Source organism: Ruegeria sp. AA6 (genome assembly GCF_056542865.1).
The window spans coordinates 455,920-512,089 of the sequence record NZ_JBQGAN010000002.1 but is presented as its reverse complement, the minus strand read 5'-3'; the positions used below and the strand labels follow the sequence as shown (position 1 = coordinate 512,089).

Here is a 56,170-nt window from a genome sequence, read left to right as displayed (position 1 = left end):
GTCCGCGCCGGTTCCGTGCGGCTGGATGGCGAGGACATCACCAAGCTTTCACCGCAGGATCGTGTCATCAAGGGCATGGGCTTCGTGCCGCAAACCCAGAATATCTTCACGTCGATGACAGTGGAAGAGAACCTCGAAATGGGCGCCTTCATCCGTCGGGACGATATCAGCCAAACGATGGAGCAGGTCTATGACCTCTTCCCCATCCTGCGCGACAAGCGCAATCAACCGGCCGGAGAGCTTTCGGGCGGTCAACGCCAACAAGTCGCCGTCGGCCGGGCGCTGATGACCCAGCCCAAGGTACTGATGCTGGACGAACCGACCGCCGGTGTCTCGCCCATCGTGATGGATGAGCTGTTCGACCGGATCATCGAGGTTTCGCGCACCGGGTTGCCGATTCTGATGGTCGAACAGAACGCCCGCCAGGCGCTGGAGATCGCAGACAAGGGATATGTGTTGGTTCAGGGGCGCAACGCGTACAGCGGCACGGGTAAGGAACTGCTGGCTGACCCGGAAGTGCGGAAGAGTTTCTTGGGGGGGTGATCTCTGTGTTTAAACCATTCTCAGGAGTTCTGAACAATGCATGGTTCTTAGTCGCATGTGTTACAACGTGCTCCCCGCTACAGGCCTCCGAAACAGAAATCTCTAATGTTGCCAAAGAAATACTGACCAATGGCGGATTTGTTTTAAACTGTAAGCTCTCAGAGGCTTGCAGCCGCAGTGATTGCTCACCCATTGATAGCACAGTTGAAATCGCGCTGAGTGCAGTGACGGATTCCCAACTCCCCTTAGATACAGACGAGGCCGTCGTGGTGCGAGGTACTTGGATTGAGCCCGCGCGCCATAGCGACGTTACAGGCGTTCAAGTAGGCAAAGTTGCGACAGTAATCGCTAGTGGTTTCGGGGATGCCGTATTGATGGCATCCGTTGGTCTGAAAACGCTGGAAATCAATTCGTCCGAACACTTGTCGACAGTTTTCGGAACTTCAAATCAATACGGTTCCTGCGAGGTGGTAAACTGATTGACTTCCTCAAGGCCCTTGTGGCGCTATCCTAATACGTTCTCGTTTCAGCAATCACCTACGCCACTCATCGCGTTTATTACGTCACAATCACGGAGGCGCGAACTTTCGCCGCGGAAACCCAACACGTTTTGATTCAAAAGACAGGCTCACCGCACATCCCGAAATCCTGCGCTGCATGCGGACCTTTGATCGACATATCGTAGTTACGATCCTCGAAATCCACAACAAATGTCACGACGTCTCGATCCATGATGTGTAGGAAGGTAAGTGAGTTCAGACCGCTGATGATCGTCGCTTCTCCCTTGATGTCCTCAGTTACGATAAACCCTTTGTCGGTTGAACCAGACCGAGCCAGCGTCACAGAGCCTCGGTTATTGTCCGATATGCAGTTCACGACAAAATCAGCGCCGTTTAAAGGGTCGTTCGGCGTGGCATGGGCCAAAACTGGCATTGTCGCACTCAGTACCAGAGCTGCATAGATTTTCATGGTTTACCTCATTTTTCAGAACCAATCCGCAGCGCTTTTGATCATCTGTAAATTCAATATTTTCAACATACTGCGACACGAATCTCACCCTTAATTGATCCTTGGTGAGAGGCCGTGTTCCCTGAAAGAACCATACCCCGTGTCCGGCTGAAATGCCCTTTTCGAAACCAATCGTGACCGAAAAGTGTCGCTTGAAACTCAACACACTCAACGCGACAAAAAATTGCACCAATTCTCAATACGTTGATGCATTAAATCATCCAAACGAAAGCATTGGCACTTTCAGATTTCTGCCTTTTCTAGGCTTCATTTCAGCCATGATCCACACCTAGTCACGGCGCGCGAACAGAGAGAATCCTTTTCGGATTCTCGGCACTTTTGGGCTCTTGCCCATCTTCAGGAGACATACAATGAAATATCTGGCAGCGCTTGCCGCCATCGTTCTGCCCGCGTCCGCGCAGGCAGTGTCGCAGCCCCCTGCAGAAGGTGAAGTCGTTTACGAGTGCCAGATTACCGAGATCTGCAAGACAAGCGGGTGTGCCCCGATTGATCCAGCCCGGACGGTCACGCTGAAACGCGTGGACGGGAATTCCAAGGGTCGCGTGTTGGCCGACGGTGAAGAGTTCGAAGTGCATGTATTTCGCGGCGTAGGATCACAGGAATTCTTGCGAATCCTCTCTGGCGGTAGCGTTGGCTATACCGTCAGCAAGCCCTCTGGCGCATTGGCAATCCGAGCGTCGGGCGCCCAACAACGCCACGAGCGCGGTCAGTGCGCGATTGCGAATTGAGGCTGCCGCTTCACGAATTCAAAGCAACTAAATCGCCCTTTGGCACGCCGGGTGCTTCTGAGCTGCTCCGGCGCTTTCGACCAAAGGGCGAAATCTCCCTGTAAACGCTACTTTTTATGAGGAATTCGACCCTGACGGTTCGCCGGAATATTGTGTCTTGGCGCGCTGGTATGCCATAAGGCCGCACCCGTCGGATTGGGAAGGTGAGATGGACATACTGAACGCGCTCGTCGCGCTTGCGAATTTTGTGTTGGTGCCTGCGATTGCCTATGGCAGCCAACTGGCACTGGGGGCGCTGGGGGTCACTCTGATCTATGGCATCCTTCGGTTTTCGAACTTTGCCCATGGCGACACGATGGCTTTCGGCGCGATGATCGCCGTTCTGGTGACTTGGGGCCTGCAGGCTGCAGGGGTCAGCTTTGGGCCGCTGCCAACCGCTTTGCTCGCCCTGCCCTTTGCCATTCTGGGCTGTATCGTTCTTGTGTTGATCACTGACAGGCTCGTCTATCGTTTTTACCGGGAACAAAAGGCCAAACCGGTTATACTTGTAATCGTGTCGATGGGCGTGATGTTCATCATGAACGGCTTGGTGCGTTTCATCATTGGCCCGGACGACCAGAGGTTTTCAGACGGCGCGCGGTTCATCGTTTCTGCACGAGATTTCAAAGAGATGACGGGTCTGCGTGAGGGGTTGGCGATCAAGACCTCTCAGGGCATTACGGTCATCGTGGCGGTTGTCGCGGTGGCGCTGCTGTTCTGGTTCCTCAACAAGACCCGCACCGGCAAGTCGATGCGCGCCTATTCCGACAACGAAGATCTGGCCTTGCTATCAGGCATCAACCCCGAACGCGTGGTCATGATCACCTGGATCATCGTCGCTGCGCTGGCGACCACTGCGGGGGTTCTGTACGGGCTGGACAAAAGCTTTAAGCCTTTTGTCTATTTCCAACTGCTGCTGCCGATTTTTGCATCGGCCATTGTTGGCGGACTTGGCAGCCCGTTGGGAGCTATCGCCGGCGGGTTCATCATTGCATTTTCCGAAGTGACGATCACCTACGCTTGGAAGAAAGTCCTAACCTATCTGGCACCGGAAAGCCTCGCCCCGTCGGGTTTGGTTCAATTCCTGTCCACCGACTACAAATTCGCCGTCAGCTTTGTCATCCTGCTGATCGTGCTGCTGTTCAAACCTACGGGTCTGTTTAAGGGGAAAGCGGTATGACCGAGAACGTCAAAAATACGCTTCTCTTCGCCGTTGTCGGTGGTTTGATCCTGTTGACCGGATTCACGCAAAGCTGGAACGCCGCGATCCTGATCCTGAACATGGGGCTGATCTCGGCCATCATGGCGCTGGGCGTGAACCTGCAATGGGGGTTTGCCGGGCTGTTCAATGTCGGTGTGATGGGCTTTGTCGCTCTGGGTGGTCTGGCCGTTGTGTTGATCTCGACCCCGATGACACCAGGAGCGTGGTCTGCCGGTGGGTTTGGTATCGTGCTGGCCTTGTTGCTGGGCGCTGCGACCGTCGCGGCAACCGTGATGGTTGCGCAAAAAATGCCCAAAGGCAGAGCGCGCACACTTTCGATCATTGCTATTCTGGTCGTCGGTTTCTTTGTCTACCGCGCTGTATTCGATCCTAACGCCGCCGCAGTCGAAGCGATCGAACCGGCGGTCGCGGGCAACCTTGGCGGCTTGAACCTGCCCGTTCTGCTTGCATGGCCGGCTGGCGGCCTGCTGGCGGCCGGTGCAGCGTGGCTAATTGGCAAAACCGCTCTGGGCCTGCGTTCCGACTATCTGGCAATTGCAACGCTGGGGATCGCCGAAATCATCATCGCCATCCTGAAGAACGAAGACTGGCTGGCTCGGGGGGTCAAGAACGTCTACGGCATCCCCCGCCCTGCTCCGGTCGTGGGGTATGAGGTCGACCTGCAAAACGATCCGGGCTTTGTTGCTCGGGCCGAATGGTTTGGACTGGACCCGGTCACGGCGTCGACACTTTCGGTCAAACTGGGCTATTCGCTTCTGTTCCTGATTGTTTTGCTGGTCTTGTTGTGGATGGCCCAGAAGGCGCTACACAGCCCTTGGGGACGCATGATGCGCGCCATTCGCGATAACGAAGTTGCCGCCGAGGCGATGGGCAAGGACGTCACGCGCCGTCACCTGCAAATATTTGTTCTGGGCTCGGCGATCTGCGGGATTGCGGGTGCGATGATGACCACTCTGGACGGTCAGCTGACACCCAGCGCGTATCAACCGCTGCGGTTCACATTCCTGGTCTGGGTGATGGTGATCGTAGGCGGCTCGGGCAACAATCTGGGCGCGGTATTGGGTGCGTTTGTCATCTGGTTCCTTTGGGTTCAGGTCGAACCGATTGGGCTGTGGCTCATGAGCCTGATCACCGCGGGACTGCCTGATGGCAGTGCCCTAAAGGCGCATCTGATTGAAAGTGCCGCGCATATGCGGCTGCTGACGATGGGCCTTATTCTACTGATTGTGCTCAGATTCAGCCCCAGAGGGCTGATCCCAGAAAAATAGCCCGGAATAAGGTGAATACTGGAAACCGCGCTACGCAAACGGCGAGGTTTCTTGATTCACGAACCGAACCTGAATAGACCAAGTTATCGGTGGGCACATTCCGGACCAGACCAGATCGCCTTCACGGTAAATTAGTCAATCGACGCTGATACTACAGGTCACCATTCAAAAGTAAGAAGACAAATGACAACTTCGTTCATCCCTAAACTCCTTATGTTGCCAGTGGTTGCCAGTCTGGCTGCCTGTATTCCGTCACCCGAAGATCTTGAGACTGAACCCGTGAAGATACAGACCCCGAAAGGCGAGGTAACATGCCAGCTGTACCGCCACGACCGCGTGTCTTGGGATCGGGCCATCAACTTCCCGGCCACTAAAATGTCGGTTCCCGAAGCGGACGCCTACTGTAAGCAAGAAGGCCAACGCCGCCTGAAGTAAACGGACCGGCGCCGCGTGACGTTTAGGCCTCGCGGCGCCTCGGCTCTAGCGGGCGCGAAACAGTCCGCCCAGAATACCTCGGACAATCCTGCGTCCGGTGGTGCCTTTCAGTTCTTTGATAACAGCTTCGCTCATGGCGCTGGCAAATGTGTCCTTTTGCCGTGTCATCCGCGATGAAGACCGCCCAACACGGTTACCGGAATAACGCCGCGCGGTGGCAAACTCACGCTCGGCCACCGATCTGGTTTCCTCCTGTTCTTCCGCTTCGGCAGCGGCCTGCGCAGCCTGATCCGCGCGGGTTTGTAATATCTCGAACGCCGATTTGCGGTCTATCAGCGTGCCGTATTTGGCCTGCATCGGAGATGCAGACAACAACTCCTGACGCTCGGCTTGGGTAATGGGCCCCAGCTGAGAACCGGGCGGCCGGATCAATGTCCGTTCAACGATTCCAGGCACGCCCTTTTTCTGCAGCATCGAGGTCACCGCCTCGCCCACACCGACCTCTCGTATCGCGGTTTCGGTGTCGAAGGCGGGGTTCTCGCGGTAGGTTTCCGCCGCCAAACGCAGGTTTTTGCGGTCTCGGGCCGTAAACGCGCGCAATGCGTGCTGCACCCGGTTGCCAAGCTGGCCTAGAATATCCTCGGGGATGTCTGCCGGGTTTTGCGAAATGAAATATACGCCAACCCCCTTCGACCGAATGAGCCGGGCAACCTGTTCGACTTTATCGACCAGAACCTTGGGTGCGTCTTCGAACAATAGATGCGCCTCATCAAAGAAAAACACCAGCTTGGGTTTGTCCGGGTCTCCGACTTCTGGCAGCTCTTCAAAAAGCTCGCTCAACAACCACAGCAGGAAAGTTGCATAAAGTCTGGGCGACCCCATCAACTTGTCCGAGGCGAGGATGTTCACCATGCCCTGCCCGTTTGCGTCTGTACGCATCAGATCAGCCAGTTCCAGCGCGGGTTCGCCAAACAAGTTCGTCCCGCCCTGATTTTCCAGCACCAGCAAACGTCGCTGTATCGCGCCGATCGACGCGGTCGAGACGTTGCCATAGCGCAACGACAATTGCGCCCGGTTTTCACCGATCCACACCAACAATGCCTGCAAGTCCTTGAGATCCAGCAGTGGCATCCCTTCCTCGTCCGCCACGCGGAAAGCAATGTTTAAAATTCCCTCCTGGGCCTCGCTCAGATCCATCAAACGCGACAAAAGCAAAGGCCCCATCTCGGTCACTGTGGTTCGAACGGGATGTCCCTGTTCTCCAAAAAGGTCCCAGAAAGTTACCGGGCACGCGGCGTAGGTGTAGTCCTGAAGCCCTATACGCGTGGCACGTTCCTGAAACGCCTGATTCAGCCTGTGGCTTTCAGATCCAGCTTTTGCCAAACCGGACAAATCGCCCTTAACGTCAGACAAGAACACTGGCACGCCTGCTTCCGAGAACCCCTCGGCAAGAATCTGCAAAGTCACTGTTTTCCCAGTGCCCGTCGCCCCGGCAATCAGCCCATGGCGGTTGGCGTATTTCAGAGTCAAGGATTGAGGCTGACTGTAATCCTCACCTGCACCGCCTAAAAAAATGCTGTTGTCCATGTATGTTGGCCCTAATTTCACCGATCTGCCCTCAGCATACAAAGTTAACCTTTGGCTGCGATAGTCAATTCGCGGTCTTTCTACAGTTGGTGTTAGGCCGCAAACTTCCTCCCTGTTGACTGGCCGCGCTTTCGGGCGCGGTTTTTTTAAAGGATTACTTGTTCCCAAATTAAAAATTCAGGTTTTCAGTTGACCGTCGCGTTCCCCTTTCGTAACGTCTGCGCATAACTAAGTCGGCCAGTCCGACGGGGAGAAAATTTATTGAAAGGGAGCCGCACTTCTGGCTCCCTTTCTTTGTGATAAGCCCCAATTACCAGATCATAAAAAAGCGGCGAAAATCCGAGTATATTCTTCTGTTTGGTCCGCTTAACGCCTGACACTGCGGTTCAAGGGTGGTAAGACCAACAAAAAAGATCATCCACTCAGCCGAGGCATTCATGATTAAGAAACTTCTTCCTATGACCGCAGTTACCGCAATGCTGCTGACTGGCGCTGTCAACGCTCAAGAAACCCAAAGCGAAGAGGCGCAACCAACGCCCGCGGAAAACGGCCTGGATCTTGGAACTTCTGGCCCGCGTGTTGGTGAGCAATTCGTCAAAGAAAATCACGGGGACTGGGATGTCTCTTGTGTCAAGGCCGCAGCTGGAGAAGATCCCTGTGGGATGGTGCAGATATTAAACGGGCAACAGGGCGAGCCTCTGGCCGAAGTTACTATTGGAAAGTTGCCACAAGGTGGTGCAGCAGTTGCTTGGGCCAACGTGGTTGTGCCCTTGGAAACCTTGCTTCAGGCACAACTTGCCCTGTCGATCGACGGCGCACCGCGCAAGCTATACAACTACCACCACTGCCTTCCTGTTGGATGCGTAGCTCAATTGGGTCTTAGCCAGGGAGATATCGACGCGATGAAAGCTGGCACCAAGGCCGTTTTGTCGCTGGTTCCGGCACGGTTCCCGGATCAGGTCGTGAACATGGACTTGTCTCTGTCCGGTTTCACATCCGCGTTTGATGACCTGAGCGTCAATCAAAACTAATTTGGCAAAATAAAAAGTGCCGCCGAAATAATCCGGCGGCATTTTTGCTTGCTGCGGCGGTGCTTTAAACCCGTTTCAGGGCGAGAACGGCGTTAAGTCCTCCAAATGCGAAAGCATTGCTTAGCGCGACATCAACCTTTGCCTCGCGGGCGTCATTGGGAACCACGTCCAATGCGCATTCCGGGTCGGGTTCTTCATAACCAATTGTCGGAGCGACAACCCCATCGCGCAATGCCATGATGCAGGCCAATAGCTCAACCGCGCCGGTTCCACCTATCAAGTGACCGTGCATGGACTTGGTAGATGAAATCATCAGATCATCCGCATGCGGCCCGAACACATCAGCCACAGCTGCGCATTCGGTTTTGTCATTTGCCGCCGTACCAGTGCCATGCGCGTTGATATAGCCGACCTGATCCGCATTCAGACGCGCATCCGCAAGAGCACCCGCCATGGCCCGTGCCGCGCCCTGTTTGCTGGGCATTACGATGTCAGACGCATCTGAAGACATGGCAAACCCAACGACTTCACAAAGAATCTCGGCACCTCGGGCACGAGCATGTTCGTATTCTTCAAACACGAACACTCCGGCCCCTTCGCCCTGTACCATGCCGTTTCGATTGGCGCTGAACGGGCGGCAGGCGTCCTTTGACATGACGCGAAGCCCTTCCCAGGCTTTGACACCACCAAAGCACAGCATGGATTCTGATCCACCTGTGACCATTGCAGGCGCTGCCCCGCTGCGCACCATCTGGAAGGCTTGTGCCATTGCGTGGTTAGACGAAGCGCAGGCCGTCGATACAGTGAAACTCGGGCCTTTCAGATTGTGTTCCATCGACACATGACTGGCCGCCGCGTTGTTCATCAGCTTAGGCACAACGAAGGGATGAACGCGGTTCTTCCCGTCCTCGTAGACTGAACGGTAATTGTCATCCCACGTCGACACACCACCGCCAGCCGTGCCCAACACAACACCCGAGCGCGCAGCAAGATCGCCGTGGAATTCGATCCCCGATTGATCAATTGCCTCTTTCGCGGCTGTCAGAGTGAACTGTGTGAACCGGTCATAGAGGCTCATCTGCTGGCGGTTAAAACGCCCCTCGGCCTCGAACCCGCGCACCTGACCGCCGATTTTGATGGAAAGACGCTCAACATCGCGGAATTCGAGTTCAGAGATACCGCAGCGCCCTTCGCGCATGGCCTCCAGCGTATCGGGGACGGAATGACCCAACGAATTGATCGTCCCGGCCCCGGTAATGACAACGCGTTTCATGAGGCTATGTCAGACCTTTTCCGACACAAGCTTTTCGATCCCGGCGATGATCGCTGCTACATTCGTGATGTCGAAATCGCTGGCTTCGGGTTCGTTGGCGTTGAACGGCACCGAGATATCGAACTCTTCCTCGATGGCGAAGATGCTTTCAACCAGTCCGAGGCTGTCAATCCCCAAATCCTCAAGCGTACTTTCGGGCGTGACGTCCGAAGGCTCCAGCACGGCCTGCTCAGCAATGATTGCGATGACGCGGTCGGTGATGCTCATGTCGGTCCTCTGATTATCCCGTTGAGGATGATTTAATCGCTCGGGGGCTGTTTGAAAACAGCCTTTTTCAGCGCCTCAACGTCGCGCGCCATTCGGGGCAAACGACGCTGAGCTTTGTAAATGTCGGTATGGGTTTCCATTTTGATACCCGGATAGCCCATGATCACGCGGCCCGCAGGCACATTGGACAGGATTTTAGTGCCGCCCCCTGCAATAACGCCGTCACCAATAAATATATTATCAACTACACCAGTCTGGCCGCCAAGCACCACATTATTGCCGATCTCGACCGAGCCAGACACGCCAGTTTGACCGCACAGAAGGCAATCCTGCCCCACGCGGGTGTTGTGGCCAACGTGCACCAAGTTATCCAGTTTGGAGCCGTTGCCGATGCAAGTATTTCGGATCGTGCCGTTGTCGATTGTGCAATTGGCGCCGACTTCGACGTCATCTCCGATTTCTACAGCACCAAGTGAGTGGATGCGCAGCCAACTTTGCGCGCGGGCATCGCCCTGATCACCCATGGTCTTTCGAACGTTTTCGACCCCCGAAACCTCGGGCGTCACAAAGCTAAACCCATCACCACCAATACGCGCGCCCGGTTGCGCGATGAACCGATCCCCTATTTGAGCCCGCGCGCCGATGCTCACCATCTCTCGCAACACGGCATTTTCACCCAAAACGGCGTCCATCCCGATCACACAATGCGATCCAATCACTGCACCCTTACCGATACGTACACGAGCACCGATCACAGCCAGAGGTCCAATCGCCGCGCCATCGCCGATTTCTGCCGTAGGGTCGATCACGGCCGACGGGTGAACGCCTGGTTCGACCCCCTGCCCCCGATCCATCATCGCGGTGATCCCGGCCATTGCCATTCGCGGTCGGGGCACAAAAATTGCTGCGGCAAGCCCCAGCGCCCGCCAATCAGCCCCTTCCCACAACACAGCAGCCTTTGCCGACCCGCCACTCAGCGCTTCGGCATATTTAGGAGACATAGCCATCGCCAAGTCCGACGCGGTTGCGTCCGAAGGTTCAGCCGCGCGCTCAATGACAAGGCCCGTGTCACCCTGGGTTTCAGCCCCCAGAGCATCGGCAATTTGCTGAATGGTATAGTGCATGTCGGGCTTCCCGGTTTAAGGACTTGCCCCGCTGATTACCCCTGAACGTCCGGCAGGGCCACCCCTGCTTTCTGCAAGGCCTCCCAGATTTTTTCATCCCGTTCATAGACATCACGGCGGTATTGGACCTGCCCTTTCGGGCCAATATACGCCGTTCGATAGATCAGGTGGACTGGCACGTGCTGTTCCAGATGCACGGTAGTTTCCTTGCCCGTAGCCAGAACGCGATGGAAGAACGCCTTTGGATCTTCTTCTTGCTTGGCCAGCAGCGCATAGGCGAATTCGAACGGGTCGGCTAAGCGGATACACCCGTGTGAGAACGCCCGCACCTCTCGCGCGAACAGGCTTTTCTGAGGTGTATCATGCAGATAGATGTTGTACTGGTTGGGAAACATGAACTTCACCAACCCCAGAGCGTTGCTTTGACTAGGCGGTTGGCGCATCGCAAACGGAAAATTTCTGGCGTTGAACTGCGTGAAATCCACCGCGCCGCGATTGATCTGCCGTCCGCTGCGGTCAGTAATCTGTATATGCCCTACCGCATTGGGGTTGGATTGGAGTTTCGGTAAATATTCCTTGGTAATGATCGAGCGCGGAACATACCAACTAGGGTTGATGACCATGTGCTCCATTTCGTCCGAAAACTCCGGGCTGCGGCGGTCATGTGTGTTCATGCCGATCACGGCGCGCGTTTCAAACGTGACAAGCCCATCGTCGACGATCTTGGCCGAGAAGTCAGCTTGGTTCACTAGAATATGGCGCTCTCCACGTTCACGCGGCAACCAACGTTCGCGCTCCAACGCGACATAGACAGACTTTAGGCGATCCGAGGCGCTTCTATTCAATTCGGTGATCGTACCCTGACCAGCTACACCATCCGCAGCAAGCCCGTGATCGGTCTGGAAAGCTTGTACGGCGGTCAAAAGTTTGTCGTTAAATTCCGGGTTGGCCGTTGGCCGCAAATACCCCATGGACACCAAACGGTTGCGCAGTTTGATCACATTGGGACCTGTGTCGCCATATTCAAGCTTGTCCTCGGGAACCGTAGGCCCCCAACCGCCTTGATGGACCAATTGCTCAAGAACCATCTTCTGCTTCATAAGCGCACGGTACTGGGTGGATTGCGGAGCAAGTTGATCAAAGTAATCGCCATCTGTGGTGGAGATCAGACTCGTCAGATGGGCTTTGGCCGAGCGACGCTCGACCTTCCGAACCAGACCATCGTCAATCGTGGATGGGCGCAAGGCTCCGGACTGAAGGTTGCGCGCATATTCTACAAACGCGCGGCTCAACTGGATTTCGACAGCCCCCAGATCACGCGTGGTGTCAGCTTCCTGCATCTGATTGAGCAAGGATTGAACGCTGTGAGTGCCCTTAGGCAATCCGTGCATATCCACTTGGGACAATGCGCGGACCAACTGCGCACGCCGAGCCGCGTGCTGAGCTGAATCCCCTACCCAGACAGGTTTGAACCCATTCTGACGGTAAAATTCTGCGATCCCAGACCCAGTTGGTTCAAATTCTGCAACAGCCATCTGAAACGCCGTTGTTGTGCGCGTTTCTGTATCGGCAATCGCTGCCGAAACCAGACAACACGTAGCAAAGAAAATACCAATACGCGTTCGAATGCGTGAGAACATGGGATGGCCTTGATTATTCATTAATTTACACCGCAAACCTAAGTGCCGAACAAATATGATTGCGCCTACAGTGACTTGTCTATTCACAAATGTATCAACACGGCGCTTATTCCAGTGCCTGATGCGTCTTTGCATCGCCCGGCGGGAATACGCCGTCAAATGCCTCAACATTATACATATTTGCGTCACCTGCGCAAAAAACTGCCGAAAATTCCCCCTTGAAAAGGTGATTTTGAAAGACTTCTTGGCGGACTTTCGCGTCTGTGTCATAAATCCCGCATCTGGGATGGGAAAAAATTAAGAACGCGCGCGTAACATCGTGCGCAGGCAGGAACAGTACGGGACGAAACAAAAATGACGATGAGCAGTACTTCGGGTTTGACCCGGCGTGCCCTATTGGGCGCATTCGCAGCTACAGCGGTCGTGGCAGCACCGACTTATTCCAATGCAGCAGGGTTTCTTCGCGGCGGTGGCGATATCCGGCGCATTCGCATGTATTCCGGTCGGACGGGTGAGCGGATCGACATGATCTATTGGGTCGATGGAAAATATATCAAAGACGCTGTGAAAGAAGTGAACCACTTCATGCGCGACTGGCGCACCGATCAGGTCAAGGATATGGATCTGCGCACTATCGACATCATGGCCGCGTCTCACAACCTGCTGGATGTCAACGAGCCCTATATGCTGCTTTCCGGCTATCGTTCACCGCAAACCAATGCGATGCTGCGGTCCCGTTCACGCCGCGTTGCCAAGAACTCATTGCACATGAAAGGCCAGGCTGCTGACCTGCGCCTGTCATCGCGTTCTGTGTCCCAGATGGCCAAAGCGGCCATGTCCTGCCGCGCCGGCGGTGTTGGCAAATACTCCCGTTCAAACTTCGTCCATATGGATTGCGGCGAGGTCCGCAGCTGGGGCGGCTAAACCCGCCCCGCAGGTTCCAAACGATGAGCGCCATTGGGCGCTCTTTGTTTTTTGGGCAAACGCAAATGAGCTTATTTCAGCCAACAAGCAGTCGCACTGCGATCAGCCCGCCGAAATCAAAATCAGAAGTGAGAGTGGCGCACCTGAGAGGATTCGAACCTCTGGCCTCTGCCTTCGGAGGGCAGCGCTCTATCCAGCTGAGCTACAGGTGCCTTGGCCGTTAGCTAACCTTGTTCCGATCCGGGTGCAACTGCAAATCTTCCCGGATCGGTTAGGATTCACGCAAAGAGATCATGCGCAAGCTCAAGCGCATCCACCAGCGTATCGACCTCATCGGTGGTGTTATAGAGGCCAAAGCTGGCGCGGCATGTTGCGGTCACGCCGTAGAAATCCATCAACGGTCCGGCGCAGTGGTGACCAGCACGTACAGCGACGCCTTTTTTGTCGAGAATCGTAGAGACATCATGCGCATGCCCTGCCCCATCCAGCGTAAAGCTGAAGATGGCGGCCTTGTCTGGGCGTGTGCCCTGAACCTGCAGCCAGTTGAGACCGGTCAGCTTTTGCATCGCGTAATCGCGCAGCGCACCTTCATGAGCGGCGATATTCTCCATCCCCAGCTCCATCATGTAATCCAGCGCAACGCCCAGTCCGATGGTTTGCACAATGCCCGGAGTACCGGCCTCGAACTTCATCGGCGGGTCATTGTAGATTACCTGATCCTTGCTGACCTCTTTGATCATGTCGCCGCCGCCGATAAACGGGCGCATTTCGGCCATGCGTTCGGATTTGATGAAAATCGCGCCAGACCCAGACGGACCATACAGCTTGTGCCCCGTGATCGCATAGAAATCACAGCCGATGTCCTGAACGTTGACAGGCATGTGCACGGCGCCTTGGCTGCCATCAACCAGAACTGGAACACCCTTGGCATGCGCGCCTTCGGTGATCGCCTTGACGTCAACCACAGTGCCCAGAACGTTGGAACACTGTGTTACGGCCACCAACTTGGTCTTAGGGCCAATCGCATCAATCACGGCCTGCGGATTCAAACCACCGTCGGCGTCCACATCGACCCATTTCAGGACAACACCCTGACGTTCACGCAGAAAGTGCCACGGCACGATGTTGGCGTGGTGCTCCATAACGCTGAGTACGATCTCATCCCCTGCCTGCAGGCGGGGCATCGCCCAGCCGTAGGCGACCAGGTTGATCCCCTCGGTCGTACCAGAGTTCAGGACGATTTCATTCTCATTCGCTGCACCAAGGAATTTGCCAATCGTACCCCGGACGGCTTCATACTTCTCGGTCGCTAAATTGGACAGATAGTGCAGACCACGATGCACATTCGAATATTCCTCGGCATAGGCCCGCGTTACCGCATCGATCACCACCTGAGGTTTCTGTGCCGATGCACCATTGTCCAAATAGGTCAACGGCTTACCATTCACCTCACGCGACAAGATTGGAAAGTCTGCGCGGATTTTTTCTACGTCGTACATGGTCTTCCTATCCCTATACCGGGGCGCTGGGGGCCAATGCGAGGACAAACGGCACAGCCACCAAGGCCGACAGCGCAATGACCCCGAAAGACTTCCAAAGCGTCCCGAACTTATGCGCTTCATTCAGGAAATGGAGCGTGACGTAAAGGCTCACTATCGCTGTAGCGAACAAAAACAGCACCATCAGAAACGGAACAGCGATGGCCAGCAGCAACGTGATGAACATCGCTGTGATTTGCAGAAACTGAAGCCAGATTGTCAGCGTAATGATATCGCTGAATGTTGCACTGCCGCCCAGAAGACGACCAGCCAACAGAAACGCCACGATGCTGAACATCATCAAGACCCCTGAGCGGATCAGGCTGATGAAAATCGGCTCGGGCGGAGCAACCTCTAACCCCTCGGGGACGGGCAGCAAATTTTCGAACCCGAATTGAACCAGACCATTCAAAACCACTGCCAAACTGAAGCCCAGCCACAAAACCTCGCGCCCGGGACGCAAGGCCAGCAATTGCCGCGCGGCATCTGCAGGGTTGGTCAGAGTCAAAACCGCAAGGTTGCCCAAATTCGTGGTCGTCATTCCGCTTGCCTTTGCGCTTGTCTGAGGCCAGCCAGCCAAAACCAGATAAATACCCCAAGCCAGGCAACCCCAACCAAGGTCAATGCCGGGCCGGGCCCAATAAATCCCGCGACCAAACCGTTCAGCAACACCAAAGGTGTCGACGATATCAAGGCCCAAAACAGCGCCAGACGGGCGCCGTAAGCCGAGCCGCGCCCGCCGACTAGGCGAGCCGCGCCGTATGACATAAAGGCCAGCGCGTAAAAGAACAGCGGTAGGATAATAACGGTCCCCAACAAGGCTCCGCCCATGAGCATGTTCAACTCAAGCCCTTCAAGATGAGCCCGACGTGCGAGGCTGGGAAGTTGCGCAATAAAGGCCACCACGCAGAACCCCATGACAAAGATCAGCGCCCGATCTTCTCGTTCACCCAAATCCAGAAGCCTACGCACAACGCGCCCCGGCCCCCGGTAAGTGGCCACGATATCCGATGTGACAGGCATCAGCTACGCCGCGCCAACCAGCCTTCCAGACGCGTCACGATCTCTTCGGCAAGTGACTTGTCTTCGATCTCGTCCACCGCCTCGGCCAGGAAAGCCAGCGTCAGCATGTTGGTGGCGTCCTTGTACGGAACCCCACGCGACCGTAGATAGAACAGGGCCGTCTCATCAATCGCGCCCGAGGTCGAGCCATGTGAACAGGCCACGTCATCGGCATAGATCTCAAGCTCAGGCTTGGCGAGGAACTGGCTGTCATCATCCAGCAGCAGCGACTGGCTGATCTGATAGCCGTCGGTTTTCTGCGCGCCTTCCTTCACAAGAATCTTGCCCTGGAACACACCGGTCGCACCGTTGCGCAGAACTTTTTTGAACACTTGGCGGCTTTCGCAGTTCACTGCGTCGTGTGTTACGAACACGGTGTCATCGTGGTGGAAATCTCCATCACCTACGCAAGCACCGGCCACATGCGCGACCGCGTCGTCACCCGTCAGCTCGACGACTTGCTCATTGCGGGTAAGGATGCCGTTGGCGGTCAGGGTAAACGACTTATAGGTCGATTCCTTGCCCAAGCGGGTAAACATATGGGTGGCAGCACGACGTTCGTGATCCCGGCCCTGCGCCCGGACATGATGCAAAGTGCCATTATCTGCGATGTCGATTTCCATACATTTATTAAAGCGAGACGCCGCCGGACCGTTTTCGAGAATAGTAACCTCGGCATCGCTTTCCACACGAATGACATGGTGCAGGATCGCGTCCGAAGTCTCTGATTCATGACGATAAACCAGGTTGATCGGCTTGGACGGCTTGCCGCTTACATGGATCGCGACACCATCGGTTGCGTAGGCAGTGTTTAACGCTGCCAAGGGCCGTTGAACCGGTGTCTGACCTCGTTCTTCCAGCTTTCCGTACAACTCTTTGGCCCAATGGATATCCCTGCAGCAGATATCTTCCAGCCGGTCGATCTTGACCCCTTCCAGAGTCAGATCGTCCGATTCTTCCGGGCTAAAAACGCCGTCGATAAACACAATTCTAAGGCGGTCGACATCGCTGAACATCATCCGCTCGCCGGCGTCGAACACAGCAGCCTTCGGTGCATCGGGCGAAATCAGTGTGTCAGGCTGGGTGTATTTCCAGTATTCATCACGGCGACCGGGCAGCCCCATCTCGCGCAAACGGGCCAGCGCACCTTCGCGTGCTGCTTTGGTGCAGCCGGGATCGGGCATGGTCAGAGACGCCAGACGCGCCTCGGTTGCGGTCTGTTTTGCTTGCGGCAATGCCATCAGTTCACCTCGGCCAGAATGTCGGTGTAACCGTTATGTTCAACTTCCAACGCCAGCTCAGGGCCACCGGATTTAACGATACGGCCATCCGCCATGATGTGCACAACATCGGGTTTGATGTGGTCCAAAAGACGCTGATAGTGGGTGATCACCAGAAAGCCCCGGCCCTCGTCACGCAGTGCGTTCACGCCTTCCGACACCAGCTTCATCGCATCCACGTCCAGACCCGAGTCAGTCTCGTCCATGATGCACATCTTGGGTTCCAGCATCGCCATCTGCAGGATCTCATTGCGCTTTTTCTCACCACCCGAAAAGCCCACGTTGACCGGACGTTTCAGCATGTCCGCATCAATTTTCAGGGTCTTGGCTTTCTCGCGCACGACTTTCAGGAAGTCGGCCGCCGACAGTTCCTCTTCTCCGCGTGCTTTGCGCTGCGCGTTCACAGCCGTCCGAAGGAAGGTCATGTTGCCGACACCCGGGATTTCCACCGGATACTGGAACGCCAGAAAAACGCCCGCAGCAGCGCGTTCTTCCGGCTCCATTTCAAGAAGGTCTTCACCGCCCAGAGTCGCCGAACCTTCGGTGACGTCGTAACCATCACGGCCGGACAGCACATAGCTGAGCGTCGACTTGCCCGAGCCGTTCGGCCCCATGATCGCGTGTACCTTGCCGGCCTCAACCGTCAGGTCCACGCCCTTTAGGATCTGCTTATCTTCTTCTTCAAGCTGTACGTGCAGGTTCTTGATTTCCAGCATGTTTTGTCCTTTTGCATCTCGCGAAGGGCGCCATGGCCCCGATAAATTCCTATCCCAGCACTTTGCGGATCAGACGGGCGACAATCCAACCTGTGATTGCCCCTCCGCCAACCGCCCAAACCGGGTTGATGAAAGCCGTATGGTTGATGTTGACATAGGCCACCCCGATCAAGCCGCCCAAGACCGGAAGTGCGTACCCAAGCCAGGTCAGCACATCATCCTTTTGGATGCCGTTCCGGGGTGTCCGCGTCATCAGCCGACAGAGCCTTCCAGTGAAATTGCCACCAGTTGCTGCGCTTCCATGGCGAACTCCATAGGCAGCGCCTGCAATACGTCCTTGCAGAACCCGTTGACAACCAGTGCCACGGCCTCTTCCTCGTCCATGCCGCGCTGACGGCAATAGAACAGCTGATCGTCGTCCACCTTGGACGTCGTCGCCTCATGTTCAACGCGGGACGAGTTGTTCTTGACCTCGATATACGGAACCGTATGCGCACCGCATTTGTCGCCGATCAGCAAGCTGTCACACTGTGTGTAATTCCGGCTGTCCTTGGCCTTCGGGTGCATCGAAACCAGACCGCGATACGTGTTCTGTGCCTTGCCCGCGCTGATCCCCTTGGACACGATGCGCGATTTGGTGTTCTTGCCCAGATGAACCATCTTGGTGCCGGTGTCGGCCTGCTGGTAGTTGTTGGCAATCGCGATCGAGTAGAACTCACCCTGGCTTTCGTTGCCGCGCAGGATGCAGGACGGGTATTTCCAAGTCACGGCCGAGCCGGTTTCAACCTGCGTCCACATCACCTTGGACCGGTCGCCCCGGCAATCGGCGCGCTTGGTCACAAAGTTGTAGATGCCGCCCTTGCCGTTCTCATCGCCGGGGAACCAGTTCTGAACGGTCGAGTATTTCACCTCGGCATCTTCCTCCACAATGATCTCAACCACAGCTGCGTGCAATTGCGCGGTGTCACGCTGCGGCGCGGTGCAGCCTTCCAGATAAGACACGTACGAGCCTTTGTCAGCGATGATCAGGGTGCGTTCGAACTGACCGGTGTTTTCTGCGTTGATGCGGAAATAGGTGCTCAGCTCCATCGGACACCGCACGCCCGGCGGGATGTAAACAAACGACCCGTCCGAGAATACAGCTGAGTTCAGTGTGGCATAGAAATTGTCCGAAACCGGCACGACGGTCCCTAGATACTTCTTGACCAGCTCAGGATGCTCTTTGATCGCTTCGGAAATCGAACAAAAGATGACACCGACCTTCGCCAGTTCGTCCTGGAATGTCGTTCCCACAGATACCGAGTCGAACACGGCATCCACAGCAACTTTACGACCCTCGGCAGGCGCATCCTCGGCACCTTCAACGCCCGCAAGAATCATCTGCTCTTTCAGCGGGATACCCAGCTTTTCGTATGTGGCCAAAAGCTTGGGATCGACGTCATCCAGTGACTTCGGTTTCTCTTCCATCGATTTCGGACGGGCATAGTAGTACTGGTCCTGAAAATCGATCGGAGGATAGTGGACCATCGCCCATTTCGGCTCATCCATCTTGGTCCAGCGCTCAAAGGCCGACAGACGCCATTCGGTCATCCATTCCGGCTCTTCGTTTTTTTCAGAGATCAAACGGACGATATCAGGATTCACGCCCTTGGGCGCGTATTCCATTTCAATGTCTGTGTCCCAGCCATACTTATAGGTTCCGACCTCGCGAACCGCGTCCACGGTTTCCTGATCGACACCCTCTTTTACCTGGGTCTGGTCCAAAGCGGCCATTGCTTACCCTCCGTCAGATCACGCGGCGCGCGCGCGATGCTTTTTCTCTTTCTCAAGCCACGTCTCGGCGAAACGCAGCACATCTTCTTCTGTTGTCAAAGGTCCCAGCGAAACGCGGATCGCGCTGGCTGCCGTCACCTCGTCAAATCCCATTGCGGTCAACACCGCGCTGGCGCGAACCTTGCCGCTAGAGCAGGCCGAACCCGCACTGATCGCAAAACCCGCCAGATCCATCTGCATCACCTGTGTCTCACCCTTCCAGCCTAGCGTGGCGAAACACAGAGTGTTTGGCAGGCGTTCCTGATCTTTCCCGACAAAAATAGTAGATTTAGAACCAGCCTCAAGAGCCTTTTCTAGAATATTTCTAAATTCTTTCACCTGGTCCCAAACACCATTGGCCAAATCTCTTGCTGCAGCTTCAGCTGCAGCCCCGAACCCCGCGATTCCAATGATATTTTCCGTACCAGACCGGCGACCCATTTCCTGACCGCCCCCTTTGATCTGCGCAGGCAAATCCGTGCCACGTTTCATCACAACCGCACCAACACCTTTCGGCCCGCCCAATTTATGGGCCGAGATCAAAGCCATTTGCACGTCCAACCAGTTGAAAGCCACTGGCAGTTTACCAAACGCCTGCGTTGCATCGGTCACCGCCAAACCCGAGGGAAGCGACTGAACGATCCCGGTTTCTGAATTGGCCAGTTGCAAGGTCGACTGAGAGGGGTCCAGAACCCGAACTTTACCAGAAGACTCCACTGTCAAATCTTCGACAACCCAAGACCTTACGGCGTCATGTTCAACAGCAGCGCCATGCAGACTACGACCACCAAGTGTCAAAGCTGCGCCTTCGGTCGAGCCCGAGGTGAAGACGATATCCGCTCCGTCGGCCCCAAATGCTGCGGCGACCTGCGCCCGAGCCTTTTCTACCAATGCCTTTGCAGCACGACCCTCGGCATGCACTGAAGAGGGGTTTCCACATACCTCCATCGCAGCGATCATCGCTTCACAGGCCTCTGGTCGCAAAGGCGTGGTCGCATTGTGGTCCAGATAAACACGACTCATGGATTCACCTTTTCAAGAATGCGACGGCGGACCGCGATTTCACGCACCAATCTCATCTCGTCAGTCGTCCACAACTGAAAACAAACTCGGCACAGCTGGACACGGAGCCAGATCATTCTTGATCACATCGGACAACCGCGTCTGATGCAGGAAGACATAAACATGGGCGCTCAGCCCTTCCCACAACCGATTGGTCAGCGATTGCGCACGACTGCCTGAAGAGGCCCCCGACGCTCCCGCGCCCTTTTTCAGCGCATCTACCGTTTCGTCCACAGCTGCCAGAACCTCCACCACACGGATTTCCGATGGCGGACGCGACAACCGGTATCCCCCGCCCGGACCGCGCACCGATGACACCAAATCGGCGCGGCGCAACTTAACGAAAAGCTGCTCCAAATATGGCAACGAGATGTCCTGACGCTCAGAAATCTCGCCTAACGTGACAAGGGTATCACCGGGCTGAAGGGCGATGTCGGCCAATGCAACCATTGCATAACGACCCTTGGTCGAAAGCTTCATTCTCTGTCCCTCTTGGCTGGTGACACGCGAAAACATTGACGCCGCCGCTGCCAGTGCGTATCTCCGACGGGCAGCGCTTTGCGCAACGCATCACAATTAGAACCGTTCTAAGGTGCCTGACGATAACCGTCAAGTATATCCCGGCGCCAAGAAGTAAAAGACAGGACCAAAGCACACATGCCCGAGGTGATTTTTCCCGGACCCGAAGGCCGCCTGGAAGGCCGCTACCACCCGCAAAAGGAAAAAGACGCACCGATCGCCATCGTGCTTCACCCGCATCCACAGTTTGGCGGGACCATGAACAACAAGGTGGTCTATAATCTGCACTATGCGTTCTACAACATGGGCTTCACCGTGTTGCGCTTTAACTTCCGCGGTGTGGGCCGCAGCCAGGGTGAATATGACCAGGGCGTCGGTGAGTTGAGCGATGCGGCCTCGGCGCTGGATTACCTGCAGTCGATGAACAACAACTCGAAACACTGCTGGGTCGCGGGCTTCTCGTTTGGCGCCTGGATTGGTATGCAGCTGTTGATGCGTCGCCCGGAGATCACGGGCTTTATCAGCGTATCGCCTCCTGCCAATATGTACGACTTCTCGTTCCTGGCACCTTGCCCGTCCTCTGGCCTGATCATCAACGGATCTGCCGACCGCGTCGCGCCTCCGGCAGACACCACATCGCTGGTGAACAAGCTGCACGAGCAAAAGGGCATCACCATCACCCATAACGAGGTCGAAGGTGCCGATCACTTCTTCCAGGATCGCCACATGGACACGCTGATCACCGATGTCAGCGACTACGTCAAACGTCGCCTGACCGAGAACACGCGCTGATGTCTGACACCATCACCACCCTCGCCGCCAAACTGGCCGAGGACACGATGAAAGTGATGGACGAAACCGGCGACGACCGTTTCTTTGTTGAAGTGGGTGAGTTGCTGGGCGCGTCCTCTCAAACCTTGGAAGAGGCGTTTTTGACCGAGATACGCGTGCGTTTGGCAGAACGAAAAGCGCGCAAGTTTGTCATTCAAAAACTCGCGGAACACCGTTCCAAAGTTAAGGCGATCGAAAAACAATGACCGACAGACTGTCCGCGCAAATTGAATTCCTGAAACGCGCGGACAGGCTGAAATCAGTCAATCGCGCGAATTACCTTCTGAACCAGTCACGGGCCGAAAACGCAGCTGAACATAGCTGGCAGTTGGCCTTGTGGGCGTTGGTGATGCAGCCCTTGGCCGATGAACACGTAGATATCGACCGGGTCATACGGATGTTGCTGCTGCATGATCTGGTCGAGATCATCGTCGGCGACCACCCGATACATCTGCAAACAGACTGGCAGGCCGTGGAACGGTTAGAACAAGCCGCCGCGGCAGAACTGTTTGGGCTTTTGCCGGATGATCAAGCATCGGAATGCCTTTACCTCTGGCAAGAATTCGAGGCGGATGAAACGCCGGACGCGAAATTCGCCAAGTACCTGGACCGCTGCCAGCCTATGTTTCAGGTTCTATGCGCGCAAAATTCGATGACAGAGCATCGAGTGATCGTTCAGGAAAATCTAAGCACCGGCCGGGCGGCTTATTTGAAAAGCGAGTTTCCACTCGCGTTTGAAGCGGCACAGTGTCTTCTCGAAGACCTCCCTGTAAAATCAAACCCGTTTACGGCCCGCCTGCCCTTTCTTGTCGAAAGCGACGCTTTGAAATCAGTCTACCGCGCCTCTCGCCTGTTGAGCGGAGAGCGGTTCGAGAATTCCGCCGAGCATTCTTGGCACATTATGCTGTACGCGTGGATATTGTCCGAGCACGCCGCATCCGATTTCTCTATCGACCGGGTTTTGCAAATGCTCTTACTGCACGACGTTGTCGAGATTGACGCTGGCGATCACCCTATTCACGGCCAAGTCGATCATGCGGCACAAGAAGCCGAAGAAAACGCCGCAGCAGAAAGGTTGTTCGGTCTTCTCCCCGATGAACAGAACATTGCTTTCTTGTCTCTCTGGCGAGAGTTTGAAGCAGCCGAAAGTTCGGATGCTCAATTTGCCAAAGCAATCGACCGGTTCCAAGCGCCGGTAGGGAATCTGGAAACGGGTGGTGGTTCATGGAAGGACTACAACGTCACTTATGCCCAAATTGAAGAGCGCGTTGGAGCACCAGTTCAACGGGGTGCCCCAGGGTTATGGGCTTGGCTTCAGCCCCAATTGGGCAACTACTTCGCCTCGACCATCGGCACCTAAAAAAGAAAAAGAGGCAGGATGCCTCTTTTTCTCATGTTTCGACAGGCGCTTAAACCTAAAAACTCTCTAACCGTTCAACAAATTCGGCTGCATTTGTCGACGGACCCCCCGTCAGCAAGCCACCCAAGCGCGTTAAAATATGCCGAAACAATTCCAGCAAAAGTTGCGTTGTTTCTACTTACAGCTGATCGATGAAAAACACATAAAAACAAGCAGCTTGTACCAATTTGCTAGCTCGAACCATAGTCAGGTTATCCATACTTCTCCTATGCCTCTAAATTGCACACCAAGTCGCCCCGTATATCGTGCGACTAAATTCTTCTTGCCCGCCCAGATGGTTTCGTGCTCAACCTCTCGAAACTTTCACTGAGAAGCTCCCGTGCCCAAAGCCTATTTGATCCTTTTGCTGGCGGTCATCGCTGAGACCATCGGCACGACATCCCTGCAAGCCAGCCAACAATTCAGCCGTTTCTGGCCGTCCGTTTTGGTCGTGGTCAGCTATGGGATCGCATTTTATTTGTTGGGACTGACGTTGAAATACATGCCCGTTGGCATCGTCTACGCCATATGGTCAGGATTGGGCATCTTTCTGATCGCAATCATAGGCTTTATTGTTTTTGGACAAAGATTGGACTGGCCGGCAGTAATCGGATTGGTCATGATTTTGGCTGGAATTCTGATCATTCACCTATTTTCCAAGACTGCAGGCCACTGATCGCCGGTTAGGGCTGGCATATTGCGCCGCATCGCGGTATGCGCGCGGCAACTTCCCGTTCAAAGGCTGACCTCTCATGGACCTGCGCAATATCGCAATCATCGCTCACGTGGACCACGGCAAGACGACCCTGGTGGATGAGCTGCTTAAACAATCCGGCGCGTTCCGGGAAAACCAGGCCGTGGCTGAACGTGCCATGGACAGCAATGATCTTGAGCGCGAGCGCGGGATCACCATCCTTGCCAAGGCGACTTCGGTCGAGTGGAAAGGAACGCGCATCAACATCGTCGACACCCCCGGCCACGCCGACTTCGGTGGCGAGGTTGAGCGAATTCTGAGCATGGTCGATGGCGTTGTCCTGCTGGTCGATGCCGCCGAAGGCCCGATGCCGCAGACGAAATTCGTGACCTCCAAGGCGCTTGCACTGGGCCTGCGACCCATCGTGGTGCTGAACAAGGTCGACAAACCCGACGCCGAACCTGACCGCGCGTTGGACGAATGCTTTGACCTGTTCGCCAACCTCGGTGCCGATGACGACCAGTTGGACTTCCCGGCCATGTACGCTTCGGGCCGCTCTGGCTGGGCTGATATGGAGCTGGACGGTCCTCGCAAAGATCTGACCGCTCTGTTCGACCTGATCGTGGATCACGTCCCTGCCCCGAAACAGGCTGAAAAAAAGGACGAACCGTTCCGTATGCTGGCCACCACGCTGGGAAGCGACCCGTTCATTGGGCGCATCCTGACTGGCCGCGTTGAAAGCGGAACTTTGAAAGCAGGCGACAGCCTGAAGGCACTCAGCCGTGACGGCACGCTGATCGAAAACTTTCGCGCTTCGAAAATCCTGGCTTTCCGTGGCCTAGCGCAGCAACCGATCGACGTGGCCGAAGCCGGGGACATCGTCACGATCGCGGGCATGAGCAAAGCGACCGTTGCAGATTCTCTGGTGTCTCCGCAGGTGGACGAAGCGCTACCCGCGCAACCCATCGACCCGCCGACCATCACTGTGACATTTGGCATCAACGACTCACCCTTGGCGGGCCGTGATGGCAAAAAGGTGCAGTCGCGCGTCATTCGCGACCGCCTGATGAAAGAAGCAGAATCCAACGTCGCCATCCGCATCACCGATACGCCCGGTGGCGAAGCGTTCGAAGTTGCAGGCCGCGGTGAATTGCAGATGGGTGTTCTGATCGAGAACATGCGCCGTGAGGGTTTCGAGCTTAGCATCTCGCGCCCTCAGGTTCTGTTCCGCGAGGAAGACGGCCAGCGTCTGGAGCCCATCGAAGAAGTTACCATCGACGTGGACGACGAATACTCAGGCGCTGTGATCGAAAAGATAACCGGCGCGCGTAAGGGTGAGTTGGTCGAGATGCGGCCCGCTGGCGCAGGAAAGACCCGGATCATCGCGCATGTACCCTCTCGCGGGCTCATCGGATACCACGGAGAGTTCCTGACCGATACACGTGGTACGGGCGTTCTGAACCGTGTCTTCCACGGATGGGCCGCGCACAAAGGTCCGATTCCAGGTCGCCGCGCGGGTGTCTTGATCTCGATGGAACATGGTCAGGCCGTGGCTTATGCGTTGTGGAATCTCGAAGAACGAGGCCGCATGTTCGTGGGCCCGCAGACGGACGTCTACCAGGGCATGGTTATCGGCGAGCATTCGCGCGACAACGACCTTGAAGTGAACCCGTTAAAAGGGAAAAAGTTGACCAATGTCCGAGCAAGCGGTTCGGACGATGCTGTACGCCTGACGCCGCATGTCCAGTTCTCTTTGGAAGAAGCGATTGCTTACATTGACGACGATGAACTGGTCGAAGTAACGCCAAACGCAGTCCGGCTGCGCAAGCGGTTTCTGGACCCTCACGAACGCAAGCGGATGGCAAAATCCGCTTAACCTTTGGGGTTGATTGTGTCCCTGATTGCAACAATGTCACAATATCAACATATTTGAACTCACCCCCCAAGCCGCTCTCAATGAACAGCTCGCCACGTTGGCGGGCTTTCTCTTTGTTTTTAAGCGTTTTTCTCGAAGATATCTAGTTTCTGGAATTTAACCCAATTTAAACACCCCTTGAAAATATGCCCTAAAACAGATGTAATTATGGTTGAAATGTGGCGCTAATTTTGGTCGAAAGCGCCTAGTCCAGTTTGTTGTATACGACAGACTTAGTAACGAGTTCCGAAGGAGTGACGCAATGCGCGTGAAATCCCGTTTGTTGACTATTGTATTTCTTTCAGCATCGTTTCCCTTGGTCACAGCAGGTACGGCTCAAGCGGATAGATGTAACATCAAAACAGCTCGGCAGTCTGTCTCAACCGACACCCTATGCGGGTGTACGGTCGTAGACACCCGGATGCTGCGCTATATTCAGCGTCGGGCGGATTTTGAGGATATTTTGTCCCGTACTCTTGAAAGCTGCCCAGCCTTCGCAGCCGTTTTGACCGATGTTCCAACAGCGACAACCGCTTCGTCTCGCCGGAGTGGCGAAAACGAGAATAATAGCAACGGCGGCAACAACGGCAGTGGTACCGGCGGTGGCGGCAACAACGACGACGGCGGCGACAACGACGGCGGCGGCAACAACGACGGCGGCGGCAATAACGACGGCGGCGGCAACAACGACGGCAGCGGCGACAACGACGGCGGCGGCAACAACGACGGCGGCGGCAACAACGACGGCGGCGGCGACAACGACGGCGGCGGCAACAACGACGGCGGCGGCGACAACGACGGCGGCGGCGACAACGACGGCGGCGGCAACAACGACGGCGGCGGCGACAACGACGGCGGCGGCGACAACGACGGCGGCGGCGACAACGACGGCGGCGGCGACAACGACGGCGGCGGCGACAACGACGGCGGTAAAGGAAAAGGCAACAGATCAGGCCATAGCGACGGAACTAATCCTGGCGGTCAAAGCAATAACGACGGATCGGACAATCCTGGTAAAGGCGGCGGGAAAAAAGGTGGTTCTGGCAAAGGCGGGAAAGGTGGCAAATCCAAATAAGCCTGTCGCACTGATGTGTGGCTGATGCCAAAAATATCTCGACTGCAAAAAACGGAAAGGGCGACCTCTGTGTCGCCCTCCTTGATGGTAATTACAACAATGCCGTTTTCTAGCTTTCCAGAGCGTCAGCTGCGGCCATAAACTCCGACCCAACTGCTGGGTTGACGAGGATTTTGCATTCGTAAGAACAAGTAACGTGTCGCCGACCAAGGTTTGATCTGGTTGGTAAGATTGTCCAGAACCAAATCACCGGCCGCTGAGCGGTACACCAGAACAGCATGGGAATTGCGCTTGGTATCAAGCACGGTCGCAATCAACAATTTACTCGGATCGACGCCAGCCCGGATCAAATCTCTTTTCTTCAACAACGCGAAGTCTTCGCAGTCGCCACCGCGAGAAGTCGGCAAAGCCCATCTTTCCGCAGTCCGATATTGTGAAAAATCCGTAACAGAACGGGTTGTTGCATTCACCTGACGATTCACGCGCTGAATTATCCGCATTTCCTGCTGATAAGACATGGACGCCGACACTTTTGTAGAACAGGCCCATGTATACTGCCGACATAACTGTTTCGCACCCGACGGCGGAGGAGACACAGCAACACTTTTGATAAACCGCCCTTCGCTTGCATCCGCAGTCGAAACGGCCCCCATCGACCCCAGAGTCAAAACGGAAACAACAGCCAATCGCCCCAAAGTTGAAGGCAACCGTTTTAAACCGACTTTGAAATCAGTGCTCAGGGGTTTCATATCAGTTCCTCGATCCAATTCTCCATGCGCGCTTCTGGGCAAATCAGACCGTAATATGTCTTTGTAAACTAACAGCAGATTAATCCATCAGCGCCACTTGAGGTGAAACTGAAAACCAAACGAGGCAGAATTCCGTAAGTGAATAAGGCTATTTCACGCAAAAAATGGGAAGGCCACGTCACAATCAAAGGGAAATGCTTTTGAACGACCTACCTAAAATTTCGCGTAAAGCACTGAAAAGGAAGACGACAAAGAAACAAATGAAAGACCGGACAGTTCGTTCAACTGCCCGGTTTTTCAATCGGCTAAATTTCGCTTATGACGAGATAGTCGCGTCTGCGATTGTCCCGAAGGGGTTATTCGGTGATCTCAACGACCACCAGCTCGCGCTCACTGGCGCCACGCGCGTGGTCTAGCGCCTCTTGATATTCAGGAGAATTGTAGCAGCCCACTGCGGCTTCTAACGAAGGAAACCGGGCTACGACATTCCGAGGGCGCTCTCTTCCTTCAAGTTGTACGTATCGCGCAGCACGGGCGATGAACTCGCCCCCGTGCTTGGCAATCGCAGGCCCCGCCAACTCAGCGTATTTTCCATAGGCTTCGCTGTCTGTCACTGTGACATGAGCAATCCAGAGTGCGGGCATCTTACCCTCCTAATACTTGTTCGGCGGCCTTGATTGCCGCATCCGAATTCGAAGCATCCCGGCCACCGCCCTGCGCCATGTCCGGGCGTCCTCCGCCGCCTTTCCCGCCCAGCTCGGACACTGCAGCGCGAACCAGATCAACGGCGGAAACCTTGTCCGTCAGATCAGTCGTTACGCCTGCTGCGACGGCAGCCTTACCGCCCGCATCCGCGATGAGTAGTACCGCGCCCGAACCGAGCCGAGCCTTGTGTTCGTCAATCAACGCGGGCAGGTCCTTACCGGACACGCCGGAAAGAGCTTGCGCCAGGAACGGAACGCCGTTCACATCACGCGCCTCAGTGCCACCCTGCCCCGAGCCACCGGCCATCGCCAAGTCGCGGCGAAGTTGGGCAACTTCGTTCTGCAAAGCCTTACGTTCGTCCAGCAAAGTTTTGACCCGGCTGACCACGTCATCGGGCTGCGCTTTCAGTTCAGCAGCAATTTGACCCAAGCGCTGGTCTTGAGCAGACAGGTAGCGGAACGCTTCATCCCCTGTCAGCGCCTCAATTCGACGCACACCAGCGCTGCTGGCGCTGTCGCCCAGAACGACAAAGGTGCCGATGTCGCCGGTTTGGCGCACGTGCGTGCCACCACAAAGTTCGATGGACCAGGTCTCGCCATCGTGGCCTTTGCCCGTCGGTGCCTTGCCCATCGAGACCACACGAACTTCGTCGCCATATTTCTCACCAAACAATGCTTGCGCGCCCAATTCGCGGGCGTCATCCGGCGTCATAATACGGGTTTCGACGCTCGAGTTCTGGCGGATGAACTCATTCACCTCGCGCTCGACTTTTTGGATTTCCGCAGGGCTCAGCGCCTTGGAATGGCTGAAGTCGAACCGCAGCCGGTCCGAGGCATTCAAAGATCCACGCTGCGCAACATGATCACCAAGTGTTTCGCGCAGCGCTTCGTGCAGCAGGTGCGTGGCTGAGTGATTGGCCCGGATGGCTGTTCGACGCGCGTGATCGACCTCAAGCTCAACCGCGTCGCCTTTTGACAAGGTACCTTGGTTGACCGTTACTCGGTGCGCATAAACTTTGCCTTCAGCAAACTTACGCGTGTCCTCGACTTGCGAAACATCCTGCATATTCTCAAGGCGACGAATTTCACCAGTATCGCCAACCTGACCACCGGCTTCACCATAGAACGGGGTCTGATTCACGACGACCCACCCAGATCCGCCCTTTTCGATCTGGTCGACCAATGCACCATCGACGACCAAAGCAGCAACCTGCCCTTCGGCCTTCTCGGTTTCGTAGCCAAGGAAATCGGTCGCCCCGGCATTGTCCAGCACATCGAACCAAACCGCTTGATCGGCCGCTTCACCCGACCCGGCCCAAGCGGCACGGGCCTTGGCTTTTTGCTCGGCCATCGCCGTATCAAAGCCATCCGTATCCACAGTCCGACCCTTTTCACGCAACGCATCCTGCGTCAGGTCCAGCGGAAACCCGTACGTGTCATAAAGTTTGAAGGCAGCTTCGCCCGGCAGCGCGGCACCATCGGGCAAACCTGCGACTTCGTCGTCCAGCAGCTTCAGACCGCGATCCAGTGTCTGCTTGAACCGCGTTTCTTCTAGCAGCAGTGTCTCTTCGATCAGCGCTTGCGCTTGCCCCAGTTCAGAATACTGCGCCCCCATCAGCTGCACCAGAGAGGGGACCAAACGGTGCATGACAGGATCTTTCGCGCCCAACAAATGCGCATGACGCATCGCACGACGCATGATCCTGCGCAGAACATAGCCACGCCCGTCATTCGACGGCATCACACCATCGGCAATCAGGAACGAAGTCGAACGTAGGTGATCTGCGATGACCCGGTGGTGCACGTTTTGATCACCATAGGGATCAACTCCTGTCGCTTCTGCAGAAGCTTCGATCAGAGTCTTGAACAAATCCGTGTCGTAATTGTCATGGCTGCCCTGCAACAACGCTCCGATGCGCTCCAGCCCCATGCCGGTGTCGATCGACTGCATGTCGAGTTCCACCATCGAGCCATCCTCGAACTGCTCGTTTTGCATGAAAACGATGTTCCAGATTTCGATAAAGCGGTCGCCATCTTCCTCGGCAGAACCCGGAGGGCCACCCCAGATGTGATCCCCATGATCATAGAAAATCTCGGTGCAAGGACCGCAGGGGCCAGTCGGACCCATCTGCCAGAAGTTATCGTTTGTCGCGATACGGATGATCCGGTCTTCGGGGACGCCCACCTTTTTCCAGATCTCGAATGCTTCATCATCGGTGTGATAAACCGTTGTCAGCAGACGGTTCTTGTCGATCCCAAATTCCTTGGTGATCAGCTCCCAAGCAAAAGGGATCGCTTCGGGCTTGAAGTAGTTGCCGAACGAGAAATTCCCCAGCATCTCAAAGAAAGTATGGTGCCGCGCGGTGTAGCCGACATTGTCCAGGTCGTTGTGCTTGCCACCTGCACGCACACATTTCTGAGCGGTAGTCGCGCGCTGATAATCTCGTGTTTCCACGCCGGTAAACAGATTCTTAAACTGAACCATACCCGAGTTAACGAACATCAGCGTCGGGTCATTCCGCGGGACCAGAGGGCTTGACGGCACCACTTCGTGCCCCTGTTTGGCAAAGTAGTTCAGAAAGGTCGATCGGATATCGTTCAGCGTGGGCATAAGGCTCTCTCAGCGCGCAATCATATTGTGTCGAATTGGGTTTATCCCCCTCCCTGCGGATAGTCCACAGCAGAGGGGGGCTGGAACGAAACAAGGCGGCCCTGATGGACCGCCCAGCTTTTGATTTCCAACGCTTCTTCAGGCTTCGAGGATATCGTCATCCTCGGTCGCGCCAGGCGGCATGTCAAAATCCAGCCCGTGTGCAGCGCGAATCTTGTCCTCTATTTCCAGCGCGGCGCGGCTGTTTTCACGCAAATATTGCTTTGCATTTTCACGCCCCTGCCCGATCCGCTCATCACCATAGCTGAACCACGAACCCGACTTTTCCACCACGCCGGCCTTTACACCCAAATCCAGCAGTTCGCCCATTTTGGAGATACCTTCGCCATACATGATGTCGAATTCCACCTGCTTGAACGGCGGTGCCACCTTGTTTTTAACGACCTTGACGCGGGTTTGGTTGCCAACGACCTCATCGCGGTCCTTGATCGCCCCGATGCGACGGATGTCCAAACGAACAGAGCTGTAGAATTTCAGCGCGTTACCGCCTGTTGTGGTTTCCGGGCTGCCGAACATCACGCCAATCTTCATCCGAATCTGGTTAATGAAGATCACCATACAGTTCGAACGGCTGATCGAACCGGTCAGTTTACGCATTGCTTGGCTCATCAGACGGGCTTGAACACCCACATTGCTGTCGCCCATGTCGCCTTCCAGCTCGGATTTCGGCGTCAGCGCTGCGACCGAGTCGACCACAACCATGTTCACCGCGCCCGACCGCACCAGTGTGTCGGTGATCTCCAGGGCCTGCTCTCCAGTGTCAGGTTGCGAGATCAGCAATTCATCCAGATCGACGCCCAGCTTGCGGGCATATTGCGGGTCCAGTGCGTGCTCGGCGTCGACGAACGCGCAAACACCGCCACGTTTCTGCTGCTCGGCAATACAATGCAGCGTCAGCGTGGTTTTACCCGAGCTTTCCGGCCCATAAATCTCAACAATCCGACCCATCGGCAAACCGCCGATTCCAAGCGCAATATCCAGACCCAGCGAGCCAGTCGAACTTGCGTCGATGTCCTGCTTGGCATCTTCGCCCAGCTTCATGATCGAGCCCTTGCCGAACTGCCGCTCAATCTGTGCCAGCGCACTATCGAGAGCCTTTTGCTTGTCTGCGTTTTTCTTGTCGCTCATTGTCAGAAGATCCGCCATTGTCCTGTCGCCTTCCCTTTTGTCACACCCTTGAACGGGCGGCAATCGCTGCTTTGTTCGCCTCTTGTTCTTTATGGGACCAAAAAGAGAACATTTCAACTAAAACTTACAGAACTTACTGTTGAGCAATTGTGTTAAAGAGTCGTTTACGCCAATCTGCGAAAACAATGCAGATCGACCAAGGGTTAATAAATGCTTGTTTTCTATAAGGAACGCCTTGCGTTTCTGGCCGTTCCCAAAACAGGCAGCACGGCGTACCACACCGCCCTGCGCGACCGCGCTGATTTTGTTGTGACGGGGCCACCAGAGCTGAAACACGCTCCAGTCCGGCGCTACGACCGCTTTTTCCAAAACATTTTTCGAAAGATGTACGGAACCGAGATGGAGATCATGGCCGTGGTGCGTGAACCCATTGACTGGCTGGGCAGTTGGTATCGGTTTCGCAGCCGTGATGATCGTGTCGGACACCCACATTCAACCCGAAACCTGAGCTTTGACGACTTTGTTCAAGCCTACATGCAATCCCCACGCCCTGAGTTCGCTGATGTCGGCAGTCAGAGCCAATTCTTTCGAACGCGAAGTAATGGATTCGGGGCAAGTCATGTTTTCAAATACGAAAATCAGGATAATATTCTGAGTTTCCTGGAGGATCGGCTGAATATGCAAATCAAGTTGCCGAAGGAAAACGTCTCTCCCAAGCGAGAGTTGCTTCTGACGCCTGAAACTGAACAACGTTTCCGCAAACGACATGCGGTCGAGTTCAACTGTCACGCTTCTGCACTTTAGTTAAGCTGTTGAAATACCGCCTCGGTCAATTGGTTTAACGAAAACGGCTTTGGGAGAAAGGTTGAGTGCGCAATCTCCAGCCCTGAATCACCAAACGCACCTTCTGTGTAACCAGACATAAAGATCACCCGGACATCGGGACGAGTCTTCATCGCTTTTCGCACCCAGGTAGGGCCATCCATGCCGGGCATTACAACGTCAGTAACAAAGGCGTCGACATTCAACGCTCCGTCCTCAAGTAGTTGCAATGCCTCTTCGGCTGACCCGGCCTCAAGCACGGTATATCCCTTTAGCCGAAGCGCGCGCGTTGCAAATGCACGTACCGGCGCTTCATCCTCGACAAGAAGGACAACACCCTCACCCTGACGGGTACTTTGGACGGCAGCGGCAGGCTCTACCTCGGGCGAAACCGGTTGAGGAGAAGAAGATACTGGTAGGTAAACGGTAAACTCAGTCCCGTGCCCCTGCAAACTATCAACGAAGATGAAACCGCCAGTTTGCTTAACGATTCCGTAGACGGTGGAAAGGCCAAGCCCTGTGCCTTCTCCGGTGCGCTTGGTGGTATAGAAAGGTTCGAACACTTTTTGCAGCTTGTCCGCGGGAATTCCGACACCACCGTCAATCACTTTGACAGTTACGTATTCACCGGGCTGAACAGTCGCACGATCACGTCTGAGTGGTTCGCTCAGCACTATCACCTCGGTCTCGATCCTAACCTCACCGCCATCCGGCATAGCGTCGCGGGCGTTCACAACTAGGTTCATGAGAACCTGTTCTAGTTGTCGCTTGTCCGCTTGTACTGGTTTCAACGCAGGATCATGGCTGAGGGTAAGGCGCACTTTCTCACCGACCAAACGATTCAGCAGATGGATGAGGTCTGAAATTGTGTCTCGCAAATCCAGGACTTCGGGCTGCAAGGTCTGTTTTCGCGAAAACGCCAGCAGTTGCCCGACGAGCGCGGCCGCCCGGTTGGCATTCTGATTGATCTGCACAAGATCCCCATAGTCCGGGTCATTCTGATCATGCCTCAACAACAACAGATCACAATGCCCTGAAATGGCCGTCAGCAAATTGTTGAAATCGTGGGCAACGCCTCCGGCCAGTTGCCCAACTGCTTGCATTTTCTGCCCCTGCACAAACTGCGCCTCCAGCGTTTTGAGCTCGGTGGCATCGTTCAACACCGCGATCAGACAGATTTGCCCGTTATTTAACACTCGGCTTAATGTGACCTGAACGAAAATCTCTTTGTCCTGCCGCGTTAAACGCAGGAACTCGGAACGCATAGTGGGCTCCTGCGTGGCGGTACTCTCAAGCCAATCTAGAAGCGGATGGCCCAGCCCTCGCATAATCTGGTCGACGTTTGTTTTGCCCGCTTCAATCTCACCTATCAGCGCCACAGCAAGACGGTTCGCCTCTAGAATGTAGCCATCCGGAGAAAGGCATAAGATAGGCACTGGCAACTCGGAAAAAGATGCCTCGCCGCTAGCATGCTTTTGCCCTTCAATCGGAAAAACAACCAAATCACGAACAGTGCCAGCGCGACCAAGCTCACAAACAGCGGCCGAAATTACTCCGTTTGCAGCTTGAACCTGAAAAATCCCCCCCTGCGCAGGTACCTTTTCGGTAAAGACCTGATGAGAAATTCTGCCCCCTTGCCCCAGCAATTGAATCGCCGCTGCATTTGACCGCAAAATAGTGCCATTTCGCCCTTCAGTCAGAACCGGAACATTCACTTCGTCCCATTGACCCGGCGCATCCAGATGAAACCTCCAACAAAACCGGCCATTGCCTACATCGAATACAGATACCGGGATGATTGAAGCAACAGTTACGATGTCCTCACGCGCCTTTCCGAAAATTTCTGCCTTGGATTGCAAGCGCAAAAGAATGGCCGATGGGTTGGCGAACATCGACCTCAAACAATCTTGCAACCGCCCCCCCGGAAAAGCCTGAAACTGTGCCCGAGCCTCGGAATTGGTGGATAGGATATCACCCTGAGCATTTGCGATCACGCATGGGAAATATTCCTGTTCCGCAAACACAGTCATAGTTTTGATTGCATGACGTGCCAGGTGGTCTAAGAACCAGGCCCGCAGCAGAACCAGAAAGGCCGTGACCAGCAACGATACGCCCGCGACCACGAACCCCGTATGCCATACCTCGGGCAACAGCCCTACCGCAGGCGAAAGGCTTAAAAGTGCTCCAATAGCAACCAGTGAAAGAAACCGCAGTCCTGACGGTGTTTTGGGGAAAGACGGATCAGAAAATACTTCCGAGGACTTAGTCATTTACAACTCAAGTCGATAGGCTTTTGTTTACTCAGCCCAAATAAGGTTAACCCCCGATTAACAGAATCCGGATGTTCTCCTTAAAGTTGCTATGTTCTGACGCGTTATCGCGTCAAGTGTGCTGTAAAGAAACCGTCCGTCCCGTGTGAAACAAGCCACGTTTTGTGGAAATCTTCGGACCATTCGGAGTTTTGTTTCAAGAATTTACCGACTACAGAGCCATTTTCGTCGGCGAGAATCGAACATGTTGCATATGCCAGCACTCCACCCGAAGCGGTCATTGCTTTCACTTTTTCCAATATCGCAATCTGGATCTGAGTGAGTTCCTGCAAACGGGCTTCGGTCAATGCCCACTTGCCCGCCGGAGCCCTCCTCCAGGACCCGCTGCCAGAACATGGTGCATCCGTGAGGATCACGTCGAACGGAGCCTGTCGCGCGAGGTCGTTAGTTGATAGAATCGCAACGCGCGCGCCTGCCCTTTCGGCGCGTGTCGGCAGGTCCCGCATCCGACCGTAGTTCACGTCATGCGCGAATACCTGAACCCCTTGATGCGCAGCCAGCGCCAGTGATTTACCGCCGCCTCCTGCGCAGTAATCCAGCACACGCATGCCGGGCTGAAGGTCCAGAGCAGTCACTACGGCTTGGCTGGCGGCATCCTGAAGCTCCACCAGCCCATCCGAATAGGCTTTGCTTTGCGCTATTTTCCGAGCGCCCCCAGTTACCTCCAGCGCAGTTTCACAGGCCGGGTGTGCACTCGTTTCAATTCCTTCGGCCTCCATGGCCGCAACAGCTCCGGCCAGATCGGTCTTGATCAGGTTGACCCGCAAATGAACTGGAGCGCGGTGTTGCAGCGCTTCTGCAACCGCAATCGAATGATCCCCCAATGACGATTGAAATCGCGGCCAGAGCCATTCCGGGATGTCATATCGCTCAGCTTCGGTTGCGAAATCCCGTGCCACCTCATCTGTGGTTAGAACGGCCGGAGCGTGACGAGCCCCTGTAAATAAATCGTCCACCGCATCTTCGGTCGCGCGTACTGCGCCAATCATCAGACCGCGCCCGGTCTCGGCCCCACCAAGCGCCGAATACGAGCGCTTGCACCGCAATGCAGCAAACACATGATCGCGGACCGCCGCACGATCCTTGGACCCGGCAAAACGGCTGCGACGCGCCCAGTTGGTCAAGGATTTCTCGACAGGTGCCCCCGAGAGGATCTCATCAAGAATTTCTATCGAAGCCTGGATTCGTGCGGCCGGTGTCATGGTCTCTTCCGATACTGCTTCGGGCTTAGTGCCTCAAATGCAAAACGGCGCCCGGGTCAGGGCGCCGTGCTAGTCAAAATCGCGATTACATCACCCGGTAGTTCGGGCTTTCGCGGGTAATCTGAACGTCATGCACGTGGCTTTCTTTCAGGCCCGCACCGGTGATTTTCACGAAGTTGCAGTTCTTGCGCATCTCTTCGACGGTCGCACAGCCAGTGTAGCCCATCGCCGCGCGCAAACCGCCGACAAGTTGGTGCACCACCGCGCTTGCCGACCCTTTGTAGGGCACCTGCCCTTCGATCCCTTCGGGCACCAACTTGTCGTTGGCGGCATCCTTCTGGAAATACCGGTCCGCCGAGCCGCGCGCCATCGCGCCCAAGCTGCCCATACCGCGATAGGATTTAAACGACCGGCCCTGATACAAGATCACTTCACCCGGGCTTTCATCGGTTCCGGCGATCATCGACCCGACCATGGCGCAAGACGCACCCGCAGCGATCGCCTTGGCGAAATCACCCGAGAACTTGATACCGCCATCAGCAATCACCGGAACATCCCCGGCAGCCGCGGCGCAATCCATGATCGCGGTCAGCTGAGGCACACCGACCCCCGCCACCATGCGTGTGGTACAGATCGAACCCGGCCCGATGCCAACCTTGATCGCATCCGCGCCAGCGTCGATCAGAGCCTTGGTTGCATCCCAAGTGGCGACGTTACCCGCGATGATTTGCACTTCGTTGGACAGCGATTTGGCCCGCTTCACCGCGTCAAGAACTCCTTGCGAGTGTCCGTGCGCAGTATCCACGACAATGATGTCGACGCCCGAATCCACCAGTTGTTCGGACCGCTCAAATCCCGCGTCGCCGACCGACGTCGCAGCTGCAACCCGCAATCGGCCAAGCTGATCCTTGCAGGCAGTCGGGTTCAGTACGGCCTGCTCGGTATCCTTCAGGGTCAACAGACCGGTCAGCTTACCTGCGGCATCCACGACCAGAAGCTTCTCGATGCGCCGCGCCCGCATCAGGCTTTTGGCCTCTTCCAGATCGGCGGGCTCTTGCAACATCGCCAGATTATCCGAGGTCATCATCGCCTTAATCGGCGTATCATCCGAGGTCGCGAAACGCATGTCGCGGTTAGTGACGATACCTACGACGCGGCCTTCCTCGTCCACGACCGGAAAGCCAGTGAAATTATAGCGCTGCACCAGTGCCTGCGCATCCGCCAGCGTCTGGTCCGCACGCAGTGTGACAGGGTTGTAGACGATGCCCGATTCGAAGCGCTTGACCCGGCGTACTTCTCGGGCCTGTTCGTCAACCGACAGGTTTTTGTGGATCACCCCGATCCCGCCAGCCTGCGCCATCGCAATGGCCATCCGCGCCTCAGTCACCGTGTCCATCGCCGAGCTGAGAAGCGGGATGTTCATGGTGATCTGTCGGGTCACGCGCGTGGTCGTGTCCGCAGTCGCAGGCAGCACCGTCGATGCCCCCGGAACCAAGAGTACGTCGTCAAAGGTGAGTGCCTCACGAATCTGCATCTGCTAACCTCATGCAAAAGCCCGTTTGGCGGTGACCCTATTACATGGATTTAGGCTAAGGAAAAGCCCCTGACCTAAACAAGTTTTCAGCTACGGGCCGAGACTGCGGCAAAAAACGACGCTCCCTGTATCAAAGGTGCCGCTGAATGGCCTTTCCCTTTGCGCGCAAACTCATATCTTGCCCGGCATACGCGCGAATACAAAAAGGCAGGCCAGTTATGACCACCGACCCTCTTGTTGTCTTTACTCCCTCGGGCAAACGCGGACATTTTCCCGTTGGCACCCCGGTCCTGACCGCTGCCCGGCAGTTGGGCGTGGATCTGGATTCGGTCTGTGGTGGCCGTGGGATCTGCTCGAAATGTCAGATCACGCCCAGCTATGGCGAGTTTCCCAAGCACGGCGTGACCGTCTCGGAAAACGCGCTGAGCGAATGGAACGCCGTCGAACAACGATATGACGACAAGCGTGGGCTGAAACCGGGCCGCCGTTTGGGGTGTCAGGCGACGGTTCAGGGTGACATCGTAATTGATGTGCCACCTGAAAGCCAAGTGCACCGTCAGGTCGTTCGCAAAGCGGCCGCGGCGCGTGCCATTACGATGGACCCGGCAACCCGGCTGTATTTTGTGGTGGTCGAAGAACCAGACATGCATTCCCCCACCGGCGATCTTGAACGCCTTGAACGTGCCCTGCGCGAGCAGTGGAAGATCGAGGCCGTCACTGCCGACCTGTCCCTCATGTCCAAGCTGCAGCCTGTGCTACGCAAAGGCAAATGGGAAGTCACCGTCGCCGTTCACAAGGGCCACAAGGATGAGGTCGCCCGTATCGTCGAAATCTGGCCCGGCCTGCACGAAAGCGGCCTGTACGGTCTGGCAATTGACCTCGGCTCGACCACAATCGCGGCGCACCTGACCGATTTGGAGACGGGTGAGGTCAAGGCATCCTCCGGTCTGATGAACCCTCAGATCCGGTTTGGCGAAGACCTGATGAGCCGCGTATCCTATTCGATGATGAACCCCGGCGGCGACAAGGAAATGACCAAAGCCGTGCGTGAGGCGATCAATGACCTGACCACATCAATCGCGGATGAGGCCGAAATTGATGCGAGCCTGATCGTTGAGACGGTGTTCGTCTGCAACCCGGTCATGCACCACCTGCTACTGGGTCTGGACCCGGTCGAACTGGGCCAAGCACCGTTTGCATTGGCCACGTCCGAAAGCATCTCTCTGCCCGCGCGTGAGATGGACCTGACCAAGATGAACCCCCGCGCGCAGGTCTATATTCTGCCTTGTATCGCGGGCCATGTGGGTGCGGATTGTGCTGCTGTGGCCCTGTCCGAAGAGCCCGGCAAGTCCGAGGACCTCGTGTTGATCGTCGACGTTGGAACAAACGCCGAAATTCTGCTGGGCAATACCACTCGCGTTTTGGCGTGCTCGTCGCCAACCGGCCCCGCTTTCGAAGGTGCTCAGATCAGTTCCGGCCAGCGCGCCGCGCCGGGAGCCATTGAACGTATCGAGATCAATCCCGACACCAAAGAACCGCGCTTCCGCGTTATCGGGTCCGAGAAATGGTCCGATGAAGAAGGGTTCGACCAAGATGTCGCCACAACCGGTATCACCGGCATCTGCGGCTCGGGCATCATCGAAGCTGTGGCGGAAATGCGCATCGCCGGCCTGCTGGATGAAAGCGGCTTAATCGGATCGGCCGAGCAAACCGGCACGCCGCGTTGCGTCCCCGAAGGCCGTACGCATGCCTACATGATCCATGACGCGAGCGCCGAGGGTGGCCCCCGCATCACCGTAACCCAAGGTGATATCCGCGCCATTCAGTTGGCCAAATCCGCGCTATATGCCGGTGCGCGGCTGCTGATGGATGAGATGGATGTGGAACGCGTAGATCGCGTGGTTCTGGCCGGGGCGTTTGGTGCACATATCTCGACCAAACATGCGATGGTTCTGGGCATGATCCCGGATGCACCCCTGGACAAAGTCTCAAGCGCGGGCAACGCCGCGGGAACCGGCGCGCGGATCGCCTTGTGTAACATCGCTGCCCGGACCGAAATCGAACGTGTCGTACGCGAGATCACCAAGGTTGAAACCGCGATCGAACCCAAATTCCAGGATCACTTCGTCGCCGCCAACGCGATCCCGCACAAAACTGATCCTTTCCCTGAACTGGCACAGGTTGTCACCCTACCCGCGCCATCCTTTAACACCGGTGGCGGAGATGAGGAAAAGTCTGGCCGCCGTCGCCGCAGGAGGTCATAGTCTCCCCAGCGGTGGGAGGCTTCTATGGAATGGGCAAACGAAGAACAGGCGGAGTACTGGGGCAACTCGGACTCCGGCACCAAGTGGCTGACCTACGAGGATCAGCTGGACCAGAATTTCTCCTCGGTTCTTGACTTGGTTCTAAACCGTGCCCGGCTGTCAGAAGGTATGAAAGTGCTCGATATTGGCTGCGGCACGGGCGTCAGCGCCTTAACTGCAGCCGAACGCGTTGGTTCAGGCGGGCATGTGTTGGCAGCCGATATTTCAAAGCCTTTTTTGGACCGCGCACAGGCCCGCGCCTCGGTCAAGGGTTTGACAAATATCCAGTTTCAACACGCCGACGCGCAGACATACTCATTTTCTCAAGGCGAAATGGATGCTGCAATTTCGCGCTTTGGTGTGATGTTCTTTGAGGATTCGGTGACTGCATTCTCCAATATCGCGCGATCGCTTAAACCCGGAGGGCAAATGACCTTTGCCGCCTGGGGTCCTTTGGGAGACAACCCTTGGTTCAAGGTGCCGCACTTGGCCGCAGTCGAGCGATTGGGCCGACCACCACGTGTCGACCGCTATGCGCCGGGACCGCTGGCCTTCCACGATCTTGATCATGTGACCGCTATGATGATGCGGGCCGGACTGAACGACGTAAAAGGCGAAGCGGTGCCAATGGTCCTGCCCGGCTATGGCGGCGTTGAAGGGTCTGCCGCCCTGTGTACGCGCGTTGGCCCAGCGGCTCGTGTGATTGCACATTTTGGCGGCAATGAGCAGGATGTGGTGGCAATTCAAAACAGCGTCACCGAAGATTTTATGCGCTTCCAATCAGGAACAGACCTACGCATTCCGGCGGTCATCAACCTGTTTCAGGCGCGTCGATCTGAGTGATTGGAGCGGGTAGCGGGAATCGAACCCGCGCGTTCAGCTTGGGAAGCTGACAGGCTACCATTACATCATACCCGCCGCGTAGCGCTGAATAGCACCGTGCGTTGATTGACTGCAAGCGCCTTTCAGTCGGCGGCAAGAATTACTCGGTCCGTGCGCGAAGGCTGTCGATCAGCGACTGATCCACATCCAAGGCTTCGCAGGCGGCATGCAGCGTTTTCTTGTCCAGGTGCTGCGGATTCAGGTCTATGTCCTTTGAAAACGCGTCAACGATCGCCTGCATAGCCTTGATTCTAGAGAACTTCTTGTTGTTCGCCGGAATCACATGCCACGGAGCGATTTCTGTTGAAGTTCGGGCCAGCATCTCATCCACGGCAACCTCGGCTTCGGCCCATCGCTCACGGTTGCGAAAATCCTCATACGTCAGCTTCCAGCGTTTCATCGGGTTGCGCAGACGTTCGGTAAACCGCTCCATCTGTTCTTCCTGAGAGATATGGAAGAACAGCTTTACGATGCGCGTGCCGTCATCTACCAGCATGCGTTCGAAATCGTTGATTTCTTGATAGGCCGCCTGCCAACGCGCTTCCGGCGTAAACTTTTCGATCCGTTCAACCAGCACGCGCCCATACCAACTGCGGTCAAAGGCCGAGATCGCGCCCGACGGCGGCAACCTTTCCCAAAAACGCAACAGGTAGTGGCGGTTCAAGTAATAGTTCCGAGGGGCCCCAATAGGCCACACCTTGAAGCTGCGTGGATCCAACGCCTGACTGATCCTTCGGATCGTACCGCCCTTTCCCGCCGCATCCCAGCCCTCAAAGACAAGCACACCTTTGGTGCCATGAAACAGGAACGCCTGCTGGATCAGCACCAGCTGCGCCTGCAACTCGGCCAGTTTTTTGAAATACGCCTGCTTGCCCAGTTTTTGGCTCAGGTCCGCATCCGCAAGCTTCGGAGGGTGGTGTCTGGTCATGTGCGCCGATCCTTGATCATCCGATCTAGCCAGTCTGGCTTGCCTGCCAAGATACAGCCTTGATCAGTGTCAAAAACAAAAAAGGCCGGGCAAATCGCCCGACCTTATCATTTTCGGCGCTTTGAGGATCAGGCGCGGCGACGGCGTCCACCACCACGACGACCACCGGCGGCACCAGCAGCGCCCGCCTCTTCCGGCGACTTGTTGAACTTGATCCACTCACCACCATGCGCGTCGTTGTTGGTCAGCAGGTTGGCGGCGCGGATGGCCTCCATCTCCTTACCAGCGCGCGGCTTGGTCGAGCCCAGACCGAACATCTGAACAAATGCCTCGTCGTCCATACCTTCGGGCAGGATGATACCAGCGGCAGTAACCTGTTCTTTCTTTTCGGCAATCTTCTTCTGCGTCACCGGCAGAGCCACCGGGTTCATGATCGCCGAGGTCATGCCAGCGCCCATTGCCATAGGCAGGAAGGCGTTGTTGATACCGTGACGGTTCGGCAGACCGAACGAGATGTTAGACGCACCACAAGTGGTGTTCACGCCCAGTTCTTCGCGCAGACGACGGACCAGAGCAAACACCTGCTGGCCAGCGGTTGCCATCGCACCGATCGGCATGACCAACGGGTCAACTACGATGTCATGCGCGGGGATTCCGAAATCGGCTGCGCGTTCTACGATCTTTTTGGCGACATCAAAACGGACATCGGGGTCCTCGGAAATCCCGGTGTCGTCGTTCGAGATCGCTACAACCGGCACGTTGTACTTCTTGACCAGCGGCAGAACCAGTTCCAGGCGCTCTTCTTCGCCGGTGACCGAGTTCAGCAGCGGACGGCCCTCAGCCGCCTCAAGGCCCGCTTCCAGCGCACCCGGTACTGACGAGTCGATGCACAGCGGCACTTCGACCAGACCTTGTACCAACTCAACGATCTTGCGCATCAGCGGCGGTTCGGTCTCGTTCGGGTTGGGGTTCGAGTTGTAAACAACGCCCGCGTTGATATCCAGAACGGTCGCGCCCGCCATCACCTGCGCCAGCGCGTCTTTTTCAACGGTTGAAAAATCGCCCGCTTCCAGCTCGGCCGCCAGTTTCTTGCGGCCGGTCGGATTGATCCGCTCACCGATGACACAGAACGGTTCGTCAAAGCCCAGAACGGCGGTTTTTGTTTTTGATTCTACGACTGTACGGGTCATGTCCGTTCCTTAAGCATTTGCTGGCTTTGCCGAAGCGCCGCCGTTGTTGATCGCCCAGTTGGCGTTGGTCTTGATGCCGCCAAGCGGGAAGAAGTGTACGTTGGTGATGTTGAAATCCGGGTTGGCCGCCTTGTGGTTGGCCAGTTCTGTCACAACATCGGTCGGTTCATAGGGCAGCAGCAGCTTGGAGACATCCATCGCGCGCTTTTGCAGAACCTTCAGCGACGGGCCGACGCCACAAGCGATGGCGAATTTGATCAGCGTCTGCAGCTTGGCCGGACCCGCGATACCGATATGGATCGGCAGGTCGATGCCCGCTTCTTTCAGGCTGTCTGCCCATGCGATGATCGGCTTGGCGTCGAAGGCAAACTGGGTTGCCAGCGCCATTTCCGCATCAGTGGTTTCGCTGAACTTCTGCTTCCAGCGCAGCGCGTCGTCAACGTTCTTGGTCGATCCGTCGGGGTCGATGTCCTTGTTGCCCTCGGGGTGACCTGCAACGTGCAGACGCTTGAAACCTGCCTTGTCGAACAGACCGGTTTCCAGCAACTGCATCGAGCTGTCGAAATCGCCATGCGGCTTGGCGACACCACCGGCCAGCAGAAGCGCCTGCTCAACACCTGCTTCACCCTGATACATGGAAATCCAGTTTTCCAGCGTTGCTGCGTCCTTGATGATCCGCGACGGGAAGTGCGGCATGACCGGATAACCTTCAGCCGCGATCCGCTTGGCGGTCTTGACCATGTCCTCAATCGGAGTGCCCTCGATATGGGCGATGTAGACGCGGGTGCCCTCGGGCAGCAGCGCGCGGAAATCTTCGACCTTTTCGGCGGTGCGCGGCATCACCTCGATCGAATAGCCCTGCAAAAAGGCTTCGACGGTCGGATTGACTGGGCCGCTTTCGACCGCATCACGTTTTTTAAAGTTCAGCAAAGCCATTGCGGCCTCCCACATTAGATTTGGGGCTTACGCCCAACCGTCATTGGCGATCAGCGCTTTGATGCGGTCCTGATCGTATTCCGTTTCCAAACGCAGGGCCTCGGCCTCGGCAATTTCCGACGGGTCGCCGTCAACTGCAAAAGGTTCGGCTTTGCGCCATTCGGCCAGGTAGGCATCACTGTCCTTGGCGTTCACCTTCATTGCAGCGCGGTCGATGGCTTGTTCAAACCGTTCTTCCAATTGCCGCTTGGCCCCGCGACGGCCTTTGCCGACGATGACTTGAGCGGGAATGTCGCGCCAGTAAACGATGGTGACGTCAGGCATAGCCTTTGATTCCTCCTAACCAGATGGGTCGGTTCTAAACGTCTATATGGGCCTAGGTCGGTCGGTTTTCGACACACAACGTATTTCAAACGACCTTTTGCCTACGACGGAATACAGGGCTTGTAACGAAAACGCACGTAATCGCGCACATCAAAATACTCATCACTATAATGAGCGTCTTGCACGATGGAATTGGCCGACCTATGGTCGGGGTAACTCGAAAATCGGAGGGCGTTGAAGATGGCGCCCAAGCGTCCCAAAGGTGCGGGCGCGTTCCCGAAGGCGGTCGAAAGCCCCGCGCCGGCAAGACCCGATCCAGATGCGCTGTATGCTGCGCTGGATCTGGGAACAAATAGCTGTCGCATGTTGATAGCCCAGCCCAAGGGCAGCGGGTTCCATGTGGTAGACAGCTTTTCCAAATCCGTGCAACTCGGCGCGGGTCTGGAACGGACCGGGCGACTGTCCCGGTCTTCAATGGCGCGCACCGTTCAGGCGCTGCGCATCTGTCAACAAAAGCTGAAACGCAATAAGGTCAAACGGATGCGTCTGGTCGCAACCGAGGCCTGTCGCCGTGCAAAGAACTCACGTGATTTCATCCGACAGGTCAAACGCGAAACCGGGCTGACGCTGGAAATCATCCAACCTGAAGAAGAGGCGCGTCTGGCGGTGATCTCCTGCGCGCCGCTAGTCTCGACCAAAACGGAACAGTTGCTGGTGGTGGATATCGGGGGTGGGTCGACCGAGCTGGTGTGGATCGACATCTCATCTGTGCCGCGCCGCGACCGCCCCGCTGCGATCATGCGATTGCACCACGGGTTTCATACTGCTGACAGCCCCTTTCCGGCAGCTAAGGTGGTGGATTGGATCAGCGTGCCGTTGGGCGTTGCGACGCTTAGGGATCAGTTCCACGATGTTGAGGATGACTCGGCCCGCTTTGCATTGATGAGTTGGTTTTTCGAAGAAAACCTCGCCGATTTCGCACCATACAAAGATGAACAGGCCCGTGAAGGATTTCAGATCGTCGGCACAAGTGGCACCGTGACAACCGTCGCTGCGTCGCACCTGGGCCTGAAACGATATGACCGCACCAAGGTTGACGGCCTGCGTATGACCAGCGATCAGATTGACAAAGTCATACGGGGATACTTAGAACTCGGCCCACTAGGGCGGCGGCGCGATCCGCGTATCGGCGATGACCGGCAGGCCCTGATCATGTCCGGCTCGGCCATTTTGCAGGCATTGCTTCGCTGCTGGCCCACCGACCGCCTTTCCGTGGCGGACCGTGGGCTGCGCGAAGGTTTGCTTTATGCACAAATGAGCGCAGACGGCGTATTGGAAGACGGACCGTTCTGATGGCGAAGACACCGAGTGGAAAAAACAACTCAGGCCGTGGGCAGCGCGACCTGAAGGTCAAGGTGAAGACAGCGCGCGGGCGCAAGCTCAGCTCAACCCGCTGGCTCGAGCGGCAGTTGAACGACCCCTATGTGAAACGCGCGCAGGCCGAAGGCTATCGTGGTCGTGCGGCTTATAAGATATTGGAGTTGGACGACAAGTTCCGCTTCCTTGTTCCCGGTGCGCGTGTGGTCGATCTGGGCTGTGCGCCCGGAGGCTGGCTGCAGGTTGCGGTTAAACGGGTGAACGCGCTGGGCGAAAAAAGCGGCAAGCGGATCGGCACCGTTCTGGGCGTGGACCTGCAAGAGGTCGAACCCGTCGCAGGCGCCGCCGCGCATGTGCTGGATTTCATGGAGGACGATGCCGACCAAAAGGTCAAAGATTGGCTGGGCGGCAAAGCCGATGTGGTGATGTCGGACATGGCCGCAGCCTCATCCGGGCACAAACAGACCGACCACCTGCGGATCATGGCCCTGTGCGAAACGGCGGCCTATTTCGCCTTTGACGTTTTGGAAGAAGGCGGCACCTTTGTCGCCAAGGTTCTGGCCGGGGGTGCCGAGGGCGATCTGCAGAAGCTGCTAAAGCAGAAGTTCGAAAAGGTGGCGAATGTGAAACCACCTGCGTCGCGCTCTGATAGTTCCGAGAAATTCGTAGTGGCGACTGGTTTCCGCGGCTGACCTCAGTCGTCGAGCCAGCTTCGGTCGCCTGCCAAAAACTGCTCGCGCAAAGACGCAGCTGCAGTACTTTGAAGCAACAACGCTTCACCATGATTGATGTATTCCGGCTTTCTGGCCTGCAAATCGGCAATTCTTTGGTTTAGCGACATCGGATTTTGCAACTGCGATGTGTGGACCGGCTTGTCAGACATGAGCCACCTTTGGATTAGGCAAAGTTTCTACTTTGCCCCATCCTTAGCCGGGAAATTTGCCGGTTTCGTGGCGCAAACCGGGCCGTACAATGCCGTTCTATGGATGCAGTTGCGACTTGAGCTGCACTAAACCTGGGTCTTCCGGCAATATCACCAACCCTTCTTCCAGAACTGCGCGCGCAGCCTCTGGCCCTCGGTTGATCTGCGCCAGTTGAACCAACATCGGCCACGCCTCGGCGCGTTGCGGATCCAGGGTTACGACCTCTCGAAATGCGCGCTCAGCGGCAGGAGCGTTGCGGAAGGTTAAAGCCATTCCGCCGAGAACAAGGTGCGTTTCCGGGAAATCCAGGCGGTTTGCGATTGCCCCCTGCCATTCGGCCATGCCCTGCGAGACCAGCGCCTGTTGCTCGGATGTCAGGGACTGGCCTGGAATGTTCAGGAATTCTTTGGCGGCAGAAATTCGTACGTTACGCAAAGGGTCCGAGAGTAGAGGCTCCAGCCGCTGGATCTGATCGGACACTGTCGCTTGACGTTGTAAAGGCACCGCATTGGCGCGCACCAGAGGATCGGAGTCAGATAACATCGAAGCCGTTTTCAACGCGACCTCGCCCGATGCATAGGGCTGAAGCAGATAGGCCGCCGTAGCCCGCACGATGCCAGCCATTTGCGGATCGGTCGCAATTTCCAGCAATTCACCCGGCCCTTCCACCTGCCCTGTCAAAGCCGATTGGAACGAAGTTCCGTAATGCGCGTTCCGATGTGCAGAATCTGGAAACCACGCCTCGATCTGTTTTGCAGCCCAAGCCTGATCTTCGGTTTGATGGCAATCAGTGCAGGCATCCTGCCCCAGGCTCAAATCAGGGCGTGGGATACGGAAACTATGATCGCGCCGCCCGTCAACGCCCATATAAACCCGTTCGATCATATGGCAGGATATGCACTGCGCGCCTTGGGTGTCTTCTGCGTGATGATGATGCGCAGGTGTGTCATAATTTTTGGCTGTTAGGGTCGGAAAATCAGGGTTGCCCGCTTGCGAATGGCATTGGGTACAGACTCCGTTACCCTCGGCCTTCAGCTCTGCGCTGTGCGGCTCATGACAATTCATGCAACCGACGCCTTGCGCGTACATCTTGGACTGCAGGAACGAGCCGTAGACGTAGACCTCGTCCAATATCTGGCCATCGGGATGATAAAGACCGGGGCGTAGCACTGCCAGATTGTAGGCATCGTGATATGGAGTTCCGGGGATAGGGTTGCCGTCTCCATGCGCTTCGCGACGGGAATGGCATCCGGCGCATTGCTGGATTTCGTCCTCTGTCTGCCCCTTGCCCCAACTCATGGTGAAGCCAAATTCGTTTAGGCTGGCGTCGATACTTTGCCCTTTTGCCCACTCAATATGCGCCGAGCCCGGGCCATGGCAGGCCTCACACCCAACCCCGATCTCAGCCTGCTTTGAAACATATCTGCGGGTCTGTGCATCGTAGTTCTTTTCGAAACCGGTCGCGTGGCATTCGGCGCAGCGGGCGTTCCAATTTTTATACGGCCCGGTCCAGTGCAACCCGTCATCGGGCGGCAAGTCCTGATCAGGATACAGGTGATACCAGCGCCCTTCCCCAGTATCCCAGACGACGTCGAAGCTCTGTAATCTGCCGGGCTCCGTCTCGAACAGGTATTGCTGCAACGGCTCAATCCCAACCACCGAATGCACGTCGTAGTGCGTTGTGAGCCCGTCCTTCTCGGTCACGCGCGCATGCAACGCGTTACCGGTGCGCTCAAAGCTCACCGACATGCCATCATGGTCGAACCGTGTTCCATCGAAATCTGCTTTAACGTGCCCGTCGCCAACCTGCGTCCAAGCCAGAGCGTGATGGGACCCAGCCCATGCCTCGGCCTCAGCCGTGTGACACTCGACGCATTGCTCTGACCCCGCGTATTCAGGTGTTTGCGCGTTTGCAGCAAAAGGCAAACACAGACCAAGAAGGAACGCCCAAATCCTCACGTTGCTTGCCCATCAGCTTGATCTTGCAAGTCCATCAAAGCACCGTTGTATTCCGCTCCGAGGATCAGGATGGCCGCGCACAAATATAGAAAGATCAACGCGGCCATCGCCCCTGCAAGACCAGCATAGGTTGCGCTGTACGAGGCGAACTGCGCGATATAGACAGAAAAACCCCAACCACCTGCTGCCAACAGGGCCAATGTCAGCACTACGCCAGGTAGAATTTGCCTTAACTTATGGCGCCCGGTCGGCAAAATCAGATGCGCCAGAACCACGACGCCGATCGGAACGCCGACCGTAAATGTCCAACGCAAGCGATCTACGGAAAGCCAGTCGGACACGTTGACGTCGGTTTTTTCAGAAACAAGCTGCGTGTAGACGGGCAAGACAACTTCGACTGCGGCAATGACCAGAATGCCAACTCCGCCAATGACCACCAGCCCCAGACACAGCAAGCGGGTTTTCCAAAACGGCCAGCTGTCGTGATCGTGATAGGCCTGGTTCATCGCAGCACGCACCGCCAAGACTCCGTTTGAGGCAAAGAACACCGCCAACAAACCACCAAGCGTAATCACGCCCGAGCCCGACTCGGCCAGGACCGAGCGCAGCTCGGCCACGATGGGCGCCGCAACATCCTGCGGCCACGCGCCAAAAATCAACTCGATCAGTTCGTTCGTGACGTAGTCCTGCGACAGAGAGCCAGCCAGGGCGACGGTGAACAGAACGAATGGAAACAAAGCCATCATCATCGACATGGCGACGTGGCTGCTCATGACAAAACCGTTTTTGGAACCGAACCTATTCAAGGCCAGAAAAAGCGCCTGAACTGGTCGGCCTACATAGGGAATCACACGCGCGATCATGCCAAAAGCCTAACCCGCCTGCTCCGTTCACTGAACCGGCAAATCAATAAGCTGCGCAAATAATCTCTGACAAATGTTTGGGCGCATTGCATAATCCGCCCCTGCTGTGCAGGATCAGATTTATGCGCCCAGACCAATTCCTGACACAGGTCGATTTATGACACAGAACGAAGACACCATCGCGCCCACCACACGGCTCAAGCTGTCCGTGGTGCGTGATGCGTTAATTGTCGCAACACTTGTGGTGCTCGGACTGTATGCCGGGTCCGCGTTTCTTATCCCGTTGACGATGGCATTGCTGATCAACGTCCTGATTATCGCGCTGAGCGATCGGATCATCGCGTTTACCCGGGCGCCCGTTTGGCTGGCCAACGTCGCTGGCGTTACAGTCGTCTTGGCCGGTTTGTTTGTGATCATGTATATTCTGGGAAGTCAGGCGACCCAGTTTGCAAGAACGATCAGCACTTACGAAAACCAGTTCGACGAGGCCGTGAACCGCGTCACCGGTCTGGTAGGCAATGATGTCACCAAATTTATTCGCGATAATCTGATTAACATCGACATGTCCTACGTTGCGCGTGTTCTTCTTGGCAGCGCGACCTCGTTGCTGAACCAGTTCTTTCTGATCAGCTTATACGTCGCCTTTCTTATGGCCGAACGGCTGGCCTTTCGGAAAAAGATTCAGCTGGCCGCGGGAGACCCCAAAACCGGCAGTGAATTCGCGGCCATAGTCGATGCGATATCGTTTAGCCTGCAACGGTATGTTGGCGTGAAAACACTGATCAGCCTGATTACCGCGGGCATCAGTTATTCAGTCTTTAAGATTCTGGGCCTGGAGTTTGCAGAGACTTGGGCCGTGCTTACTTTTGCACTGAACTTCATCCCGTCCATAGGCTCGATCATCGCGGTGATTTTTCCATCGATGATTGCGCTGGTTCAGTTCGAAAGCATTGGGCCGTTCCTGATCATTGTTCTGGGCTGTGGGACTATTCAATTTTTGATTGGCAACTTCCTGGATCCTGCCTTTTTGGGGCGGTCTTTGAATATGTCGACTTTTCTAGTCATACTGGCTTTGATGTTCTGGACCACGATCTGGGGATTGATCGGAGCGTTCCTAAGCGTGCCCCTGACCGTTTGTATTCTGATCGTGTTCAGCCATATTCCAGCCTTGCGCCCGGTCGCCATCTTGATGTCACTGGATGGAAGGTTGGGCGAAGAAATTCGCCCCAGCTCTGCCAGCTAGACTATGAAACAGCCGCTGTTCATTGGATCAGAGATTTATCGAAACTCGACTTATGGTTCCAAACACCCACTCGCGATACCGCGTGTTTCTACCGTTATTGATCTGTGCCGGGCCCAAGGGTGGTTGACGACGGAAAATTATCGCGTGAGCCCCTGCGCGAAACCCGCCGCGCTAGAGGCGTTCCACACTCCGACCTACGTGGCCGCCCTGCAACAAGCGGAACGGGATCAGGCGGTGTCAGATGAAACGCGGGACAAACACGCGCTGGGCACACTGTCCAATCCCGTGTTCCCCGAGATGTACCGACGTCCTGCGACTGCGGCCGGAGGCTCGATGCTGGGGGCCGAGTTGATCCGCTACGGCGGCATTGTTTTTAACCCTGCTGGCGGCACCCATCACGGCCTTGCGGACCGGGCCAACGGGTTTTGCTATCTGAACGATCCCGTTCTGGCGATCCTGACCTTGTTGCGCGCGGGCCTCGACCGAATCGTCTATGTCGATATCGACGCGCATCATTGTGATGGGGTCGAAGCGGCTTTTCAGGGCTCGGCCAAAGTTCGCATGATTTCAGTTCACGAGTCCCGCCGATGGCCGTTTAGTGGCACACTGGATAACGATGCGGGCGGGGCTGCTTTCAATCTTCCAGTTGATCGCAACCTCAACGACGACGAGTTTAACGCCATCCTTGATCAATTGATCCTGCCAGCAACCGCGTCCTTCAAACCCCAGGCTATCGTTTTGCAATGCGGTGCAGACGCCGTGGCCGAGGACCCGCTGTCTCGCCTGACTCTGTCGAACAATGCGCATTGGCGGGCGGTCGCCAGTCTGCGCGATATGGCGCCACGGTTACTGGTATTGGGCGGTGGTGGCTACAACCCCTGGTCCGTTGCACGACTATGGACCGGTGTTTGGGCTACCCTAAACCGGATCGACATACCCGATACGCTGAACATCACAGCGCAGTCACTGCTGGGCGACCTGACGTGGAACCGTGCAGCCGGAAAACAACCGCCCCGGCATTGGTTTGAAACTTTGCGCGACACACCCAACTATGGCGCCATACGTCCTGAATTGCAGGCCAACTTGCAGTATCTTGCGGAACGGATTTCGTAGTGGATCAGGCGTTACAACGCTGCTAACCTCTGATCATTAATACACATTCTCGAACACTCTACTTCGGCGCGGTGAGCTATTTCCTGACACCAGCCCACAAATCGGACCAAGAAATGAATGCACTTAATCAGATAAGTGAACTCAAAACGCGGATGGGGCATGCGATCATCGGACAAACCGAAGTGATCGACAGGTTGATCATCGGATTGCTGGCAAATGGCAACCTGCTGATCGAGGGCCTGCCTGGTTTGGCAAAAACCCGGGCTGTCAAAGCCATGGCTAGCAATCTTGATGCCAGTTTCAGCCGAATTCAATTCACGCCCGACCTGCTGCCGTCGGATGTAACCGGCACCGAAGTGTTTCAGCAGACCGATACTGGCAACACCTTCCGTTTCGATCCCGGCCCAATCTTTGCAAACATCGTTTTAGCTGACGAGATAAACCGCGCACCCGCCAAAGTGCAGGCTGCCCTTTTGGAGGCGATGGAGGAACGACAGGTCACCGTCTCGGGCACCACACATAAGATGGAGCCGCTGTTTATCGTGATGGCAACCCAGAACCCGATCGAACAAGAGGGCACCTACCCCCTGCCCGAAGCGCAAATGGACAGGTTCCTGATGCATGTTCAGATCACTTATCCCCCGGTCGAAGACGAGGTCGAAGTGATCCGTCTGGTGCGCGGTGAAGAAATCGCTGCCGGGTCCGGGTCGACACACGATGCTGCGGCACCTATCCCGCAGGACGCCGTGTTTCAGGCTCGGTCCGAAATTGGGAAAATCCACGTGTCCGACGCAATGGATCGGTACATGGCCGATCTGGTACAGGCGACCCGGACACCTGAGAAATACAGCGATGAGCTTGCGAGTTGGATCGAAATCGGCGCCAGCCCCCGCGCGTCGTTGGCATTGGATAAATGCGGACGCGCCCATGCCTGGATGAATGAGCGCGACTATGTCGACCCGGCTGATGTTCGCGCCATCGCCCATGACGTCTTTCGCCACCGCATCACTCTCAGCTTTGAGGCGCAAGGAAGCGCCAAGACGCCCGATGACGTGATCGCGGAAATCCTGCGCCTTGTTGCGTTACCCTGATTAACCGGAAAGAGAGCTTCGTGGCCCAGACTGCCACATATTCCGATGACCCGCGCATTCATGTGGATGCCGAGCATCTCCTGCGGCTAGGGGCCAGATCGCGCGTTCTCAGCCTTTTACCCAAACAACCCGCACGCTCGATCCTGAACGGTCGCCATGCGTCGCGTTTGCGTGGGCGGGGTCTGAACTTCGAAGAGCTGCGCACATACCTTCCCGGCGATGACATCCGCACAATCGACTGGAAAGTGACGGCTCGGACCGGAGAGCCCCATGTTAGGGTCTACACCGAAGAAAGGGATCGCCCTGCCCTGCTGTTGGTCGACCAGCGGATTTCGATGTTTTTTGGAACCAAAGTTTACATGAAATCCGTCATCGCTGCGGAATCTGCCGCAATCGCAGCCCATCGCATTCTGGGGCAAGGCGACCGGGTCGGCGGGATTGTCTTTGGCGACACTGATTTGGCCGAACACCGCCCTCAACGCCGCCCTGCTGCCCTGACCCGGTTTCTGTCTTCCGTTGCTGCCTTGAACTGCAGCCTGAAGGCCTCACTTCGTCCCACGCCAACAGTTGCGCTGAACGACATCCTGGAACAGGCAGCCCGCATCACGCACACCAACGCTCTGGTCTGTGTGTTTTCGGATTTTGACGGTCTGGATGAAGCATCTGAGCGCATTCTAAGCCGCTTGGCCCGCTCTAATGATCTAATTTTGTTTAACATCTTCGACCCAAGCTCGCGCCAGCTTACCCCAGGCGTGAAACTGACGGTTTCAGATGGAGCCAAACAAATCGAACTGGACAGCTCGGACCCCGGTTTGTCCGACCGCATCATGGTGGCAATGGAAGGTCGACTGGCGCTGTTGCAGCAATGGTCAAAACGCTATGGATTTCCGATTGTCCCGATGACCACCGAAGAACCGGCATTGGACCAATTGTTAAAGCAGTTCGGCCACATCGGGGGTCGCGCATGAGCATTGATACAGAGGGCAAATCTCTTGTTGAATTGCTGGACATGCTCGTTCCGGCCCCTGTACCGCAGCCCATACCCATGACGCCGCAGACCTCGGGATGGTTGTTTTTGGCGGCAGTTCTGGCTGCCGCTATCTCGTGCGGAGTTTATGTGTACTTAAGACACAGACGACACAACGCGTATCGACGCGCGGCGCTTGTCGAATTAGATGCCGCAGGCAACGATATTGCCAAAATCGCAGATATCCTGCGTCGCACCGCACTTGCTGCGTATCCGCGCGCGCAAGTCGCCGGTCTTCACGGGCAAGAATGGATCAACTTTCTGCAGCATTCCTCTGATAATATTAAATTTACTGACGCTCACTCTCAGCTGCTAAACGAAGCTCCGTATAAGAATGTTGGTCCAAGTCCAGACATAGCGCATTTGGCGCGGGTGTGGATCAATACCCATAGACCACTGGGGAGGCGAAAATGATCTCTTTCGCATTCCCTTGGGCATTTCTTCTTCTCCCGTTGCCGCTGCTGGTGTGGTGGCTCGCACCTGCTCATCGAGAACAAACAAGTTCAGTTCGCATCCCATTCTTCCGACATGTCGCACAAGCGGCGAGAGCCGAGCCGAAGTCCGGGTCCGTCATTTCACGACGGTCTACGCTGCAGACCCTCGTGGTCATTCTGATCTGGTTGTTGCTCGTGGCCGCGTTGGCTCGTCCAGAAAAACTGGCGGATCCGATCATTGTCGAAAAGTCGGCGCGGGACGTCGTTCTGGCGCTGGATATTTCGGGCTCGATGGATCAACGCGATTTCCGATCGACAGATGGCACGCCCAAGCAGCGACTGGCTGCCGTCAAGGATGTCCTGCGCACTTTCATCGCCGAGCGTCAGGGCGATCGAATGGCGTTGATCATTTTCGGTACACGCGCTTTTGTTCAGGCCCCGTTCACCGAAGATTTGAATAGTTTGAATGGCTTCCTGGATCAAACTGAAGTGGGGATGGCCGGCCCAAACACAGCATTGGGCGATGCGATTGGCCTCGGCATTCGGACATTTGAATCCAGCGAGGTTGAACAACGTCTCATGATCCTGCTGAGCGACGGTGCCGACACGTCCAGCCGCATGACCCCAACCAACGCAGCGGCGATTGCCGCCGACAAAGGCGTTGTCATATACACCATCGGCGTCGGTGATCCCGATGCCACTGGCGAGGATCGAGTGGATCTCGACGCGTTGAAGTCCATAGCGGATCGAACCGGCGGCCAGTACTTCTTTGCCAATGACGAGGCCGCGCTAACCGAAACCTATCAGCGTATTGACGAACAAAATCCAAGAATCGTCGAAACTCAAAGTTACAGGCCGCGCGAAAGCCTGACCCATTACCCGCTGTTGATCGCCCTGATTTTGGTCCTAGTCAGTTCGCTGGGTTTTCGTGTCGCCCAACACCGCAGGAGATCAGTATGATCGACGCGGTGGCAGAGTTTCATTTTATTAGAGCACCTTACTTGTTGTTTTTAATTCCCATTGCGGGTTTACTGTGGGTGCTTCGCCCCAAACGTTCGCGGAAAGCTACCGTTCCTTCTGGCATTGCTCCTCATCTAGCAGAAGCACTCATGCTCAGTGCTGAAAACGACCGACGGATTTATCCTATAGACGTCGCCATGTTTGCAGCAGCTTTGATCGCAATCGCCGCAGCCGGTCCGACTTGGTCCCGAGCGCCCAACCCATTGCTTGCCGACACAGCGCCCTTGGTAATCGCCCTCAAGGTCACAGAAAGCATGGAGGATGCTGACCTAGCCCCGTCACGGTTGGAGCGTGCGAAATACAAGATCACAGACATCATAAACGCCCGAGCCGGGGCTCGAACGGCGTTGCTGGGATATGCAGGCTCACCTCACCGGGTCGCACCGTTGACGGAAGATGCAAAC

The 56,170-nt window shown here is 56.1% G+C and carries 55 protein-coding genes and 2 tRNA genes (2 of these 57 running past the window's edge); 26 read left to right on the top strand and 31 right to left on the bottom strand.

Translation table 11 applies throughout. The annotated features are described in order from the left end of the window. Both ACR0LN_RS05515 and ACR0LN_RS05510 read left to right on the top strand, forming a co-directional pair. A protein-coding gene (locus ACR0LN_RS05515; protein ID WP_480428271.1) for an ABC transporter ATP-binding protein crosses the window boundary here: on the top strand, positions 1–543 show its 3' portion. 288 nt of this gene lie to the left of the window's left edge; only the last 543 of its 831 coding nucleotides appear in the window; its start codon lies beyond the left edge, outside the window; its stop codon occupies positions 541–543. A 5-nt stretch (positions 544–548) separates the two neighbouring features. Beyond that, positions 549–1,022 carry a hypothetical protein gene (locus ACR0LN_RS05510; protein WP_480428270.1) on the top strand — a complete coding sequence of 158 codons (474 nt, stop codon included), beginning with the start codon at positions 549–551 and terminating at the stop codon, positions 1,020–1,022. A 136-nt stretch (positions 1,023–1,158) separates the two neighbouring features. Here ACR0LN_RS05510 and ACR0LN_RS05505 read toward each other — a convergent pair whose 3' ends face one another. After that, positions 1,159–1,512: a hypothetical protein gene (locus ACR0LN_RS05505; RefSeq protein WP_480428269.1), complete on the bottom strand. Its 354-nt coding sequence runs from the start codon at positions 1,510–1,512 to the stop codon at positions 1,159–1,161. A gap of 410 nt (positions 1,513–1,922) precedes the next feature. Here ACR0LN_RS05505 and ACR0LN_RS05500 point away from each other — a divergent pair, with 410 nt between their 5' ends. From ACR0LN_RS05500 to ACR0LN_RS05485, 4 genes are all read left to right on the top strand, one after another. Continuing rightward, a complete protein-coding gene (locus tag ACR0LN_RS05500) occupies positions 1,923–2,300 on the top strand; it encodes a hypothetical protein (RefSeq protein WP_480428268.1) in 378 nt (125 codons plus the stop codon). A 208-nt stretch (positions 2,301–2,508) separates the two neighbouring features. Beyond that, positions 2,509–3,519 (top strand): branched-chain amino acid ABC transporter permease, encoded by a 1,011-nt coding sequence (locus ACR0LN_RS05495; protein WP_480428267.1) that lies wholly within the window; start codon positions 2,509–2,511, stop codon positions 3,517–3,519. Beyond that, positions 3,516–4,829: a branched-chain amino acid ABC transporter permease gene (locus ACR0LN_RS05490; RefSeq protein WP_480428266.1), complete on the top strand. Its 1,314-nt coding sequence runs from the start codon at positions 3,516–3,518 to the stop codon at positions 4,827–4,829. Before ACR0LN_RS05495 ends, ACR0LN_RS05490 begins: the two co-directional genes overlap by 4 nt. A gap of 183 nt (positions 4,830–5,012) precedes the next feature. Continuing rightward, positions 5,013–5,264 (top strand): hypothetical protein, encoded by a 252-nt coding sequence (locus ACR0LN_RS05485; protein WP_480428265.1) that lies wholly within the window; start codon positions 5,013–5,015, stop codon positions 5,262–5,264. 45 nt (positions 5,265–5,309) lie between these two features. On the opposite strand, the gene ACR0LN_RS05480 is transcribed toward ACR0LN_RS05485, so the two are convergent. Further along, positions 5,310–6,851, bottom strand: a complete 1,542-nt coding sequence (locus ACR0LN_RS05480) for a helicase HerA-like domain-containing protein (protein ID WP_480428264.1) — start codon at positions 6,849–6,851, stop codon at positions 5,310–5,312. Positions 6,852–7,288: 437 nt separating this feature from the next. Between ACR0LN_RS05480 and ACR0LN_RS05475 the strand changes: the two genes are divergently transcribed. Beyond that, the gene (locus ACR0LN_RS05475; protein WP_480428262.1) at positions 7,289–7,882 is read left to right on the top strand and encodes an invasion associated locus B family protein; all 594 of its coding nucleotides are present in this window, start codon (positions 7,289–7,291) and stop codon (positions 7,880–7,882) included. Between the two features lie 64 nt (positions 7,883–7,946). Here the strand turns inward: ACR0LN_RS05475 and ACR0LN_RS05470 are convergent, their stop codons facing one another. From ACR0LN_RS05470 to ACR0LN_RS05455, 4 genes are read right to left on the bottom strand one after another with little or no spacing between them, the layout of a single operon-like run. Continuing rightward, the gene (locus tag ACR0LN_RS05470) at positions 7,947–9,155 is read right to left on the bottom strand and encodes a beta-ketoacyl-[acyl-carrier-protein] synthase family protein (protein ID WP_480428260.1); all 1,209 of its coding nucleotides are present in this window, start codon (positions 9,153–9,155) and stop codon (positions 7,947–7,949) included. 9 nt (positions 9,156–9,164) lie between these two features. Continuing rightward, positions 9,165–9,422, bottom strand: a complete 258-nt coding sequence (locus ACR0LN_RS05465) for an acyl carrier protein (RefSeq protein ID WP_480428259.1) — start codon at positions 9,420–9,422, stop codon at positions 9,165–9,167. Positions 9,423–9,454: 32 nt separating this feature from the next. Further along, entirely contained in the window at positions 9,455–10,546 is a 1,092-nt protein-coding gene (gene lpxD / locus ACR0LN_RS05460) for a UDP-3-O-(3-hydroxymyristoyl)glucosamine N-acyltransferase (protein WP_480428258.1), read from the bottom strand. Positions 10,547–10,581: 35 nt separating this feature from the next. Beyond that, positions 10,582–12,186, bottom strand: a complete 1,605-nt coding sequence (locus ACR0LN_RS05455; RefSeq protein WP_480428367.1) for a L,D-transpeptidase family protein — start codon at positions 12,184–12,186, stop codon at positions 10,582–10,584. Between the two features lie 354 nt (positions 12,187–12,540). Between ACR0LN_RS05455 and mepK the strand changes: the two genes are divergently transcribed. Beyond that, positions 12,541–13,110, top strand: coding sequence for a peptidoglycan L,D-endopeptidase MepK (gene mepK, locus ACR0LN_RS05450; RefSeq protein WP_170496758.1), 570 nt, complete (start codon positions 12,541–12,543; stop codon positions 13,108–13,110). 135 nt (positions 13,111–13,245) lie between these two features. Here the strand turns inward: mepK and ACR0LN_RS05445 are convergent. The 10 genes from ACR0LN_RS05445 to iscR form a co-directional block, all read right to left on the bottom strand. Continuing rightward, a tRNA-Arg gene (locus ACR0LN_RS05445) sits at positions 13,246–13,322 on the bottom strand. Between the two features lie 66 nt (positions 13,323–13,388). Then, positions 13,389–14,609 (bottom strand): cysteine desulfurase, encoded by a 1,221-nt coding sequence (locus ACR0LN_RS05440; RefSeq protein ID WP_480428257.1) that lies wholly within the window; start codon positions 14,607–14,609, stop codon positions 13,389–13,391. Positions 14,610–14,622: 13 nt separating this feature from the next. Next, entirely contained in the window at positions 14,623–15,189 is a 567-nt protein-coding gene (locus ACR0LN_RS05435) for a Yip1 family protein (RefSeq protein ID WP_480428255.1), read from the bottom strand. Further along, positions 15,186–15,671, bottom strand: coding sequence for a YIP1 family protein (locus tag ACR0LN_RS05430; protein ID WP_480428254.1), 486 nt, complete (start codon positions 15,669–15,671; stop codon positions 15,186–15,188). Before ACR0LN_RS05430 ends, ACR0LN_RS05435 begins: the two co-directional genes overlap by 4 nt. Continuing rightward, the gene (gene sufD / locus ACR0LN_RS05425) at positions 15,671–16,951 is read right to left on the bottom strand and encodes a Fe-S cluster assembly protein SufD (protein WP_480428252.1); all 1,281 of its coding nucleotides are present in this window, start codon (positions 16,949–16,951) and stop codon (positions 15,671–15,673) included. Before sufD ends, ACR0LN_RS05430 begins: the two co-directional genes overlap by 1 nt. Next, positions 16,951–17,706 (bottom strand): Fe-S cluster assembly ATPase SufC, encoded by a 756-nt coding sequence (gene sufC / locus ACR0LN_RS05420; protein WP_480428251.1) that lies wholly within the window; start codon positions 17,704–17,706, stop codon positions 16,951–16,953. Before sufC ends, sufD begins: the two co-directional genes overlap by 1 nt. A 49-nt stretch (positions 17,707–17,755) precedes the next feature. Further along, positions 17,756–17,959: a hypothetical protein gene (locus ACR0LN_RS05415; protein ID WP_480428250.1), complete on the bottom strand. Its 204-nt coding sequence runs from the start codon at positions 17,957–17,959 to the stop codon at positions 17,756–17,758. Further along, positions 17,959–19,479, bottom strand: coding sequence for a Fe-S cluster assembly protein SufB (sufB, locus tag ACR0LN_RS05410; protein WP_480428248.1), 1,521 nt, complete (start codon positions 19,477–19,479; stop codon positions 17,959–17,961). Before sufB ends, ACR0LN_RS05415 begins: the two co-directional genes overlap by 1 nt. A gap of 18 nt (positions 19,480–19,497) precedes the next feature. Continuing rightward, complete coding sequence (locus ACR0LN_RS05405; protein ID WP_480428247.1) at positions 19,498–20,541, bottom strand: cysteine desulfurase family protein; 1,044 nt, start codon at positions 20,539–20,541, stop codon at positions 19,498–19,500. A 60-nt stretch (positions 20,542–20,601) separates the two neighbouring features. Then, a complete protein-coding gene (gene iscR / locus ACR0LN_RS05400; protein ID WP_480428245.1) occupies positions 20,602–21,060 on the bottom strand; it encodes a Fe-S cluster assembly transcriptional regulator IscR in 459 nt (152 codons plus the stop codon). Between the two features lie 177 nt (positions 21,061–21,237). On the opposite strand from iscR, the gene ACR0LN_RS05395 reads away from it, so the two are divergent. The 6 genes from ACR0LN_RS05395 (at position 21,238) to ACR0LN_RS05370 (ending at position 27,013) form a co-directional block, all read left to right on the top strand. Continuing rightward, complete coding sequence (locus tag ACR0LN_RS05395) at positions 21,238–21,891, top strand: alpha/beta hydrolase (RefSeq protein WP_170324952.1); 654 nt, start codon at positions 21,238–21,240, stop codon at positions 21,889–21,891. Continuing rightward, the gene (locus tag ACR0LN_RS05390) at positions 21,891–22,136 is read left to right on the top strand and encodes a hypothetical protein (RefSeq protein WP_480428244.1); all 246 of its coding nucleotides are present in this window, start codon (positions 21,891–21,893) and stop codon (positions 22,134–22,136) included. The genes ACR0LN_RS05395 and ACR0LN_RS05390 overlap by 1 nt, the downstream gene beginning before the upstream one ends. Beyond that, on the top strand, positions 22,133–23,290 hold the full coding sequence (locus tag ACR0LN_RS05385) for an HD domain-containing protein (RefSeq protein WP_480428243.1): 1,158 nt from the start codon (positions 22,133–22,135) through the stop codon (positions 23,288–23,290). The genes ACR0LN_RS05390 and ACR0LN_RS05385 overlap by 4 nt, the downstream gene beginning before the upstream one ends. 379 nt (positions 23,291–23,669) lie before the next feature. Beyond that, a complete protein-coding gene (locus tag ACR0LN_RS05380; RefSeq protein WP_480428241.1) occupies positions 23,670–24,005 on the top strand; it encodes a DMT family transporter in 336 nt (111 codons plus the stop codon). A 76-nt stretch (positions 24,006–24,081) separates the two neighbouring features. After that, positions 24,082–25,899: a translational GTPase TypA gene (gene typA, locus ACR0LN_RS05375; protein WP_480428240.1), complete on the top strand. Its 1,818-nt coding sequence runs from the start codon at positions 24,082–24,084 to the stop codon at positions 25,897–25,899. 301 nt (positions 25,900–26,200) lie between these two features. Further along, positions 26,201–27,013 (top strand): hypothetical protein, encoded by an 813-nt coding sequence (locus ACR0LN_RS05370; protein WP_480428239.1) that lies wholly within the window; start codon positions 26,201–26,203, stop codon positions 27,011–27,013. 125 nt (positions 27,014–27,138) lie between these two features. Here ACR0LN_RS05370 and ACR0LN_RS05365 read toward each other — a convergent pair whose 3' ends face one another. From ACR0LN_RS05365 to recA, 4 genes are all read right to left on the bottom strand, one after another. Beyond that, entirely contained in the window at positions 27,139–27,762 is a 624-nt protein-coding gene (locus tag ACR0LN_RS05365) for a transglutaminase-like cysteine peptidase (protein WP_480428238.1), read from the bottom strand. A gap of 356 nt (positions 27,763–28,118) precedes the next feature. Beyond that, on the bottom strand, positions 28,119–28,406 hold the full coding sequence (locus ACR0LN_RS05360; RefSeq protein WP_480428237.1) for a DUF1330 domain-containing protein: 288 nt from the start codon (positions 28,404–28,406) through the stop codon (positions 28,119–28,121). 1 nt (position 28,407) lies between these two features. Then, the gene (gene alaS, locus ACR0LN_RS05355) at positions 28,408–31,077 is read right to left on the bottom strand and encodes an alanine--tRNA ligase (RefSeq protein ID WP_480428236.1); all 2,670 of its coding nucleotides are present in this window, start codon (positions 31,075–31,077) and stop codon (positions 28,408–28,410) included. A gap of 138 nt (positions 31,078–31,215) precedes the next feature. Further along, positions 31,216–32,283: a recombinase RecA gene (recA, locus tag ACR0LN_RS05350; protein ID WP_480428235.1), complete on the bottom strand. Its 1,068-nt coding sequence runs from the start codon at positions 32,281–32,283 to the stop codon at positions 31,216–31,218. Positions 32,284–32,475: 192 nt separating this feature from the next. Between recA and ACR0LN_RS05345 the strand changes: the two genes are divergently transcribed. Next, entirely contained in the window at positions 32,476–33,069 is a 594-nt protein-coding gene (locus ACR0LN_RS05345; RefSeq protein WP_480428234.1) for a gamma-glutamyl kinase, read from the top strand. Here the strand turns inward: ACR0LN_RS05345 and ACR0LN_RS05340 are convergent. The 3 genes from ACR0LN_RS05340 to guaB all read right to left on the bottom strand — a co-directional run bounded on the left by ACR0LN_RS05340 (position 33,066) and on the right by guaB (position 38,153). Further along, positions 33,066–35,357, bottom strand: coding sequence for an ATP-binding protein (locus ACR0LN_RS05340; protein ID WP_480428233.1), 2,292 nt, complete (start codon positions 35,355–35,357; stop codon positions 33,066–33,068). The genes ACR0LN_RS05345 and ACR0LN_RS05340 overlap by 4 nt on opposite strands. 104 nt (positions 35,358–35,461) lie before the next feature. Next, on the bottom strand, positions 35,462–36,619 hold the full coding sequence (locus ACR0LN_RS05335) for an RsmB/NOP family class I SAM-dependent RNA methyltransferase (RefSeq protein ID WP_480428232.1): 1,158 nt from the start codon (positions 36,617–36,619) through the stop codon (positions 35,462–35,464). Positions 36,620–36,704: 85 nt separating this feature from the next. After that, the gene (gene guaB, locus ACR0LN_RS05330) at positions 36,705–38,153 is read right to left on the bottom strand and encodes an IMP dehydrogenase (RefSeq protein ID WP_480428231.1); all 1,449 of its coding nucleotides are present in this window, start codon (positions 38,151–38,153) and stop codon (positions 36,705–36,707) included. A 218-nt stretch (positions 38,154–38,371) separates the two neighbouring features. On the opposite strand from guaB, the gene ACR0LN_RS05325 reads away from it, so the two are divergent. Together ACR0LN_RS05325 and ACR0LN_RS05320 are read left to right on the top strand one after the other, a co-directional pair. Then, positions 38,372–40,417, top strand: a complete 2,046-nt coding sequence (locus tag ACR0LN_RS05325) for an ASKHA domain-containing protein (RefSeq protein WP_480428229.1) — start codon at positions 38,372–38,374, stop codon at positions 40,415–40,417. 24 nt (positions 40,418–40,441) lie between these two features. Beyond that, positions 40,442–41,299 carry a class I SAM-dependent methyltransferase gene (locus ACR0LN_RS05320; protein ID WP_480428227.1) on the top strand — a complete coding sequence of 286 codons (858 nt, stop codon included), beginning with the start codon at positions 40,442–40,444 and terminating at the stop codon, positions 41,297–41,299. Between the two features lies 1 nt (position 41,300). On the opposite strand, the gene ACR0LN_RS05315 is transcribed toward ACR0LN_RS05320, so the two are convergent. The 5 genes from ACR0LN_RS05315 to ACR0LN_RS05295 form a co-directional block, all read right to left on the bottom strand. Then, positions 41,301–41,374, bottom strand: a tRNA-Gly gene (locus ACR0LN_RS05315). Positions 41,375–41,438: 64 nt separating this feature from the next. Next, positions 41,439–42,266 (bottom strand): polyphosphate kinase 2 family protein, encoded by an 828-nt coding sequence (locus ACR0LN_RS05310; RefSeq protein ID WP_480428226.1) that lies wholly within the window; start codon positions 42,264–42,266, stop codon positions 41,439–41,441. 128 nt (positions 42,267–42,394) lie between these two features. Continuing rightward, positions 42,395–43,456, bottom strand: a complete 1,062-nt coding sequence (locus tag ACR0LN_RS05305; protein ID WP_480428224.1) for a methyltetrahydrofolate cobalamin methyltransferase — start codon at positions 43,454–43,456, stop codon at positions 42,395–42,397. A 9-nt stretch (positions 43,457–43,465) separates the two neighbouring features. Next, on the bottom strand, positions 43,466–44,392 hold the full coding sequence (locus ACR0LN_RS05300; RefSeq protein ID WP_480428223.1) for a methylenetetrahydrofolate reductase: 927 nt from the start codon (positions 44,390–44,392) through the stop codon (positions 43,466–43,468). Positions 44,393–44,419: 27 nt separating this feature from the next. Beyond that, positions 44,420–44,716: a virulence factor gene (locus tag ACR0LN_RS05295; RefSeq protein ID WP_480428222.1), complete on the bottom strand. Its 297-nt coding sequence runs from the start codon at positions 44,714–44,716 to the stop codon at positions 44,420–44,422. Between the two features lie 240 nt (positions 44,717–44,956). Here ACR0LN_RS05295 and ACR0LN_RS05290 point away from each other — a divergent pair, with 240 nt between their 5' ends. Beyond that, positions 44,957–46,069: a Ppx/GppA phosphatase family protein gene (locus ACR0LN_RS05290; RefSeq protein WP_480428220.1), complete on the top strand. Its 1,113-nt coding sequence runs from the start codon at positions 44,957–44,959 to the stop codon at positions 46,067–46,069. Further along, on the top strand, positions 46,069–46,785 hold the full coding sequence (locus tag ACR0LN_RS05285; protein ID WP_480428218.1) for an RlmE family RNA methyltransferase: 717 nt from the start codon (positions 46,069–46,071) through the stop codon (positions 46,783–46,785). The genes ACR0LN_RS05290 and ACR0LN_RS05285 overlap by 1 nt, the downstream gene beginning before the upstream one ends. A 2-nt stretch (positions 46,786–46,787) precedes the next feature. On the opposite strand, the gene ACR0LN_RS05280 is transcribed toward ACR0LN_RS05285, so the two are convergent. The 3 genes from ACR0LN_RS05280 to ACR0LN_RS05270 all read right to left on the bottom strand — a co-directional run bounded on the left by ACR0LN_RS05280 (position 46,788) and on the right by ACR0LN_RS05270 (position 49,838). Beyond that, on the bottom strand, positions 46,788–46,976 hold the full coding sequence (locus tag ACR0LN_RS05280; RefSeq protein ID WP_480428217.1) for a hypothetical protein: 189 nt from the start codon (positions 46,974–46,976) through the stop codon (positions 46,788–46,790). Positions 46,977–47,073: 97 nt separating this feature from the next. Continuing rightward, positions 47,074–48,975, bottom strand: coding sequence for a multiheme c-type cytochrome (locus tag ACR0LN_RS05275; protein ID WP_480428216.1), 1,902 nt, complete (start codon positions 48,973–48,975; stop codon positions 47,074–47,076). Next, positions 48,972–49,838 carry a YihY/virulence factor BrkB family protein gene (locus tag ACR0LN_RS05270; RefSeq protein WP_480428215.1) on the bottom strand — a complete coding sequence of 289 codons (867 nt, stop codon included), beginning with the start codon at positions 49,836–49,838 and terminating at the stop codon, positions 48,972–48,974. The genes ACR0LN_RS05275 and ACR0LN_RS05270 overlap by 4 nt, the downstream gene beginning before the upstream one ends. A gap of 157 nt (positions 49,839–49,995) precedes the next feature. On the opposite strand from ACR0LN_RS05270, the gene ACR0LN_RS05265 reads away from it, so the two are divergent. From ACR0LN_RS05265 to ACR0LN_RS05235, 7 genes are all read left to right on the top strand, one after another. Continuing rightward, positions 49,996–51,081, top strand: coding sequence for an AI-2E family transporter (locus tag ACR0LN_RS05265; RefSeq protein WP_480428214.1), 1,086 nt, complete (start codon positions 49,996–49,998; stop codon positions 51,079–51,081). 3 nt (positions 51,082–51,084) lie between these two features. Further along, positions 51,085–52,194, top strand: a complete 1,110-nt coding sequence (locus tag ACR0LN_RS05260; RefSeq protein WP_480428213.1) for an acetoin utilization protein AcuC — start codon at positions 51,085–51,087, stop codon at positions 52,192–52,194. A gap of 113 nt (positions 52,195–52,307) precedes the next feature. Next, positions 52,308–53,285 (top strand): AAA family ATPase, encoded by a 978-nt coding sequence (locus tag ACR0LN_RS05255; protein WP_480428211.1) that lies wholly within the window; start codon positions 52,308–52,310, stop codon positions 53,283–53,285. Between the two features lie 20 nt (positions 53,286–53,305). Further along, a complete protein-coding gene (locus ACR0LN_RS05250) occupies positions 53,306–54,253 on the top strand; it encodes a DUF58 domain-containing protein (protein ID WP_480428210.1) in 948 nt (315 codons plus the stop codon). Beyond that, positions 54,250–54,726 (top strand): DUF4381 domain-containing protein, encoded by a 477-nt coding sequence (locus ACR0LN_RS05245; protein ID WP_480428209.1) that lies wholly within the window; start codon positions 54,250–54,252, stop codon positions 54,724–54,726. The genes ACR0LN_RS05250 and ACR0LN_RS05245 overlap by 4 nt, the downstream gene beginning before the upstream one ends. 188 nt (positions 54,727–54,914) lie before the next feature. Next, positions 54,915–55,706, top strand: coding sequence for a VWA domain-containing protein (locus ACR0LN_RS05240; RefSeq protein ID WP_480428208.1), 792 nt, complete (start codon positions 54,915–54,917; stop codon positions 55,704–55,706). Between the two features lie 149 nt (positions 55,707–55,855). Further along, on the top strand, positions 55,856–56,170 hold the 5' end (the start) of the coding sequence (locus ACR0LN_RS05235) for a VWA domain-containing protein (protein ID WP_480428207.1). Its footprint extends 1,038 nt past the window's final position; 315 of the gene's 1,353 nt are visible here — the first part of the coding sequence; it begins with the start codon at positions 55,856–55,858; its stop codon lies beyond the right edge, outside the window.

Excerpts from the sequence above, each read along its gene's own strand:
- ACR0LN_RS05505 (WP_480428269.1), bottom strand. The coding sequence starts at position 1,512 with ATGAAAATCTATGCAGCTCTGGTACTGAGTGCGACAATGCCAGTTTTG.
- ACR0LN_RS05500 (WP_480428268.1), top strand. The coding sequence starts at position 1,923 with ATGAAATATCTGGCAGCGCTTGCCGCCATCGTTCTGCCCGCGTCCGCG.
- ACR0LN_RS05495 (WP_480428267.1), top strand. The coding sequence starts at position 2,509 with ATGGACATACTGAACGCGCTCGTCGCGCTTGCGAATTTTGTGTTGGTG.
- ACR0LN_RS05490 (WP_480428266.1), top strand. The coding sequence starts at position 3,516 with ATGACCGAGAACGTCAAAAATACGCTTCTCTTCGCCGTTGTCGGTGGT.
- ACR0LN_RS05485 (WP_480428265.1), top strand. The coding sequence starts at position 5,013 with ATGACAACTTCGTTCATCCCTAAACTCCTTATGTTGCCAGTGGTTGCC.
- ACR0LN_RS05480 (WP_480428264.1), bottom strand. The coding sequence starts at position 6,851 with ATGGACAACAGCATTTTTTTAGGCGGTGCAGGTGAGGATTACAGTCAG.
- ACR0LN_RS05475 (WP_480428262.1), top strand. The coding sequence starts at position 7,289 with ATGATTAAGAAACTTCTTCCTATGACCGCAGTTACCGCAATGCTGCTG.
- ACR0LN_RS05470 (WP_480428260.1), bottom strand. The coding sequence starts at position 9,155 with ATGAAACGCGTTGTCATTACCGGGGCCGGGACGATCAATTCGTTGGGT.
- ACR0LN_RS05465 (WP_480428259.1), bottom strand. The coding sequence starts at position 9,422 with ATGAGCATCACCGACCGCGTCATCGCAATCATTGCTGAGCAGGCCGTG.
- lpxD (WP_480428258.1), bottom strand. The coding sequence starts at position 10,546 with ATGCACTATACCATTCAGCAAATTGCCGATGCTCTGGGGGCTGAAACC.
- ACR0LN_RS05455 (WP_480428367.1), bottom strand. The coding sequence starts at position 12,186 with ATGTTCTCACGCATTCGAACGCGTATTGGTATTTTCTTTGCTACGTGT.
- mepK (WP_170496758.1), top strand. The coding sequence starts at position 12,541 with ATGACGATGAGCAGTACTTCGGGTTTGACCCGGCGTGCCCTATTGGGC.
- ACR0LN_RS05440 (WP_480428257.1), bottom strand. The coding sequence starts at position 14,609 with ATGTACGACGTAGAAAAAATCCGCGCAGACTTTCCAATCTTGTCGCGT.
- ACR0LN_RS05435 (WP_480428255.1), bottom strand. The coding sequence starts at position 15,189 with ATGACGACCACGAATTTGGGCAACCTTGCGGTTTTGACTCTGACCAAC.
- ACR0LN_RS05430 (WP_480428254.1), bottom strand. The coding sequence starts at position 15,671 with ATGCCTGTCACATCGGATATCGTGGCCACTTACCGGGGGCCGGGGCGC.
- sufD (WP_480428252.1), bottom strand. The coding sequence starts at position 16,951 with ATGGCATTGCCGCAAGCAAAACAGACCGCAACCGAGGCGCGTCTGGCG.
- sufC (WP_480428251.1), bottom strand. The coding sequence starts at position 17,706 with ATGCTGGAAATCAAGAACCTGCACGTACAGCTTGAAGAAGAAGATAAG.
- ACR0LN_RS05415 (WP_480428250.1), bottom strand. The coding sequence starts at position 17,959 with ATGACGCGGACACCCCGGAACGGCATCCAAAAGGATGATGTGCTGACC.
- sufB (WP_480428248.1), bottom strand. The coding sequence starts at position 19,479 with ATGGCCGCTTTGGACCAGACCCAGGTAAAAGAGGGTGTCGATCAGGAA.
- ACR0LN_RS05405 (WP_480428247.1), bottom strand. The coding sequence starts at position 20,541 with ATGAGTCGTGTTTATCTGGACCACAATGCGACCACGCCTTTGCGACCA.
- iscR (WP_480428245.1), bottom strand. The coding sequence starts at position 21,060 with ATGAAGCTTTCGACCAAGGGTCGTTATGCAATGGTTGCATTGGCCGAC.
- ACR0LN_RS05395 (WP_170324952.1), top strand. The coding sequence starts at position 21,238 with ATGCCCGAGGTGATTTTTCCCGGACCCGAAGGCCGCCTGGAAGGCCGC.
- ACR0LN_RS05390 (WP_480428244.1), top strand. The coding sequence starts at position 21,891 with ATGTCTGACACCATCACCACCCTCGCCGCCAAACTGGCCGAGGACACG.
- ACR0LN_RS05385 (WP_480428243.1), top strand. The coding sequence starts at position 22,133 with ATGACCGACAGACTGTCCGCGCAAATTGAATTCCTGAAACGCGCGGAC.
- typA (WP_480428240.1), top strand. The coding sequence starts at position 24,082 with ATGGACCTGCGCAATATCGCAATCATCGCTCACGTGGACCACGGCAAG.
- ACR0LN_RS05370 (WP_480428239.1), top strand. The coding sequence starts at position 26,201 with ATGCGCGTGAAATCCCGTTTGTTGACTATTGTATTTCTTTCAGCATCG.
- ACR0LN_RS05365 (WP_480428238.1), bottom strand. The coding sequence starts at position 27,762 with ATGAAACCCCTGAGCACTGATTTCAAAGTCGGTTTAAAACGGTTGCCT.
- ACR0LN_RS05360 (WP_480428237.1), bottom strand. The coding sequence starts at position 28,406 with ATGCCCGCACTCTGGATTGCTCATGTCACAGTGACAGACAGCGAAGCC.
- alaS (WP_480428236.1), bottom strand. The coding sequence starts at position 31,077 with ATGCCCACGCTGAACGATATCCGATCGACCTTTCTGAACTACTTTGCC.
- recA (WP_480428235.1), bottom strand. The coding sequence starts at position 32,283 with ATGGCGGATCTTCTGACAATGAGCGACAAGAAAAACGCAGACAAGCAA.
- ACR0LN_RS05345 (WP_480428234.1), top strand. The coding sequence starts at position 32,476 with ATGCTTGTTTTCTATAAGGAACGCCTTGCGTTTCTGGCCGTTCCCAAA.
- ACR0LN_RS05340 (WP_480428233.1), bottom strand. The coding sequence starts at position 35,357 with ATGACTAAGTCCTCGGAAGTATTTTCTGATCCGTCTTTCCCCAAAACA.
- ACR0LN_RS05335 (WP_480428232.1), bottom strand. The coding sequence starts at position 36,619 with ATGACACCGGCCGCACGAATCCAGGCTTCGATAGAAATTCTTGATGAG.
- guaB (WP_480428231.1), bottom strand. The coding sequence starts at position 38,153 with ATGCAGATTCGTGAGGCACTCACCTTTGACGACGTACTCTTGGTTCCG.
- ACR0LN_RS05325 (WP_480428229.1), top strand. The coding sequence starts at position 38,372 with ATGACCACCGACCCTCTTGTTGTCTTTACTCCCTCGGGCAAACGCGGA.
- ACR0LN_RS05320 (WP_480428227.1), top strand. The coding sequence starts at position 40,442 with ATGGAATGGGCAAACGAAGAACAGGCGGAGTACTGGGGCAACTCGGAC.
- ACR0LN_RS05310 (WP_480428226.1), bottom strand. The coding sequence starts at position 42,266 with ATGACCAGACACCACCCTCCGAAGCTTGCGGATGCGGACCTGAGCCAA.
- ACR0LN_RS05305 (WP_480428224.1), bottom strand. The coding sequence starts at position 43,456 with ATGACCCGTACAGTCGTAGAATCAAAAACAAAAACCGCCGTTCTGGGC.
- ACR0LN_RS05300 (WP_480428223.1), bottom strand. The coding sequence starts at position 44,392 with ATGGCTTTGCTGAACTTTAAAAAACGTGATGCGGTCGAAAGCGGCCCA.
- ACR0LN_RS05295 (WP_480428222.1), bottom strand. The coding sequence starts at position 44,716 with ATGCCTGACGTCACCATCGTTTACTGGCGCGACATTCCCGCTCAAGTC.
- ACR0LN_RS05290 (WP_480428220.1), top strand. The coding sequence starts at position 44,957 with ATGGCGCCCAAGCGTCCCAAAGGTGCGGGCGCGTTCCCGAAGGCGGTC.
- ACR0LN_RS05285 (WP_480428218.1), top strand. The coding sequence starts at position 46,069 with ATGGCGAAGACACCGAGTGGAAAAAACAACTCAGGCCGTGGGCAGCGC.
- ACR0LN_RS05280 (WP_480428217.1), bottom strand. The coding sequence starts at position 46,976 with ATGTCTGACAAGCCGGTCCACACATCGCAGTTGCAAAATCCGATGTCG.
- ACR0LN_RS05270 (WP_480428215.1), bottom strand. The coding sequence starts at position 49,838 with ATGATCGCGCGTGTGATTCCCTATGTAGGCCGACCAGTTCAGGCGCTT.
- ACR0LN_RS05265 (WP_480428214.1), top strand. The coding sequence starts at position 49,996 with ATGACACAGAACGAAGACACCATCGCGCCCACCACACGGCTCAAGCTG.
- ACR0LN_RS05260 (WP_480428213.1), top strand. The coding sequence starts at position 51,085 with ATGAAACAGCCGCTGTTCATTGGATCAGAGATTTATCGAAACTCGACT.
- ACR0LN_RS05255 (WP_480428211.1), top strand. The coding sequence starts at position 52,308 with ATGAATGCACTTAATCAGATAAGTGAACTCAAAACGCGGATGGGGCAT.
- ACR0LN_RS05245 (WP_480428209.1), top strand. The coding sequence starts at position 54,250 with ATGAGCATTGATACAGAGGGCAAATCTCTTGTTGAATTGCTGGACATG.